The sequence below is a fragment of the Pseudomonas sp. NBRC 111140 genome (assembly GCF_001320885.1).
Lineage (GTDB): Bacteria > Pseudomonadota > Gammaproteobacteria > Pseudomonadales > Pseudomonadaceae > Aquipseudomonas > Aquipseudomonas putida_P.
In genome coordinates, this window is record NZ_BCBQ01000047.1 from 1 (window position 1) to 45,240 (window position 45,240).

53 protein-coding genes and 1 pseudogene are annotated in these 45,240 nt (G+C 61.6%); 27 read left to right on the forward strand and 27 right to left on the reverse strand.

The genetic code is table 11. From position 1 onward, the window contains the following. Nucleotides 1-690: S24 family peptidase (locus APH42_RS16040; RefSeq protein ID WP_060493747.1), on the forward strand; the 690-nt coding region annotated here is incomplete at its 5' end. A gap of 30 nt (nt 691-720) precedes the next feature. Here the strand turns inward: APH42_RS16040 and APH42_RS16045 are convergent. After that, nucleotides 721-1,038 (reverse strand): DUF1654 domain-containing protein, encoded by a 318-nt coding sequence (locus APH42_RS16045; protein ID WP_060493748.1) that lies wholly within the window; start codon nt 1,036-1,038, stop codon nt 721-723. Between the two features lie 648 nt (nt 1,039-1,686). Here APH42_RS16045 and APH42_RS16050 point away from each other — a divergent pair. From APH42_RS16050 to APH42_RS16080, 7 genes are all read left to right on the forward strand, one after another. Further along, the gene (locus APH42_RS16050; protein ID WP_060493749.1) at nt 1,687-1,911 is read left to right on the forward strand and encodes a hypothetical protein; all 225 of its coding nucleotides are present in this window, start codon (nt 1,687-1,689) and stop codon (nt 1,909-1,911) included. A gap of 127 nt (nt 1,912-2,038) precedes the next feature. Beyond that, nucleotides 2,039-2,422: a response regulator transcription factor gene (locus APH42_RS16055; protein WP_060493750.1), complete on the forward strand. Its 384-nt coding sequence runs from the start codon at nt 2,039-2,041 to the stop codon at nt 2,420-2,422. A gap of 17 nt (nt 2,423-2,439) precedes the next feature. After that, on the forward strand, nt 2,440-2,772 hold the full coding sequence (locus APH42_RS16060; protein ID WP_060493751.1) for a hypothetical protein: 333 nt from the start codon (nt 2,440-2,442) through the stop codon (nt 2,770-2,772). Beyond that, the gene (locus tag APH42_RS16065; RefSeq protein ID WP_060493752.1) at nt 2,769-3,305 is read left to right on the forward strand and encodes a single-stranded DNA-binding protein; all 537 of its coding nucleotides are present in this window, start codon (nt 2,769-2,771) and stop codon (nt 3,303-3,305) included. The genes APH42_RS16060 and APH42_RS16065 overlap by 4 nt, the downstream gene beginning before the upstream one ends. Nucleotides 3,306-3,307: 2 nt before the next feature. Next, complete coding sequence (locus APH42_RS16070; protein ID WP_060493753.1) at nt 3,308-3,496, forward strand: hypothetical protein; 189 nt, start codon at nt 3,308-3,310, stop codon at nt 3,494-3,496. An 81-nt stretch (nt 3,497-3,577) separates the two neighbouring features. Then, nucleotides 3,578-3,943 carry a hypothetical protein gene (locus APH42_RS16075; protein ID WP_060493754.1) on the forward strand — a complete coding sequence of 122 codons (366 nt, stop codon included), beginning with the start codon at nt 3,578-3,580 and terminating at the stop codon, nt 3,941-3,943. Next, nucleotides 3,918-4,430: a hypothetical protein gene (locus APH42_RS16080; protein WP_060493755.1), complete on the forward strand. Its 513-nt coding sequence runs from the start codon at nt 3,918-3,920 to the stop codon at nt 4,428-4,430. Before APH42_RS16075 ends, APH42_RS16080 begins: the two co-directional genes overlap by 26 nt. Here APH42_RS16080 and APH42_RS16085 read toward each other — a convergent pair. After that, a complete protein-coding gene (locus APH42_RS16085; protein WP_060493756.1) occupies nt 4,417-4,707 on the reverse strand; it encodes a hypothetical protein in 291 nt (96 codons plus the stop codon). The genes APH42_RS16080 and APH42_RS16085 overlap by 14 nt on opposite strands. 115 nt (nt 4,708-4,822) lie before the next feature. Between APH42_RS16085 and APH42_RS16090 the strand changes: the two genes are divergently transcribed. After that, nucleotides 4,823-5,368, forward strand: a complete 546-nt coding sequence (locus APH42_RS16090) for a hypothetical protein (protein ID WP_060493757.1) — start codon at nt 4,823-4,825, stop codon at nt 5,366-5,368. Between the two features lie 23 nt (nt 5,369-5,391). On the opposite strand, the gene APH42_RS16095 is transcribed toward APH42_RS16090, so the two are convergent. Further along, on the reverse strand, nt 5,392-5,724 hold the full coding sequence (locus APH42_RS16095) for a hypothetical protein (protein WP_232858368.1): 333 nt from the start codon (nt 5,722-5,724) through the stop codon (nt 5,392-5,394). On the opposite strand from APH42_RS16095, the gene APH42_RS16100 reads away from it, so the two are divergent. Continuing rightward, entirely contained in the window at nt 5,723-6,568 is an 846-nt protein-coding gene (locus APH42_RS16100; RefSeq protein WP_060493758.1) for a DNA adenine methylase, read from the forward strand. The genes APH42_RS16095 and APH42_RS16100 overlap by 2 nt on opposite strands. Nucleotides 6,569-6,614: 46 nt before the next feature. Continuing rightward, entirely contained in the window at nt 6,615-8,432 is a 1,818-nt protein-coding gene (locus tag APH42_RS16105) for a DNA cytosine methyltransferase (RefSeq protein WP_060493759.1), read from the forward strand. Here APH42_RS16105 and APH42_RS16110 read toward each other — a convergent pair. Further along, complete coding sequence (locus tag APH42_RS16110; RefSeq protein ID WP_060493760.1) at nt 8,429-8,713, reverse strand: hypothetical protein; 285 nt, start codon at nt 8,711-8,713, stop codon at nt 8,429-8,431. The genes APH42_RS16105 and APH42_RS16110 overlap by 4 nt on opposite strands. 99 nt (nt 8,714-8,812) lie before the next feature. Here APH42_RS16110 and APH42_RS16115 point away from each other — a divergent pair, with 99 nt between their 5' ends. The 15 genes and pseudogenes from APH42_RS16115 to fdxA all read left to right on the forward strand — a co-directional run bounded on the left by APH42_RS16115 (nt 8,813) and on the right by fdxA (nt 18,953). Then, nucleotides 8,813-9,514, forward strand: a complete 702-nt coding sequence (locus tag APH42_RS16115; protein WP_177336860.1) for a hypothetical protein — start codon at nt 8,813-8,815, stop codon at nt 9,512-9,514. Then, complete coding sequence (locus APH42_RS29895) at nt 9,511-9,663, forward strand: hypothetical protein (RefSeq protein ID WP_156352798.1); 153 nt, start codon at nt 9,511-9,513, stop codon at nt 9,661-9,663. The genes APH42_RS16115 and APH42_RS29895 overlap by 4 nt, the downstream gene beginning before the upstream one ends. Before the next feature lie 49 nt (nt 9,664-9,712). After that, nucleotides 9,713-10,378 (forward strand): annotated as a pseudogene (locus tag APH42_RS16120) (hypothetical protein); the annotation flags it as partial. 191 nt (nt 10,379-10,569) lie between these two features. Continuing rightward, on the forward strand, nt 10,570-10,821 hold the full coding sequence (locus APH42_RS16125) for a hypothetical protein (RefSeq protein ID WP_060493762.1): 252 nt from the start codon (nt 10,570-10,572) through the stop codon (nt 10,819-10,821). Further along, on the forward strand, nt 10,818-11,030 hold the full coding sequence (locus APH42_RS16130; RefSeq protein WP_060493763.1) for a hypothetical protein: 213 nt from the start codon (nt 10,818-10,820) through the stop codon (nt 11,028-11,030). Before APH42_RS16125 ends, APH42_RS16130 begins: the two co-directional genes overlap by 4 nt. Further along, a complete protein-coding gene (locus tag APH42_RS16135; protein WP_060493764.1) occupies nt 11,027-11,422 on the forward strand; it encodes a phage protein NinX family protein in 396 nt (131 codons plus the stop codon). The genes APH42_RS16130 and APH42_RS16135 overlap by 4 nt, the downstream gene beginning before the upstream one ends. After that, nucleotides 11,419-11,754 carry a hypothetical protein gene (locus APH42_RS16140; protein WP_060493765.1) on the forward strand — a complete coding sequence of 112 codons (336 nt, stop codon included), beginning with the start codon at nt 11,419-11,421 and terminating at the stop codon, nt 11,752-11,754. The genes APH42_RS16135 and APH42_RS16140 overlap by 4 nt, the downstream gene beginning before the upstream one ends. A gap of 43 nt (nt 11,755-11,797) precedes the next feature. Beyond that, on the forward strand, nt 11,798-12,280 hold the full coding sequence (locus APH42_RS16145) for a methyltransferase (protein ID WP_060493766.1): 483 nt from the start codon (nt 11,798-11,800) through the stop codon (nt 12,278-12,280). 120 nt (nt 12,281-12,400) lie between these two features. Continuing rightward, nucleotides 12,401-13,321 carry a phosphohydrolase gene (locus tag APH42_RS16150; protein ID WP_232858367.1) on the forward strand — a complete coding sequence of 307 codons (921 nt, stop codon included), beginning with the start codon at nt 12,401-12,403 and terminating at the stop codon, nt 13,319-13,321. Nucleotides 13,322-13,374: 53 nt separating this feature from the next. Further along, nucleotides 13,375-13,692, forward strand: a complete 318-nt coding sequence (locus APH42_RS16155; protein ID WP_060493767.1) for a hypothetical protein — start codon at nt 13,375-13,377, stop codon at nt 13,690-13,692. 38 nt (nt 13,693-13,730) lie between these two features. Next, complete coding sequence (locus APH42_RS16160) at nt 13,731-13,922, forward strand: DUF4224 domain-containing protein (protein ID WP_039614784.1); 192 nt, start codon at nt 13,731-13,733, stop codon at nt 13,920-13,922. 15 nt (nt 13,923-13,937) lie between these two features. Further along, nucleotides 13,938-14,918, forward strand: a complete 981-nt coding sequence (locus APH42_RS16165) for a tyrosine-type recombinase/integrase (protein ID WP_060493768.1) — start codon at nt 13,938-13,940, stop codon at nt 14,916-14,918. 89 nt (nt 14,919-15,007) lie between these two features. Further along, entirely contained in the window at nt 15,008-15,586 is a 579-nt protein-coding gene (locus APH42_RS30165; protein WP_232858366.1) for a PBECR2 nuclease fold domain-containing protein, read from the forward strand. A 329-nt stretch (nt 15,587-15,915) separates the two neighbouring features. Further along, nucleotides 15,916-18,489 (forward strand): DNA mismatch repair protein MutS, encoded by a 2,574-nt coding sequence (gene mutS, locus APH42_RS16175; protein WP_060493769.1) that lies wholly within the window; start codon nt 15,916-15,918, stop codon nt 18,487-18,489. Nucleotides 18,490-18,629: 140 nt separating this feature from the next. After that, complete coding sequence (fdxA, locus tag APH42_RS16180; RefSeq protein WP_012270863.1) at nt 18,630-18,953, forward strand: ferredoxin FdxA; 324 nt, start codon at nt 18,630-18,632, stop codon at nt 18,951-18,953. 536 nt (nt 18,954-19,489) lie between these two features. Here the strand turns inward: fdxA and rpoS are convergent. The 8 genes from rpoS to APH42_RS16220 all read right to left on the reverse strand — a co-directional run bounded on the left by rpoS (nt 19,490) and on the right by APH42_RS16220 (nt 26,684). After that, complete coding sequence (rpoS, locus tag APH42_RS16185) at nt 19,490-20,497, reverse strand: RNA polymerase sigma factor RpoS (RefSeq protein WP_003252351.1); 1,008 nt, start codon at nt 20,495-20,497, stop codon at nt 19,490-19,492. A gap of 108 nt (nt 20,498-20,605) precedes the next feature. After that, a complete protein-coding gene (locus tag APH42_RS16190; RefSeq protein ID WP_012270862.1) occupies nt 20,606-21,463 on the reverse strand; it encodes a peptidoglycan DD-metalloendopeptidase family protein in 858 nt (285 codons plus the stop codon). A 229-nt stretch (nt 21,464-21,692) separates the two neighbouring features. Continuing rightward, on the reverse strand, nt 21,693-22,331 hold the full coding sequence (locus APH42_RS16195) for a protein-L-isoaspartate(D-aspartate) O-methyltransferase (RefSeq protein WP_003252348.1): 639 nt from the start codon (nt 22,329-22,331) through the stop codon (nt 21,693-21,695). Between the two features lie 35 nt (nt 22,332-22,366). Continuing rightward, a complete protein-coding gene (surE, locus tag APH42_RS16200) occupies nt 22,367-23,116 on the reverse strand; it encodes a 5'/3'-nucleotidase SurE (protein ID WP_012270861.1) in 750 nt (249 codons plus the stop codon). After that, the gene (truD, locus tag APH42_RS16205) at nt 23,104-24,162 is read right to left on the reverse strand and encodes a tRNA pseudouridine(13) synthase TruD (RefSeq protein WP_060493770.1); all 1,059 of its coding nucleotides are present in this window, start codon (nt 24,160-24,162) and stop codon (nt 23,104-23,106) included. The genes surE and truD overlap by 13 nt, the downstream gene beginning before the upstream one ends. Beyond that, nucleotides 24,159-24,632, reverse strand: coding sequence for a 2-C-methyl-D-erythritol 2,4-cyclodiphosphate synthase (ispF, locus tag APH42_RS16210; protein WP_012270859.1), 474 nt, complete (start codon nt 24,630-24,632; stop codon nt 24,159-24,161). The genes truD and ispF overlap by 4 nt, the downstream gene beginning before the upstream one ends. A 76-nt stretch (nt 24,633-24,708) precedes the next feature. Beyond that, entirely contained in the window at nt 24,709-25,563 is an 855-nt protein-coding gene (fghA, locus tag APH42_RS16215; RefSeq protein WP_012270858.1) for an S-formylglutathione hydrolase, read from the reverse strand. An 8-nt stretch (nt 25,564-25,571) separates the two neighbouring features. Then, a complete protein-coding gene (locus APH42_RS16220) occupies nt 25,572-26,684 on the reverse strand; it encodes an S-(hydroxymethyl)glutathione dehydrogenase/class III alcohol dehydrogenase (RefSeq protein ID WP_012270857.1) in 1,113 nt (370 codons plus the stop codon). 107 nt (nt 26,685-26,791) lie between these two features. On the opposite strand from APH42_RS16220, the gene APH42_RS16225 reads away from it, so the two are divergent. Continuing rightward, on the forward strand, nt 26,792-27,688 hold the full coding sequence (locus APH42_RS16225) for a LysR substrate-binding domain-containing protein (RefSeq protein WP_012270856.1): 897 nt from the start codon (nt 26,792-26,794) through the stop codon (nt 27,686-27,688). A gap of 69 nt (nt 27,689-27,757) precedes the next feature. On the opposite strand, the gene ispD is transcribed toward APH42_RS16225, so the two are convergent. The 15 genes from ispD to bamA form a co-directional block, all read right to left on the reverse strand. After that, nucleotides 27,758-28,465 carry a 2-C-methyl-D-erythritol 4-phosphate cytidylyltransferase gene (ispD, locus tag APH42_RS16230; RefSeq protein ID WP_012270855.1) on the reverse strand — a complete coding sequence of 236 codons (708 nt, stop codon included), beginning with the start codon at nt 28,463-28,465 and terminating at the stop codon, nt 27,758-27,760. Next, nucleotides 28,462-28,743 carry a cell division protein FtsB gene (ftsB, locus tag APH42_RS16235; RefSeq protein ID WP_012270854.1) on the reverse strand — a complete coding sequence of 94 codons (282 nt, stop codon included), beginning with the start codon at nt 28,741-28,743 and terminating at the stop codon, nt 28,462-28,464. Before ftsB ends, ispD begins: the two co-directional genes overlap by 4 nt. Before the next feature lie 166 nt (nt 28,744-28,909). Further along, on the reverse strand, nt 28,910-30,199 hold the full coding sequence (gene eno / locus APH42_RS16240; protein WP_012270853.1) for a phosphopyruvate hydratase: 1,290 nt from the start codon (nt 30,197-30,199) through the stop codon (nt 28,910-28,912). A gap of 154 nt (nt 30,200-30,353) precedes the next feature. Beyond that, a complete protein-coding gene (gene kdsA / locus APH42_RS16245; RefSeq protein ID WP_012270852.1) occupies nt 30,354-31,199 on the reverse strand; it encodes a 3-deoxy-8-phosphooctulonate synthase in 846 nt (281 codons plus the stop codon). A gap of 3 nt (nt 31,200-31,202) precedes the next feature. After that, the gene (locus APH42_RS16250) at nt 31,203-32,831 is read right to left on the reverse strand and encodes a CTP synthase (protein WP_012270851.1); all 1,629 of its coding nucleotides are present in this window, start codon (nt 32,829-32,831) and stop codon (nt 31,203-31,205) included. A gap of 269 nt (nt 32,832-33,100) precedes the next feature. Next, nucleotides 33,101-34,384, reverse strand: a complete 1,284-nt coding sequence (tilS, locus tag APH42_RS16255; RefSeq protein WP_060493771.1) for a tRNA lysidine(34) synthetase TilS — start codon at nt 34,382-34,384, stop codon at nt 33,101-33,103. A gap of 141 nt (nt 34,385-34,525) precedes the next feature. Next, nucleotides 34,526-35,473 carry an acetyl-CoA carboxylase carboxyltransferase subunit alpha gene (locus tag APH42_RS16260; RefSeq protein ID WP_041166396.1) on the reverse strand — a complete coding sequence of 316 codons (948 nt, stop codon included), beginning with the start codon at nt 35,471-35,473 and terminating at the stop codon, nt 34,526-34,528. Nucleotides 35,474-35,580: 107 nt separating this feature from the next. Further along, nucleotides 35,581-39,105, reverse strand: coding sequence for a DNA polymerase III subunit alpha (dnaE, locus tag APH42_RS16265; protein WP_012270848.1), 3,525 nt, complete (start codon nt 39,103-39,105; stop codon nt 35,581-35,583). 178 nt (nt 39,106-39,283) lie between these two features. Beyond that, entirely contained in the window at nt 39,284-39,907 is a 624-nt protein-coding gene (gene rnhB, locus APH42_RS16270) for a ribonuclease HII (protein ID WP_060493772.1), read from the reverse strand. Between the two features lies 1 nt (nt 39,908). Beyond that, nucleotides 39,909-41,036: a lipid-A-disaccharide synthase gene (lpxB, locus tag APH42_RS16275; RefSeq protein ID WP_060493773.1), complete on the reverse strand. Its 1,128-nt coding sequence runs from the start codon at nt 41,034-41,036 to the stop codon at nt 39,909-39,911. A 1-nt stretch (nt 41,037) separates the two neighbouring features. Next, nucleotides 41,038-41,814 (reverse strand): acyl-ACP--UDP-N-acetylglucosamine O-acyltransferase, encoded by a 777-nt coding sequence (gene lpxA, locus APH42_RS16280; RefSeq protein ID WP_012270845.1) that lies wholly within the window; start codon nt 41,812-41,814, stop codon nt 41,038-41,040. Further along, nucleotides 41,811-42,251: a 3-hydroxyacyl-ACP dehydratase FabZ gene (gene fabZ, locus APH42_RS16285; protein WP_003252314.1), complete on the reverse strand. Its 441-nt coding sequence runs from the start codon at nt 42,249-42,251 to the stop codon at nt 41,811-41,813. Before fabZ ends, lpxA begins: the two co-directional genes overlap by 4 nt. Before the next feature lie 114 nt (nt 42,252-42,365). Further along, nucleotides 42,366-43,421: a UDP-3-O-(3-hydroxymyristoyl)glucosamine N-acyltransferase gene (gene lpxD / locus APH42_RS16290; protein ID WP_060493774.1), complete on the reverse strand. Its 1,056-nt coding sequence runs from the start codon at nt 43,419-43,421 to the stop codon at nt 42,366-42,368. 1 nt (nt 43,422) lies between these two features. After that, nucleotides 43,423-43,926 carry an OmpH family outer membrane protein gene (locus APH42_RS16295; RefSeq protein ID WP_012270843.1) on the reverse strand — a complete coding sequence of 168 codons (504 nt, stop codon included), beginning with the start codon at nt 43,924-43,926 and terminating at the stop codon, nt 43,423-43,425. Nucleotides 43,927-43,970: 44 nt separating this feature from the next. Then, nucleotides 43,971-45,240: outer membrane protein assembly factor BamA (gene bamA, locus APH42_RS16300; RefSeq protein WP_082421411.1), on the reverse strand; the 1,270-nt coding region annotated here is incomplete at its 5' end.

Below are 45,240 nucleotides of genomic sequence, written 5' to 3' on the forward strand. Positions count from 1 at the left end.
TTGGCCAGGCTTTTGGAGGTTCCGGTTGAACAGTTCAGCCCACGGCTGGCGGACGAGATCCGATCGCTGAGGTCGCTTCCAGCTGGCGATCAGGACCACAAGAAAGGCGCGGCAGAAAAAGTAATGGCGATGCTGAAGCAGCATGCCGGAAAGAAGCTGGACGAGGATGCTCAGCAAAAGATTGCGGCCGCGGTTGCAGATACCCTGGTTGATGTTCGCCCAAGCAATGTTGTATCTGCTGATTTCTCCGGCCTGAAGGTGAAGAAGGACGAGATCTTCATTCCGCAATACGACATACGCGCCTCGATGGGGCACGGCCAGGTCCCGCCTGACTACACCGAAGTCATGCGGAACGTAATCGTGAAGGAATCGGTGCTACACGAAAAAGGGGTTACTTATACCTCACAGTCTGCATTGGCCATGATCTTCGGCTGGGGTCAGAGCATGGAGGGCACGATCAATGACAAGGATCCGCTGATCGTTGACCGTGGGGTGAATGAGTTTGTCGGGGACGGTATCTATGTCCTGACTTGGCACGGCCACCTGTACATCAAGCGCCTGCAGTTCTTCGACGAGGACCACTTCTGGTTAATCTCGGACAACGAGAAGCACAAGGACCAACAGGCCAGGATCGACGATGTCACGATCCATGCGAAGGTCCTATTGATCTGGAACGCGAAGAAAGCCTGATAGAGCCCGCCGTGAGCGGGCTCTTCCGTTTCAGAACGGCGCCTCGTATTCAAGCGCCTCCAGCTCTTCGATCGGCGCCTCTTGGTCATGGTCGCTCTGCATCTCCCATTCGATTTTTATTCCGCCCTCTTCCAACTGCGTAATCTCCAGGCCATCCGTCTCACCAAGAATGCGCATGATCTCGCCCCACTCAGCATCACCATCTGTGTCCAGTCGATGAATGGCCACCCAGCGCTGCTCCTGCGCTTTCGGGTGATTGATCATGTTGGCTACCCTCAAACCCAGCCGCTCTAGAGCGGTCATTCCTTGGCGCTGCTGCGTTGGCGCCGTCTTGTTTTGCTTGGCCATGACACCTCCCTAATGACTGTATATGCATCCAGTTGTCCGGATCATAGCGCACGCCCTTGAAAAATAAATTAACCATCGGTATTGACGTGAAAAGCATACCGATGGTTAACTTCATCCATCGAGACGCAACACTCCCTCGACAGGCCTGACAAGCCACCGCTCTTTACACAACCCGACGTGACCACCTCGACGCACCCAGGCCATCACCTGGGTCGGGACAAGCTAAGTCGTCGACCACGCAGCCTCTGGACAGCTGCCGGACTCCCCCATGGGAGGACGCCAAACCATGCAAGCCACCTGATGCGAAGCCAGTAGCTGCAGCAGGCAGTGGTGGGGAAACCCGGCGACGAGCATGGCGAGGATCAAAAACCATAGGAGGAACCTGCCAATGAAGCATTAAGCCCAGCCGACAAAACGGGTCGGCAATCCGCGCATACGTGCCCTACTCAGCCGGCCAAAGGGCTGCACTCAAGCGCGGAGCAACATGATCCCCAACGATCATCGCTGTATTCAGATTGAAGGCGGTGCGAGGGAAGCCCAAGGCCAACGCAATGAGCGCAGAGCTGCCATCTGAGGCGGTCAAGCCAGACGATTCCCCGGTGCGCCTCAAGCGGGGCGCATCAGGGGGAATCCACTGGAGCAATTCGAATGACCACGATTATCCAAGACCGCTTCGATAGCGGTGCCCAGGTGTGTCTGGAGATGGACAAGAACGAGGGCGAACTCTTCGTCTTCCATTGCCCGGCAGGGCAAGGCTGCAAGGTCAGTAAATGGCCGTTGGATAGCTATCACATGCCAATCGCAATGGCACATTACGAGCAATGTCTCGAGCTCGAACGAGCCGCATTTGAGGCAACCTCCAAGTCAGCCTGACTTTAAGTGCCCGATCTACCTGGTTCCCCATCACCAGGCTGCATCGGTCGTGGCGTTCGCCCTCCCCTGGTCCGGGAGGTACGCGGCAGCGAGCGTCACGACCAATGCAGCCCACCGAGGACTCTTCATGGAAACGATCACTTGCGGCTCATGGATTGGCCAGCTCGGCAAGGCGCTGGCTCCCCGCGAGCTCGAAGCACTGCTGTGGGTGGCTCAAGGCCTCACCACCAAAGAAATCGCCCGCCAGATGGCGGTGAGCCCAGGCACCGTGGCCAACCGGATCGAGGCGGCGCTCTTCAAGCTGGAAGCGGGCCGCCGCATCGAGGCGGTCACCAAGGCCATGCGCCAGCAGATCATCAGCCCACTCTGCATCGCACTCGCTGGCCTCATCGCTATGCACTCAGTCATCAACGACAGCGACCCCATGCGTCGCGACCGTCGCGCGCCGGAGCGCCGCACCGCCCAAGTTCGAATCGTTCGCAGGGCCGAAGCCTTTGAACTTCATGCCTGACCAACAAGGACCAACCAATGAACACAGCCATCCGCAATAGCCAGATGCAATACGCCCAGGTGCAGCAGCAGGCCGAAGCCGCCGCCGCAGAGTTTCACAGCAATTCCCGGTTCACCGTTCAGCAAGGCAAGAACAACAGCTGGGCGATCGTTGGCTCAAACGACAACCGCCTGTATGGACAGCGTCGTGAGTACCCGGCTGCCGTGCGTTATGCAAAAAGCCTGGAGCGGGCAATCGAGTCAAAGTCGGAGCCCGCTCCGACGGTGGTACCGCCTGACGATATCGGTACGCGCTGGCTAGCGCTTTGGGCCTTGGCACTCATCGTTTGTGCGGGAGCCTTCGCATCATGAGTCGCGGGGTAAACAAAGTCATCCTGGTCGGCACCTGCGGCCAGGACCCGGAAGTGCGGTACCTGCCCAACGGCAACGCGGTTACCAACCTCAGCTTAGCCACCAGCGAGCAGTGGACGGACAAGCGATCGGGCGAGAAGGTCGAGCGCACGGAGTGGCACCGCGTGTCACTGTTCGGCAAGGTCGCGGAGATCGCCGGCGAGTACCTGCGCAAGGGTTCGCAGTGCTACATCGAGGGCAAGCTGAAGACCCGCGAGTGGGAGAAGGACGGTATCAAGCGGTACGCTACGGAGGTGCACGTCGACATCAACGGCACCATGCAGCTGCTTGGCGGCCGGCCTGACAACCAGGGCGGCGGCCAGCAGCAACAGCGCCAGCCTCAGCAGCAACGTCAGCAACCTCAGGGCCAGCAGTACCAACAGCAGCGCCAGGCGCCACAGCAACAGAACCAGCAAGCAGGGTATGGGCCGGACCCCGAAAGCTTCGACGACGACATCCCGTTCGCCCCGCTTCACCATCTCGCAGGTGCATAGCCATGCCGCTCGCAACCATCCTCGACATGCTCCAGCGCCGGAAGGAACTGGAGCAGAACCTGCAGCTGCTGTTCAACCGCAGCTGCCAGTGGAGCCGCGCCGAACGTGTGCGCGGCGCTGCCACCATCGAGAACCTGACCCAGCAGCTGTTCGAACTCATCGAGCAAATCGACGCGGCGCGCGCGGCATGAGGCGGATCAACAACCTGGTCCGCCAGCGCCGGCGGCAAGAACAGTTCCACCTGCCGCCCAGCGGCCTACAGGAGCATCGAAATGCAGAAAGCACCCTCTGGAGTGGTAACCCTGCCGGCCTGGATGAATCGGCCGGTCAAGAAGCTGTACATCACCCGCAGCGGTGGCCAGTACCGGCCTGACGATGTGGCTCTGGCGTTTGCGCTCAGTCTGCGCATGCACGACAGCGCCGATCACCTTCGCAGGCTGGCCCGGCGCCTGGTCGACAAAGTATGCCTGGAGCATCAGCCGAACATGAAGCGCCTGGCCCGCGAGCCGGACGACGCCAAAGTGTTCGACGCAGCGCTCAAGATCATCAACCGGGTGTGCGACCTGCTCGATATCGGGCCGGGCACCAGCTTTGTGCGCAATGGAGGCGATGATGGCTATGACGCAGCAGCAGCGTGACGAGCGCCGGCGCGAGAAGGCCGAGCGCCTGCAGGAAGAGGACCTGCGCTTGAAGGTTCGACCAGGGACTAAGCAGGCCCTGCTTGAACTGATGGAGTGGGCCGGGATCGAGGAACAGGGCGAGGCGATGACGCTGATGATTCATCACATCGAAGCGCTCGGGCATCACGCACTGTTCAGGATTGCGCGCCACGAAATCGAAGCTCACCGAGATGTGGCGCGGACTGAGCCGCTGCGGCTGTCGGCAAGGAAGCGAACCGGCCAACACCTTCGGGCGATCTGCGGCTGGGCTGACGCCACCTACAGCCAGATGATCGAGGCGCTGATCCACGGCATCCATGCGTTGGGCAGGCTGCACGCGGCGAAGTTTCTCACCCCGCCGCGGCATGTGATCAGCATCTCGCCACGCCTGGCCCTGGCCTTCGAACGGAAGAGCATGCTGATGATTCAGCAGGATCCGGGCGACGAAATTCTCACTCCCGCATGATCTTGTCGGCCATATGCGCGCAGTAGCTGCACATGCCGCCATTATCCAAAGCTTCGAATTTCTCCGACCAAGGGATATCGCACCCTCGAATGCAGGCGCCAGGATCGTGAGCGGCCAGCACATACGTCTCGAAAATATGCCGCTGTTTCTGGCTAAGAGCGTCGTCGCCTTTATCCAGCCAGAGCTTAGCAATCCCTGCAGCAGAGCCATCCAACATATCGGCACTCAACAGTTCGGAAACGAAATCACTTTTGCCGTCATCGTCATCATGAAGCATCGCATCACTCCTTGTGCTCGGCCCTATTGCCGGTCACCCGTAATACCCCATCCCAAACCAAATTGCCACCATGCCGCATCCGGCCACGGAGGGCGGCGCCTGCATGGAGAAAGCCATGAACGTCGAGACATCGACAGTCACCAAACTGCTGATCACTGAGGTTCAGGGCCTGGACCCGATCAGCGTCTACCTCGAAGACCTGGCGCCCTGCAAAGGCAAGATCACCGTCAGCTGCTACGACAAGACCTGGCACGCCTACTGGGGCGGCATGTGGGATGGCCTGAACATCGGCCAGTTCTTCTGCAAGCTGCACGACGCCTACATCATCGGCTACTTCGACCGGTCGCTTAGCTCTCGCCGGTTCAGCGCCGAGGCCTTGGCCGACAAAGCGCGGAAAGTGATCGTGCAAATGCGGCGTGACCGTGATCTGGACGCAGAAGATGCCCGAAGCCTGCTCGACGAGGCCGAGGATGTCCGCCACACCAGCTCGCTCGATGAGTGCGGCGGCGCCCACCGCGAGTTCATGCACCGCGTGTTCGGCGACGACTGGTGGAACCTGCCGGCCGACGCCATGGAGCGCAACCCGGACTGGGCCTACCTCTGCCGCATCATCGCGACAGTTCAGCAGGCCCTGGCCAAGCAGTTCCCGATCGCCGCCTGAACGTCCTTCGCTACCCGCCAGCCTCAGTCGACTGAGCGAGCGTCAACAGAAGATGGCACGCATTCGACGATTGCCGTGAAGCTCCCAGTGAAGCTGTGCCGCAGCTCGCGCGGCATATCGTAGGAAAAGTGGATCAGCCAGGAACCGTCGCCCAGCAGCACGGCCTCTTGACGGTACTTATCAACCTGATCCTCATCAATTCCGAGAACTGCTGCGACTTCCTGGTTTGTTGGCTCGCGGTCCATCGGGGATTCAACTCGCTGGTCTGGAATCACAACCAATAGACCAAACGACATCAAATTGCCACTAATGAACGCCTCCCCGGCGAGGGCGGCGCCTGCAATGGAGTGTTCCATGACCATCTCAGCGCCGGTGATCCGGTACCACGGCTCCAAGTTCCGGCTTGCGTCGTGGGTCACCCAGTATTTCCCACGGCATACGTGCTATGTCGAGCCTTTCGGCGGTGCCGCCGGCGTTCTGATGCAAAAGCCACGCTCCTACGCCGAGGTTTACAACGACCTGGACGGAGACATCGTCAACTTGTTCCGCGTGCTGCAGGACCCGCAGAGACGAGTGGAGCTGTTTGAAGTGGTCGTACTGACGCCCTACGCCAGGCAAGAATTCGAGCGAGCCTGGGAACCTGCTGACGAACCTGTAGAGCGAGCACGGCGGACCATCATTAGAGCGCAAATGGGGTTTGGCTCTGCCGGTGCCACCAAAGGAATCACCGGGTTTCGGATCGACACCAAGCGCGAATACGGTACCGCCCAATCACTCTGGCTCGAGTACCCGGAGTCGATCGCAACAATCGGGCAGCGCCTCACCGGCGTTCTAATCGAAAACCGACCGGCGATCGAGGTCATGCAGGCACACGACTCCAGGACGACCCTGCACTACGTGGATCCCCCGTATGTGCACGAGACCAGATACAAGAATGCACAGAGCGGCCGGTACTACCGACACGAGATGGACGACGACCAGCACGCCGACCTACTCAAATCGTTGCTCGAGCTAGACGGAATGGTCGTTTTGTCTGGGTACCCCAGCGAGCTCTATGACGACACCTTGACCGGCTGGACCAGACACACCACTTCAGCCCGTATATCCGCTGGCCGGGGCACAGCCTGCCGCACCGAATGCCTCTGGCTAAACCCCGCCTGCCAACGATCGAGCAGCCAATTCAGCCTGTTCGGCAGTTAACCCTCCTACTTCCAGTTTCTTTCCGCCATCCAGGCAAGGACCGCTCATGTCTGCGTTTCAGAAAAAGAACCACCTCGACTTCAAAACCCAGTACGGCCTTGGCTTCGACCCGCAAGACGATGAGATCGTGGTCGACTTCTTCTGCGGTGGCGGCGGCGCCGGTACCGGGCTGGAGATGGGCCTAGGCCGACCGGTGACCGTGGCCAAGAACCACAGCCCGGCGGCCATCAGCATGCACACCGCTAATCACCCAGCAGCGCGCCACTTCACTACCGATGTGTTCGAGGGTGACCCGGACGAAGAATGCCAGGGCCGGGCCGTGGGCTGGTTTCACATGAGCCCCGACTGCACCCACCACAGCCAGGCCGCCGGCGGGCAGCCGCGCAAGCGCGAGATCCGCAACCTGTCATGGATCGGCCTGAAGTGGGCCGGCAAGAAGAAGCCGCGGGTGATCAGCCTGGAGAACGTGAAGCAGATTTTGCAGTGGGGCCCGCTTATGGCGAAGCGCGACAAGGCCACTGGCCGGGTGATGAAGCTGGACGGCACCGTGGCCGCCGTCGGCGAGCGCGTACCAGTGCAACAGCAGTTCTTGGTGCCCGACCCGAAGCGGCGCGGCATCACCTGGCGCCGGTTTGTGCATCTGCTCGAAGGCAAGGGCTACCAGGTTGAATGGCAGATCATCAAGGCCTGCGACTTTGGCGCGCCCACCAGCCGGGAGCGCCTGTTCATGATCGCCCGCTGCGATGGCCAGCCAATTGTGTGGCCAGAGCCAACCCACGCCAAGAACCCCGCCAAGGGCCAGCAGAAGTGGCGCACCGCCGCCGACTGCATCGATTGGAGCGTGCCGAGCAAGAGCATCTTCGGCCGCAAGAAGGCGCTGGCCGATGCCACGCTGCGGCGAGTGGCCAAGGGTATGAAGAAGTTCGTGCTCGACAACCCACAACCCTTCATCGTGCCGATCGCGAACTGGTCAGGCGAGCTAGCCCAGTCGGCAGATGAGCCGCTGCGCACCGTCACCTCCTGGCCGCGTGGCGGGTCCTTCGCCGTGGCAAGCCCAGTGATTCTTCCAGCAACGCACCAGGGCGCCGACCGTGTGAACAACCCGCGCGATCCGCTGCCAACGGTAACTGCAGCCAATCGTGGCGAACTGATGATGGCCAGCCCAGTGATGATCGGGGCCGGTGGGCCTGTGTACGCCGGCAAGCCTGCGCCAGCTGATCAACCAGTGGGCACGCTAATGACGCAGAACCACCGCGCCCTGGTCACTGCATTCATCGAGCAGGCCAACGGCGGATTCAACGCCACGCCAGCAAAGGGCGCGGATGAGCCATTGACCACGGTCACCAACACCGGCAGCCAGCAGCGTCTAGTAACGGCCAGCCTGGCCACGCTCCGCCGCAACTGCGTAGGACGTGCAGCAGATGAGCCGGTACCGACCATGACCGCCGGCGCCGAGCATCACGCCCTAGTCGAGTACAAGCTATCGCCAGAGCATGAGGAAGGCGCCCTGCGCGTCGCCGCGTTCCTGATCAGTTACTACGGGACGGAGAACATCAGCGCCTGCGACTCGCCAGCGCCAACGGTGACCACCAAAGACCGCCTGGGCTTGGTCACCGTACTCGTGAGGGGCACGCCGTATGTGATCGTCGACATCTGCCTGCGGATGCTGCAGCCGCACGAGCTCTACCGCGCCCAAGGCTTCCCAGCCAGCTACATCATCGACAAGGGCGCCGACGGCAAGCCGTTCACCAAGACCGAACAGGTGCACATGTGCGGCAACAGCGTCAGCCCGCCACCAATGGCGGCCTTGGCGCGAGCTAACGACCCATGGAAAGTAGCTGCCAGCCAGTCGAAGGCTGCTTAATCGTCATCATCTCGTTGGCAGGAATAACACTCAGGCATGCACGAATCGACGGCAGCCTTGATGGCGTCGGTCATTTCCCGGCGGTCTTCGAAGATGCCATCAAGCTCTCCCTTTGAGAACAACGAATTTCCGAGCATGTAGGCAGGCTGAATGTCATCGCCGTCATGAGAGTAGACGGCGTGATGTTCGCAGTAGTCCAGCACACCGGCACTCCTTGCAATTCGAAGGGCGGCCCCCTCCTGCTCCTCGGCCTTCATCATCGCGTGCTTTTGCTGACCCATGAGTTCACCCCCGAAGTAAATAGGGCCGTTGGCAACGGCCTAACCCCTTAAGACTAGTACAAAAAAGGCGACTCACATGCAGTCGACCGAGGTATCCCCATGCCCACAGAAAACCGATCCAGCAACACCGAGATGGTCAGCGTGCCCGAAGGCTACATGCTGGTAGAGCGCAGCATCTGGACCGAGCAGCAGGTCGAAGCTGCTGCAGCGTGCATTACTCGCCTGAAGGGCGTCCCGACCATCAATGATCGTGCCCTGGCCATGGCTGCCATCGATGCAGCCCAGTGCACCGCGCCAGATATCGCGCTCTCCGATCTACTTCCAACCCCGCAGCCCCACCCCGAGCCAATAGCCTGGATGGTTGGTACTGCCTTCTGGTGGACCAAAGAAGAGGCAGAGAGGGATGCGGCGGCGACTGGCCTTCCCATGATCCCGTTCGGACCGCTGACCGGAAGCGCCGAGATCGAGCAGCTGCGCGAGGTTATCAAGCACTCTGACGCGCAGATCATGCGACAGAGCATGCGCATATCGAATCAGCGCGCCCAGCTGGCCGAGCGGGATGCGCTGCTGCGAGACAACTCAGGCAAGTTGATCAGCATGGCTGCCCACCTGATCAGCGCCCCGCTATTCGCATTGCAAGATCTGCAAGACGAAGACAAGAAAATGACCAGGGCACGTGTTGATGCTGCTGTGGACTCTGCGGACGCCAGGCTGAAAGATGCGGCGTATGAACTTCGCAGGATAGCTGACGCCCTATCCGCCAGCGCAGAGCCTAGCGCCGCAGTGGAACTACAGCCATGAGCTGGGAGCAGTGGTGGGACGAATTGGTGGCCTTGGCCGCAAAGCACGGCCACACGCCCGGCATGCCAGAGCTGTGGAAGGAATACAACTGGGCGCGTGGACAGACCCCGCAAGAATCCTACCTGGCTGAATACTCTCTCGATTTCTAACCCCTCTCCCCTCTATTCACTGCCGCGATATGGCGGCCAAGGCAAAGCTATGTCTCAAGCAAAGGAACGCCCGATCCTGTTCAGTGGGCCTATGGTCCGCGCCATTCTGGAAGGACGGAAGACAGTCACCCGCCGGCCGGTCAAAGGCGGCCAGATCCCCCGCCTGGAATATCCAGACAGTCCGGAGCCTTGGATCGCCGTAGGCCAACATCACCCGCGCTACGGGTTTGTCGTCCAGGGCAAAACCGAGCAGGAGTGCGCCGTAAAGGTTGGTGAACTAGGTGCTTGCCCATTTGGCGAACCAGGTGACCGACTGTGGGTGCGTGAGGCCTGGCTGGCGGATGCTCAACTCGATTCGATTGCACCGCGCGACCTGAGCCAGGGCGAGCCCATCATGTACCCCGCAGACGGAAGCGTCCGACAGAGAGGTTGCGCAATGGTCTCGCAGGGCCGAGGACGACCGAGCATCCACATGCCGCGCTGGGCTAGCCGCATCCTGCTGGAAATCACCGCAGTGCGCGTGGAACGGCTGCAAGACATCAGCGAGGAGCAAGCCGAAGCAGAAGGTGTGAATTTCCTTCGCCACGTACCAGACGCAGACGAGACGCTCACCGCAGCGCAGCTATTCATGTGCCTCTGGAGCAGCATCAACGGTGACGCATCATGGAGCGCCAACCCATGGGTCTGGGTCGTCGAGTTCAAGATGGCAGAGCCGGGCGCGGCAGGATGCGATTACCACGGAAGCCACTTCGGCGCGCCGTATCTCGATGCCCAGTGTGTCGATGGTTTCCTGTGGGATGAGGACAGCTGCGATGTGCCAGGCGGTCCACTGTTGAGCGGCGGCGACATCCCCTGCCCGAAGTGCAACGCGGAGGCATACGCCGACCACCAGCGCGAGATGAGCCAATGAACCGCCTCGCCATCTGCCTCCTGCTGCTGGCCACCGGCGCCAGCGCAACCGAGAACGTCATCGACGTGCAGCACGACAGCCAGCGCGGCGTCACCTGCTACCTGCTGAATGGGGTCGGCATCAGCTGCATACCCGACAGCCAGCTGCAGGCCGGCAACGAGCGCCAGCTCTCCCCGCACGAAACCCAACCCGAACCTACACCCGCTATGGCGCCTGGGCGCTGGATTGATGAGAGGTGTCAGCTGTGAGCAAGGTAATTCACTTGGTCTCGCACTTCGGCTGCTTCGACGATCACGACTGCCAGATCGCATGCAACCAGGCCGGCGAAGACATGGACGGCTCAGACCGGCCGAAAGAGGTCACCTGCAAGAAATGCCTTAGGGTGCATGAGGCTCGCGAACGGCATGCCAGGGAGAAATTCGAAAAGCGCGAAGCTGAGCTGAAGGTGCTGCCATGACCGACCTGATCGAAGTGAGAGTATCCAATCTATCCGATGAGGCACTGGGCTGGGCAGTCGGCAAGGCCGAAGGACTGGACGTATACCTGGAGCCGCCAGGTTACAACGGAGTGACTTGGCGGGTGTTCGCCCGGTATCAGGGCCAGGCCATCGAGCACGCCAAGCGTTTCAACCCCTGGGAAGACTGGGCGGTCGGCGGGCCTCTGCTCGACAAGCACCAAGGCGGCGCCAAGTACTGCTCCGACCTGGATGAAGCCGTCTGCTACAGCGGAGGGCCTGCGGCAGCCGTGGTCTGGCTGTACGGACCCAATGCGCTGACGGCGTTCTGTCGCGGGCTGGTTCGCTACCGGCTCGACTATATCGTCCAGGTGCCAAAGGAGCTGATGCCATGACCGAACAAAGCACCAAGGAATTCTACTCTGTAGATCAAGCCTCTCAGCATGCTGCTGAATGGTGCAAACGCAATCCCGCATGGCGCCGGATCTGTGATATCCCGGATATCTCCGTGTTCGAAAAAACCTACGATGAGATCCCAAAGCGCGAGCGCTCCTACTGGGAAAAGAACGGCGGCGAAGAATGCTGGCGTGAATTCGGCGCCGGAGGAACCAAGGTGCCTACCGGATTCATCTCTGGAAAGGGCGAGTTCTTCGACCACGTCCTCAAAGTTCCGCTCCATCACAACATGATGATGGTGTACCGCGTCGGCAAGAGGTGGAAGCCATGATCGCCCTCGCCTACATGGCCTACCTGATCTACAGGGGGCCGCGATGAGCGCAGTTGCCAAGGTGCTCGACCCCTGTAGCGCCAGCCGCATGATGTGGTTTGACAAGCAGGACCAGCGCGCCCTGTTCGGCGACATCCGTGACGAGGAACACCTACTGTGCGACGGCCGGGTGCTAAAGGTTGAGCCCGACGTTCTGATGGATTTCCGCCAATTGCCCTTTGAGGCCTCAACCTTCCGCCTGGTCGTGTTCGATCCGCCGCACCTGACCCGGGCCGGTGTGGACAGCTGGATGCGCGCAAAGTATGGGCTGCTCACCAGCGACTGGCGCGAAGACATCCGCCAGGGCTTCGCCGAGTGCTTCCGCGTGCTGGAGCCCGAGGGAATCCTGATCTTCAAGTGGAACGAAACCCAGGTGCTGGTCAGCGAGCTGTTGGCCCTCACTGATGAAAAACCCCTGTTTGGCCACAAGTCCGGCAAGCGCGAAAAGACGCACTGGATCACCTTCATGAAGCGCCCCGCAGCCTAACCCCTCCACCCTACTACTCAAGCCCGCCAGCCAGGCGGAACCATATCGGTGAACCCGCCGAAATGGTTATCCTCAATCATTAAAAATGCCTGCCGGGTACCGAGCGGGCGAGGAATACCTATGTCTGAACGCAAAACGATGTGCATCTACCACGGCAACTGCGCCGACGGCTTTGGCGCCGCCTGGGTTGTTCGCAAGGCCCTAGGCGACCAGGTGGAGTTTGTGGCCGGCGTGTACGGCCAAGAGCCACCAGACGTTACCGACAAAGACGTGATCATCGTCGACTTCAGCTACAAGTACGATGTACTTGCTCGGATCAGCTGGAAGGCCCGAAGCATCATCGTTCTGGACCATCACAAATCAGCGGCTGAGGACCTTGCCAAGTTCCCGCCTTTCCATGCCGGCGTTCGGTTAGATGGCCGGCACGCCGACGGATCTACCGCTCTGGGATGGGAAAGCGCGCACACCTTCATGTATTCGCAGAACTCCCCGGCGATCGCCTGCTGTTTCGACATGAACCGCAGCGGCGCCATGCTCGCCTGGGACCACTTCTTCCCCGGGCAAGAGCCGCCAATGCTGCTGCGCCACATCGAGGACCGCGACCTCTGGCTGTTCAAGCTGGATGGCACCCGCGAGATTCAGGCCAACCTGTTCAGCTACCCCTACGACTTCGAAGTCTGGGACAAGCTCATGGCCGCCGACGTGGAAACCCTACGCTCGGACGGCGCCGCAATCGAGCGCAAGCACCACAAGGACATTGCCGAACTGGTCGCCGTGATGAAGCGCCGCCTGGTCATCGGTGGTCACGACGTACCGGCAGCCAGCCTTCCCTACACACTCACCAGCGATGCGGGTCACCTCATGGCCCAGGGCGAGGCCTTCGCCGCCTGCTACTGGGACACCCCTGAAGGCCGCGTTTTCAGCCTGCGCAGCACTGACGAAGGCCTGGATGTTTCGGAAATCGCCATGCAGTACGGCGGTGGCGGCCACCGCAACGCCTCCGGTTTCCGCGTGCCGTTCGGACACGAACTGACCAAGTAACCCGCCCCCTCAACGCAGCCCGCCGGCAAACGCTCGCGGGCATGGAGAGACTCATGCTCAATTTCTTGACTCGCATCTTCAAGCGAAAGAAGAAGCCCGAGCCGCGTCCGGCTCTGGCACCGACAGGATTCGCACGCGGCCACAGCCCGGCATCAGGCAGGCAAGACCCGATGCTTGATCCGCTCAATCCGTTGAGCCCCGTCAGCCCACTGCATCCCGCCTACCAAGCAGACAGTTACGAACCATCGCGCAGCACCAGCAGCTCCTGCTCCAGCCGGGACTACAGCAGCTACGACAGCGGCAGCAGCTACTCGTCGAGCGACAGCAGCAGTTCTAGCGATAGCGGATCCAGCTCCAGCAGCTGCGACTGACCACCAACCTGCCGCCACCGGCGGCGTGGAGAGAAACCATGTTCATGACCCCGGATGAGGTAGCCGACATGACGGGCTACCTCCGCCCCAAGGACCAGGTCCGCTGGTTGCAGGCAGAGAAATTTGGGTATGTGCTGGGCGCCGATGGCAAGCCGAAGGTGCTGAGACAAGTCGTGCTGGCCCGCCTGGGCGGGCATGCCGAGAAGAAAGGACCGGAGCTCCGGTTTTGATAGAAGGGACGACCGATGAGGCCGCGAAAGAAGGACAGGCATCTGCCGCCGTGCATGTACATTAAGCACGGCGCGTACTACCTGGTCAGGAAAGGAAAGTGGGAGCGCCTGGACAAGGACTACCAGGGCGCCCTGCTCGCTTACGCCAAGATCATGGGCGGCAAAGGACAGGGTGGAATGCCGAAGCTGATCGATGACGCGCTGGACGCGATGCGCGGGCGCCTGGCGGAAAACACCGTGAAGCAGTACGAGACCGCAGCGCTAAAGCTAAAGAAGAACTTGGCAGAGTTTGAGCCACGCCAAGTGCTGCCGAGGCATGTGGCCGCACTCAAGCTGCACATGTCCGACACGCCGAACATGGCCAACCGGGTGATCTCGTTCCTACGGATGGTGTTCGCCTACGCGCTGGAACAGCAGATTGTCGACTCAAACCCCTGCACCGGCATCAAGCGGCATGTCGAGAAGAAGCGGGACCGGTACATCACCGACGAGGAATTTGCGGCGATTTGCGACGCGGCGTCCCCCTACATCCGGTCAATTCTCGAAATGTGCTACCTCACCGGACAGCGAATTGGCGACGTGCTGGCCATCAAGCTATCGGACATCAGCGAAAAAGGCATCGCCTTCGACCAGCAGAAGACAGGGGCCAAGCTCATCGTGGGCATGACACCGGACTTGGAACAGCTGATTGCGAGGGCTAAGGCCATCCCCAGGAAGGTGCGAGGGCTCACCTTGTTCTGCACTCGGGGCGGTGGCAAGCCGGTCTCCTATGAAACGGTGAAGGATGCCTTCCGGAAAGCCTGCGACGAAGCGAAGGTGGCCGACGCCACGATCCACGACCTCAGGGCGAAGTCTCTGACAGATACTGACAAGCAGGGCAATGATGCCCAGAAGCTGGGCGGTCATACGGATGCTCGTATGACGAAGCGCTACCTCAGGCTTAGAGAGATTGATGTAGCACAACCGCCGACCCTGCCGAAGGAACGAAAATCGTGAGCGCGATCGCTTGCGCGTCAGCTCGCCCACAGCCCTGAAAAAAATGTGGCACTATAGCCGCCTTCATTTATCAAGGGCATGGAATCATCTTGAGCACGGCAACCCAAGCCTTGTGCACGGCAGCGCCGGCGCCGAGAATCTCAGAGGAAAAAGGTCAGCCCACATGGATTGATGCGGGTCTTCAGGACCTGAGGACTCTTGAGCGGGAATACCGATCCCCTGCGGTCGATGAAATCCCACACGCAGCAAGCCACGAGGAAGCGATCGAGGTGGTTGCTTCTTATCTGGGCTTTACGGACGCATCAGCAGTTTCCCTATCGGTCGACACCCCACTGGGCAGGGTCCTGATACGCCGCGACTCGATCTACCACATAGTGGAGAAGCGGCAGGACGCACGCGAACGGTACGTTGGGCTTGCGATGGACACGCTCACCAACCCTTACGAGGTATGGAAAGTCGCCTTCACGAACAACACTCACCGGCTTGCCTATATTGGAGTCTACGAGTCGAAGCGTCAGATGCTGGTCAGCGTGACCATGGAGAACGGCAGAATGCTGTGGAATTTCATGCACTGTGATGCCAAAGCCTTGAACAGGCACCGCCACGGTGAACTGCTCTACCAGCGACACCCAGAAGCTTTAGTTCCGGGCAAAGAAAAGGCCGCGTAAGCGGCCTGAATTCGTGCTTGATATTCGTATACACACCCTCAAGCAGGGGTGTGGAGGTCTCACCCTACGCTGATGATCCAACCATCGACGGGGTTCCTACGCCAGTTATAGCCGCTGGATGGCAACTGGTTTCGCGCTCACGATCAAAGTATCAATTAGATAATTACTATGTCAACCACATACGTCTATTTGAGCGTACAAAAACGACGAACCTAGCAGCGAAGCCCTCTACCTTTTCTTGGGCTCATGATAGCGGCAGACGGCGACAAAAGCCTGTAGTATTAGACGTTTTGCGATTGTCTAATAGACGCTTAGCTCCAAGGCCTTGAATGTCCAGTCTTTCCGACCATACCCCAATGATGCAGCAGTACTGGAAGCTGAAAAACCAGCACCCAGACCAGCTGATGTTCTACCGCATGGGCGACTTCTACGAAATCTTCTACGAAGATGCGAAAAAAGCCGCGAAACTGCTGGATATCACCCTGACCGCCCGCGGTCAGTCGGCCGGCCAGTCCATTCCCATGTGCGGGATCCCGTTCCATTCGCTCGAAGGCTACCTGGCCAAGCTGGTCAAGCTGGGCGAATCGGTGGTGATCTGTGAGCAGATTGGCGACCCAGCAACCAGCAAGGGCCCGGTGGAGCGCCAGGTGGTGCGCATCATCACCCCTGGCACGGTCAGTGACGAGGCCCTGCTCGACGAGCGCCGCGACAACCTGATTGCCGCGCTGCTCGGCGACGAGCGCCTGTTCGGCCTGGCCGTACTGGACATCACCAGCGGCAACTTCAGCGTGCAGGAGATCAAGGGTTGGGAAAACCTGCTGGCCGAGCTCGAGCGGCTGAACCCGGTCGAGCTGTTGATCCCGGACGACTGGCCGCGCGATTTGCCTGCGGAGAAACGCCCTGGCGCCCGCCGCCGCGCACCGTGGGACTTCGACCGCGACTCGGCGCGCAAGGCCCTGTGCCAGCAATTCGCGACCAAAGACCTCAAAGGCTTCGGCTGCGACAAGCTGACCCTGGCCATCGGTGCCGCCGGCTGCCTGCTGACCTACGCCAAGGAAACCCAGCGCACCGCCCTGCCCCACCTGCGCAGCCTGCGCCACGAGCGCCTGGACGACACGGTCATCCTTGATGGCGCCAGCCGCCGCAACCTGGAGCTGGACATCAACCTGGCCGGCGGGCGCGACAACACCCTTCAGTCGGTGATCGACCGCTGCCAGACCGCCATGGCCAGCCGCCTGCTGAGCCGCTGGCTGAACCGCCCGCTGCGCGACCTCAAGGTACTGCAGGCACGCCAGGATTCGATCCGCTGCCTGCTCGACAGCTATCGCTTCGAGAAGCTGCAGCCGCAGTTGAAGGAAATTGGCGATATCGAGCGGATCCTCGCTCGCATCGGCCTGCGCAATGCCCGCCCGCGCGACCTGGCGCGCCTGCGTGATGCCTTGGGCGCATTGCCCGAGCTGCAGAACGCCATGACCGAGCTCGAGGCACCGCACCTTGCGCGCCTGGCAGCCATCACCGGCACCTACCCGGAACTGGCCAGCCTGCTGGAGCGGGCGATCATCGACAACCCGCCGGCGGTGATCCGCGACGGCGGCGTGCTCAAGGCCGGCTATGACAATGAGCTGGACGACCTGCTGGCGATCAGCGAAAACGCCGGCCAGTTCCTGATCGACCTGGAAGCCCGGGAAAAGGCTCGCACAGGCCTTGCCAACCTCAAGGTCGGCTACAACCGCGTGCACGGCTACTTCATCGAGCTGCCGACCAAGCAGGCCGAGCAGGCCCCAGGCGACTACATTCGCCGGCAGACGCTCAAGGGCGCCGAGCGCTTCATCACCCCGGAGCTGAAGGCATTCGAGGACAAGGCACTGTCGGCCAAGAGCCGCGCCCTGGCCCGCGAAAAAATGCTGTACGACGCCCTGCTGGAAACCCTCATCAGCCACCTGGCGCCGCTGCAGGACAGCGCCGCTGCCCTGGCCGAACTGGATGTACTCAGCAACCTGGCCGAACGTGCACTGAACCTTGACCTGAACTGCCCGCGCTTCGTCGACGAGCCGTGCCTGCGCATCGAGCAAGGCCGCCACCCGGTGGTGGAGCAGGTATTGACCACGCCGTTCGTGGCCAACGACCTGGGCCTGGACAACAGCACACGCATGCTGATCATCACTGGCCCGAACATGGGCGGTAAGTCCACCTACATGCGCCAGACCGCCTTGATCGTGCTGCTGGCACACATCGGCAGCTTCGTGCCGGCGGCCAGCTGCGAGCTGTCGCTGGTCGACCGCATCTTCACCCGCATCGGTTCCAGCGATGACCTGGCCGGCGGGCGCTCGACGTTCATGGTCGAGATGAGCGAAACCGCCAACATTCTGCATAACGCCACCGACCGCAGCCTGGTGCTGATGGACGAAGTCGGCCGCGGCACCAGCACCTTCGACGGCTTGTCGCTGGCCTGGGCCGCCGCCGAGCGCCTGGCCCAGCTGCGTGCCTACACGCTGTTCGCCACGCACTACTTCGAACTGACCGTGCTGCCGGAGAGCGAGCCGCTGGTGGCCAACGTGCACCTGAACGCCACCGAGCACAACGAACGCATCGTGTTCCTGCACCACGTGCTGCCTGGCCCTGCCAGCCAGAGTTACGGCCTGGCCGTGGCGCAACTGGCCGGCGTACCGACAGTGGTCATCCAGCGTGCCCGCGAACACCTGGGGCGCCTGGAAACCACCAGCCTGCCGCACGAGCAGCCCCCGGCCGCAAAAGCCAAGGATGCGCCGCAGGTACCGCACCAAAGCGACCTGTTCGCCAGCCTGCCACACCCGGCCATCGAGAAGCTGGGCAAGCTGCAGCTGGACGACATGACCCCGCGTCAAGCTATCGAAATGCTATATCAACTAAAGAACCTGTTATAACGGCGCCCACTACAAGCTGATAGAATCCGCCGCGGTTTGCTGGTGCTGCAGGTTATTAGCCTGGCCTGCAGCCACATACCTGTAAACCGCGCGGCCCTGAGAGGAAGGGCCGCCGCCGTCGCCTGAGGAGAGAATTAGAAATGACCTTCGTCGTCACCGACAACTGCATCAAATGCAAATACACCGACTGCGTGGAAGTCTGTCCGGTGGACTGCTTCTACGAAGGCCCGAACTTCCTGGTCATCCACCCGGACGAGTGCATCGACTGCGCCCTGTGCGAACCGGAGTGCCCAGCGCAAGCCATCTTCTCGGAAGACGAAATCCCTGCAGGGATGGAGAACTTCATCGAGCTGAACGCCGAACTGGCGGAAGTCTGGCCGAACATCACCGAGCGTAAGGATGCCTTGCCTGACGCCGAAGAGTGGGATGGCAAGACTGGCAAGATTGCCGACCTGGAGCGCTGATAACGCCCAGATGCGAAAAAGGCCCCTCGGGGCCTTTTTTGTTTTCTGCGGGCAAAAAAAAAGGGGCGGTTTGACCCGCCCACATTTTTTCCGTAGTCCCTGCTTGTCCCAAACATCATCCTGATGAAATCGCTTCTTGCGACGTCCTTGGCCTTCGTCCTGAAAGCCTGTGCATGTCCCTGTGCACAGTTCGAATACTAGCGGGTTGAGCCGGACGGGCAAGCGCGAACCCTCACAAGGTATTGCCGGGGACATATTCCCTCACAGCAAAATAAGCCATTGTTTTCAATGAGTTGGGAAAATACATAGGCTGAAAACGACAATGATTTACTGAGACTTGCATAGATAGCTTACAAAACAAGTAAGAAAAGGCTTACATGGAATGTTACTGGGGTAGCGCAATACACATTGGATATCTGTTATGCCCAGGTTTTGAGGCAGCTTTGCAGCCCTGCAATCTCGGATGGGGATAACTCTTTTAGCCACACACAAAAACGCCCCGAGGTCATCGGGGCGCTTTGTGTTACGAGCCTTCGCTACTGGAACAACGACTCGCTGGACAAGCCGTTCTTCTCCAGGATCTCGCGCAAGCGCTTAAGCCCCTCTACCTGAATCTGCCGCACCCGCTCCCGGGTCAGGCCGATCTCCAGGCCAACATCTTCAAGGGTACTGCTCTCATGCCCGCGTAGGCCAAAGCGCCGCACCACCACTTCACGCTGCTTGTCGGTCAACTCACCCAGCCACTGATCGATGCTCTGCGACAGGTCATCATCCTGCAGCAGCTCGCACGGGTCGGTCGGGCGGTCGTCGGTCAAGGTGTCGAGCAGGGTCTTGTCCGAGTCCGGGCCAAGCGACACATCCACCGAAGACACCCGCTCGTTCAAGCCAAGCATGCGCTTGACCTCGGCGACCGGCTTCTCCAGCAACGTGGCGATTTCTTCTGGCGAGGGTTCGTGGTCGAGTTTCTGGGTCAGCTCGCGTGCAGCGCGCAGGTAGACGTTCAGTTCCTTGACCACATGGATCGGTAGGCGGATGGTGCGGGTCTGGTTCATGATCGCCCGTTCGATGGTCTGGCGAATCCACCAGGTCGCATAGGTCGAGAACCGGAAACCACGCTCTGGGTCGAACTTCTCGACCGCACGGATCAGCCCCAGGTTGCCCTCCTCGATCAGGTCGAGCAGCGACAGGCCACGGTTCACGTAACGACGGGCAATTTTTACAACCAGGCGCAGGTTGCTTTCGATCATGCGCTTGCGGCCGGCAGGATCGCCCTTTTGCGACAAGCGCGCAAAGTGCACTTCTTCTTCCGGCGACAGCAGCGGCGAGAAACCAATCTCGTTGAGATACAGCTGGGTGGCATCGAGCGCCCGGCTGTAATCGATGTACTTGTGTTGCTTGAGCGAAGAGCCCGACTTGGCCCTCGTCCGAACCGAAGATACAGCAGGTTCGTCTGACACCACATCCGTTTCCAAAACGATACCCGTCTCCATCAGGAGGACGTCATCGTCGATGTCAAACTCCGGCACTTCTTTACTGAGAGCCATTGTTATAGTCCTTTGCTGAGTTCGAACTCAGACTCGAGCGGCACCTTTATCCCTGGCAGCGCTTGAGCCTGTCCCCTCTACATCACAGGAACAGGCCGGGTACAACGATCAACGGCGTGGCAGGAACTGGAGCGGATCGACGGGTTTGCCCTGGCGGCGAATCTCAAAATGCAGCTTCACCCGATCTGTGCCCGTAGACCCCATTTCAGCAATCGACTGCCCTGCCTTGACCTGCTGCCCCTCCCGAACCAACAGCCTGCGGTTATGGCCGTAGGCACTGACGTAGGTATCGCTGTGTTTGATGATGATCAGCTCGCCGTAGCCCCTCAAACCACTCCCGGCGTAAACCACCGCACCATCAGACGCAGCAAAAACAGGCTGTCCCAAATCACCGGCGATATCAATGCCTTTATTCAAACTACCGTTTGAAGCAAATTTTCCAATCAACACGCCGTTGGCAGGCCAGGTCCAGCCGCCTACCGCGCGCTCCGCAGCCGGCACGGTGGCAACCACTGGCGCACTGGTGGAAGGGGCCGGAGTAGCTGGTTTGCTGGTGCTGGCCGGCGCCGTGGCGGGGCTGCCCACAGGCCGCCGCGTGACCGTGGTGCGGCTCGACGAGGAAGGGTTGGATACCACCGTGGTACTGCTGCTAGAACCGCTGCTGAAACGAATCGCTTGGCCCGGGCGGATGGTGTAAGGCGCCGGGATACCGTTGCGTGCGGCCAGCTCCTTGTAGTCCCAGCCATAACGGAAGGCGATGGAGAACAGGGTGTCGCCAGGCTTGACGATGTATTGCCCGGAAGTCACCGCCGGGCGCTTGGGCACGCTGTTGTTGCGGTCGACCACCCGCGCGCTGTTGCTGCTGGTGCTCGAGCAACCCACCAGTAGCGTGCCCATGGCCAATGCAATCACCAGAAGCTTGAAACCTGACCCGTCCTTGCGCTGCCGAATGACTGTGTGACCCACCCGCGCTCCCCTCATGGTGCCGAAAACGATATGAAGACAAGAAATGCAATATTGTTGCAATTATAACCAAGCCAGCCGGTATTGGCAGACTGGAGCAATAGGCTGTTGCAAAGCCCCGGTGTACGCTGGCGCTTCGCCCCGCCAGATAGACAGGGCGAAGCGGCAAGAATTCGCTGCAGGCCCAAAAATACCGCGTGGTGCCTACCCAAACAGCCAATGCAAGCTGGGCTCAGGCCAACGGACCATTGAGCAGCGGCACGAAACGCACAGCCCCCAGCACGCGACGGGAGAACCCATGCTCCTCGCGCACGATCAGCATCAGTTGCTGCGCTTCGCCGGCCGGCCCCACCGGGATGACCATGCGGCCTCCAGGTGCCAGCTGGTCGAGCAATGCCTGCGGCACTTCCGGCGCCACGGCAGTGACGATGATGCCGTTGTACGGCGCCAATGCCGGCCATCCCTCGCAACCATCGCCCCAGCGGAACACCACGTTGCGCAGGTTCAGCTCCACCAGGCGTTCTTTGGCCCGATCCTGCAATACCTTGATGCGCTCCACCGAGAATACCCGCTCGACCAGCTGGGCCAGGATCGCCGTCTGGTAACCCGAGCCGGTGCCGATTTCCAGCACCTTGTCCAGCGGCCCGGCTTCGAGCAGCAGCTCGCTCATGTGGGCAACCATGAACGGTTGCGAGATGGTCTGGTTGTGGCCGATCGGCAACGCGGTGTCTTCATAGGCGCGATGTGCCAGCGCCTCGTCGACGAACAGGTGGCGCGGGGTACGACGGATCACGTCGAGCACCTTGGTATTCGACACACCCTCTTCGCACAGGCGCTGGATCAGCCGCTCCCGGGTACGCTGGGAGGTCATGCCGATACCACGCCGCAGCATATCGTCCTCGCGCATCAGAGCAGGCCCTCCAGCCAACCGTCGAGCTGCTCGAAGGCATCATTGAAGGTGCGATCGAGTTGCAGCGGGGTGATCGATACGTAGCCCTGCATGACCGCGTGGAAGTCGGTGCCCGGCCCCCCATCCTCGGCATCACCGGCCACGGCAATCCAGTAGCCTTCCTTGCCGCGCGGGTTGACCACCTTGGTCGGCGCCGCCGCCCGCGCCCGATGACCGAGGCGGGTGAGCTGGATGCCACGGATGTGCTCCAGCGGCAAGTTGGGGATATTGACGTTGAGTACGGTGCGGGGCGGCAGCGCCAGGCGCGACTGTGCCTCGACCAATCGACGGGCGATATAGGCAGCGGTCGGCAGGTTGTCCGGCTGGCGCGACAACAGCGAGAACGCCAGCGAGGTACCGCCGAGGAAACGGCCTTCCAACGCCGCAGCGACCGTACCCGAATACAGCACGTCGTCGCCCAGGTTGGCACCGAGGTTGATCCCCGACACGACCATGTCTGGCGCCTGTGGCAACAACCCATTGAGGCCCAGGTGCACACAGTCGGTTGGCGTGCCGTTGAGGCTGATGAAGCCGTTGGCCAGGGTCTGCGGGTGCAGTGGCCGGTCCAGCGTCAGCGAACTGCTGGCGCCGCTCTTGTCTTGATCCGGGGCGATCACCGCGCACTCGGCGTAATCCGCCAGCGCAGCGTGCAACGCGGCGATGCCGGGTGCGGTAACACCGTCGTCGTTCGAAATCAGAATACGCATGGGCTGTCCGTCTGCCCTGCCGACACCAGATCCACGACTTCACGCACCACCACGGTGGCGAAGCATCCGGCCGGCAGGACGAATTCCAGTTGCAGGATATCAGGCTCGGGATAATGCCACGTCAGGCCGCCAATAGGGAGCCGCAGAATTCGCCGTTCGTGATCCATGCCCGCCTGGGCCAACCACTGGCAAAGTGCCGGCTGCCGTGCGCCAACGGCGTTTTCCAGCTGGGCAGTGGCTGCGCCAGCAGGCGAGGCGCCCTCGCCCCACATAGGGCCAGTCGGGTGCAGATCGAGAATCGCCAGGCGCGGGTCGGCACATTCCGCCTCACCGGCCGGGAAGAAACTACGGCTGTCAGTGAACGCCAGCAGGTCGCCGACCTGGGCGCGAGCCCAGCTGCCGTCAGCGACACGCGCAGCCAGCAGTTGATTGAACAGGAAGCTGCGCCCAGCCGAAAGCAGCCGCGAACGCACGTTGCGCTGCTCAGGCAAAGCCTTGCGGGCAGCCCACTCGAGGGCGTCATGCACGTTACCACCGCCGTGGCCGAAGCGCTGGGTGCCAAAATAGTTGGGCACACCGTTCTGCTTCAGCTGTTCCAGGCGCGTGTCCAGCGCCTGGTGATCGGCTGCCAGAGCCGTCAGGCGCAGGGTAAAACCGTTGGCCGAATGCGCGCCGCGCTGGAGCTTGCGCAGGTGGCGCACCTGCTTGAGCACACGCAGGCTGGCATCCTCGGCCCGCGACAGGTCCGGGTCGGCCTTGCCCGGCAGGTGCAGGCTGAACCACTGGCGGGTCAGCGCCTGGCGGTCCTTCAGGCCGGCATAGCTGATGCTGCGCACGGGCACGCCTGCGGCACGGGCCAGGCGGCGGGCGGCCTCTTCGGTGTTCAGGTCACGCTTCTCGACCCACAGCCACAGGTGCTCGCCCTGCCCCGCCAGAGGGATATCCAGCACTTCGTCGACCTGGAAATCCTCGGCCACCGCCTTGAGTACGGCGGTGCCCAACGGTTCGCCCGATGCGCGCGGGCCCAGCAGTTCCAGTTCGGTCATGCTGGCAACAGCAGGGCGACCGAATGCACGGCAATCCCCTCCTCGCGGCCGGTGAAGCCCAGCTTTTCAGTCGTGGTGGCCTTGACGTTGACCTGGTCGAGCTCGACCTGCAGGTCTTCGGCGATCAGCTGGCGCATGGTCTCGATGTGCGGGGCCATCTTCGGCGCCTGCGCGACGATGGTGGCGTCGACATTGCCGACCTTCCAGCCCTTGGCCCTGACGATGCCGACCACATGGCGCAGCAGCGCTCGGCTGTCGGCCCCCTTGAACTGCGGGTCTGTGTCGGGGAAGTGCTTGCCGATGTCGCCCAGCGCCGCGGCGCCCAGCAAGGCATCGCTCAGGGCGTGCAGCAGCACGTCGCCGTCGGAATGGGCCAGCAGGCCGTATTTGTGGGGGATACGCACCCCGCCCAAGGTAATGAAATCACCGTCGCAGAAACGGTGCACATCGTAGCCATGGCCAATACGCATAGAAAAACGCCCTGAATGAGTCAGGGCGTGATTCTACCTGCTTTGCAGCGGGTTTGGCGGCTTTTGGCCCAGGGTGCTACACCCGCCCCAGTGCCACCGCATGATGGCGCAGGTGCTCCTCGATGAAGCTGGCAATGAAGTAGTAGCTATGGTCATAGCCCGGCTGCAGGCGCAGGGTCAGTGCATGGCCCCCTTTGCGTGCGGCCTGCTCCAGCGCTTCGGGCTTGAGCTGTTTCTCGAGAAAGTCGTCACGGTCGCCCTGGTCAACCAGCAACGGCGGGCACTCGCCGGCAGGGGTTTCGGCCAGCAACACGCTGGCATCCCACTCGCGCCAGCGCGCCCGATCTTCACCCAGGTAGCGGCTGAAAGCTTTCTCGCCCCACGGGCAATCCATCGGGTTGCTGATGGGGGAAAACGCCGACACCGAACGGTAGCGCCCTGGGTTGCGCAAGGCGCACACCAGCGCGCCATGCCCGCCCATGGAGTGGCCGCTGATGCTGCGCTCGCCCGACGCCGGGAAGTGCGCTTCGATCAGGGCTGGCAACTCCTGTACCACATAGTCATGCATGCGGTAATGCTGGGCCCAGGGCTGCTGGGTGGCGTTGAGGTAGAAGCCGGCCCCAAGGCCGAAGTCCCACGCGCCATCCGGGTCGCCCGGCACCTGCTCGCCACGCGGGCTGGTGTCGGGGGCGACGATGATCAGCCCAAGCTCGGCGGCCAGGCGCTGAGCGCCGGCCTTCTGCATGAAGTTCTCGTCGGTACAGGTGAGGCCACTGAGCCAGTACAGCACCGGCAGCTTCTCACCCTGTTCGGCCTGCGGCGGCAGGTACACGGCGAACACCATGTCGCAACCCAGCACCTTGGAGTGATGCCGGTAACGCTTGTGCCAGCCGCCGAAGCTCTTCTGGCAGGAGATGTTATCCAGGCTCATGGCGTACCTCAGAAGTGGATCACGCTACGGATGCTCTTACCTTCATGCATCAGGTCGAAGGCCTTGTTGATGTCTTCCAGGCCCATGGTGTGGGTGATGAAGGTGTCCAGCGGGATTTCGCCCTTCTCGGACATTTCCACGTAGCTTGGCAGCTCGCTGCGGCCTCGCACGCCGCCGAACGCCGAACCGCGCCATACCCGGCCGGTAACCAGCTGGAACGGACGGGTGGCGATTTCCTGGCCGGCACCCGCCACACCAATGATCACCGACTCGCCCCAGCCCTTGTGGCAGCATTCCAGGGCCGCGCGCATCAGTTGCACGTTGCCGATGCACTCGAAGGAGAAGTCCACGCCACCGTCGGTGAGGTCGACAATCACTTCCTGGATCGGGCGGTCGTAGTCTTTCGGGTTGACGCAGTCGGTGGCACCCAGTTGACGGGCGATTTCGAACTTGGCCGGGTTGATGTCGATGGCGATGATACGCGAGGCCTTGGCCTTGACCGCACCGATCACCGCCGACAGGCCGATACCGCCGAGGCCGAAGATGGCCACGGTGTCACCCGGCTTGACCTTGGCGGTGTTGAGCACCGCGCCGATACCGGTAGTGACGCCACAGCCCAGCAGGCAGACCTTTTCCAGGGGGGCTTCCTTCTGGATTTTGGCTACGGAGATTTCCGGCAGCACGGTGTACTCGGAGAAGGTCGACGTGCCCATGTAGTGGAACAGCTGCTGGCCCTTGTACGAGAAACGCGTGGTGCCGTCCGGCATCAGGCCTTTGCCCTGGGTGGCACGAATGGCCTGACACAGGTTGGTCTTGCCCGAGAGGCAGAACTTGCACTTGCCGCATTCCGGGGTATACAGCGGGATCACGTGGTCACCCACGGCTACCGAGGTCACGCCCTCGCCTACCGCTTCGACGATCGCGCCGCCTTCGTGGCCGAGAATCGACGGGAAGATACCCTCCGGGTCCGCCCCGGACAGGGTGTAGGCGTCGGTATGGCAAACACCGCTGGCGACCACGCGCAGCAGCACTTCACCGGCCTTGGGCATGGCCACGTCGACTTCGACGATTTCCAGGGGTTTCTTGGCCTCGAAGGCTACGGCAGCACGGGACTTGATCATCAAAGGTCTCCAGACAGAGGGTCGATTCAGACTTGCAGTGTAATTCAGCCGCTTTTGATGAATAATCCGGGCAAAGACAAAACATTATTGCCATACAGGGATAATCAATGAGCAGCCGCTGGGAAGGCATCGACGAATTCGTCGCCGTAGCCGAATCAGGCCAGTTCACCGCGGCCGCTGAACGGCTGGGAGTATCTTCGTCACATATCAGCCGGCAGATCGCTCGCCTGGAGGAGCGCCTGCAGACGCGCCTGCTGTACCGCAGCACCCGCCGGGTAACCCTGAGCGAGGCCGGGCAGACCTTTCTGCAGCATTGCCAGCGCCTGCAGGATGGCCGCGAGGAAGCCCTGCGCGCCATGGGCGACCTGGCCAGCGAGCCCAAGGGTTTGCTGCGCATGACCTGCGCGGTAGCCTATGGCGAGCGCTTCATCGTGCCACTGGTAACGCGGTTCATGGCGCTGTATCCGCAACTGCGGGTGGATGTGGAACTAAGCAACCATACCCTCGACCTGCTGCATGAAGGCATGGACCTGGCCATCCGCCTGGGCAGGCTGGCCGACTCTCGGCTGGTGGCCACCCGCCTGGCACCCAGGCGCATGTACCTGTGCGCCTCGCCGGCCTATCTCGAGCGCTATGGCCGACCACACAGCCTTTCGGAGCTGGCGCGGCACAATTGCCTGGTGGGCAGTTCGGATTTGTGGGCATTGCAGCAGGATGGCCGTGAAATCAGCCAGCGGGTGCAGGGCAATTGGCGCTGCAACAGTGGGCAGGCGGTGCTGGATGCGGCGTTGCAAGGGATAGGGTTGTGCCAACTGCCGGATTATTACGTGCTGGAACACCTGAACAACGGTGCGCTGGTGTCACTGCTAGAGGCGCACCAGCCACCAAATACAGCGGTATGGGCGCTATATCCGCAGCAGCGGCACCTTTCGCCGAAGGTACGGCGGTTGGTGGATTACCTGAAGGAAGGGTTGGCGGGGTTGCCGGAATATCGTCTCGGCTGAAGGAGTGCGCTGCTTGTACTGGCCCTTTCGCGGGCATGCCCGCGAAGAAGCCAGCACTGGTCCAAAGCCTTAGCGACGCCCTGCCCAACGCTGGCGCAACCACTCCAGGTCTTCCGGCCGGGTCACCTTGATGTTGTCACTTCGCCCTTCAACCAGCCGCGGCGCTTGACCGGACCACTCGATGGCCGAAGCCTCATCGGTCACCACGACATCCGACACCAGGCACTCGGCCAACGCACGGTGCAACGCACCCAGGCGGAACATCTGCGGCGTATACGCCTGCCAGATGGTGCTGCGGTCCACGGTAGCGCTCACCCGGCCATTGCCATCGGCACGCTTGAGGGTATCGCGCGCCGGCACCGCCAGCAGGCCACCCACCGGATCGTCTGCCAATTCCGACAACAGCTTGTCCAGGTCGCTGCGCGCCAGGTTTGGCCGCGCGGCATCGTGCACCAGTACCCAATCGCTGTCCGAGGCCCCTTGGGCATGCAGCACCAGCAAGGCGTTGAGCACCGAGTCAGCGCGCTCACGCCCACCTGCCGCGCGCTGGATGCGCGGGTCGCTGGCGTAGCGCAGGCCAGGCCAATACGGGTCGTCATCGGCAATGCTGACTACCACCCCTGCAAGCGCCGGGTGGCCAAGAAAACAATCGAGGCTGTGCTCGAGAAGGGTCTGCCCAGCCAGCTCCAGGTATTGCTTGGGGCGGTCGGCAGCCATGCGGGCACCAACGCCCGCAGCAGGAATCACGGCCCAGAAGGCCGGCAAGGTATTGATCATTTCTGTGGCAACTGGAAGAGGGTTTCGCCCTCTTTGACCATCCCCAATTCATGGCGAGCCCGTTCTTCAACGGTCTCCATGCCTTTTTTCAGCTCCAGCACTTCGGCATCGAGCACGCGGTTACGCTCAAGCAAGCGCTCGTTTTCGGCATGCTGGTCGGCAATCTGCTGCTTCAGCTCGGTCACTTGCGCCAGGCTGCCGTTACCCACCCACAGGCGGTACTGCAGGCCACCCAGCAGCAGGAGCAGAACGAGGAACACCCAATAGGGACTGCGCATCACGTTATCCAGGTTAAAAAGGCTGCCGCATACTTTTTTACGGGGCCTCGAATAGCACGAAGCCTGGCCGAGGCCAGGCTTCGTTGACAGAAACCCGTTGGAACGTAGTTAAGTTCAGTACGAACGTTCCTACCGCTCCGGCTGCTGTCTTTTTACCATCTCTTGCTTAGCCGCGAAACTCGGCACGACCACGGTAAACCGCTTTGGCGCCCAGTTGCTCTTCGATGCGCAGCAGCTGGTTGTACTTGGAAACGCGGTCGGAACGGCACAGCGAACCGGTCTTGATCTGACCCGCGGCAGTACCCACGGCCAGGTCGGCAATGGTCGAGTCTTCGGTTTCACCGGAACGGTGCGAGATCACTGCAGTGTAGCCAGCAGCCTTGGCCATCTGGATCGCTTCCAGGGTTTCGGTCAGCGAGCCGATCTGGTTGAACTTGATCAGGATCGAGTTACCGATGCCCTTCTCGATGCCTTCCTTGAGGATCTTGGTGTTGGTCACGAACAGGTCGTCACCGACCAGCTGGACTTTTTCACCGATCTTGTCGGTGAGGATTTTCCAGCCAGCCCAGTCGGACTCGTCCAGGCCGTCTTCGATCGAGATGATCGGGAAGCGCTCGGTCAGGCCTTTCAGATACTCGGCGAAACCTTCGGCGTCGAACGACTTGCCTTCGCCGGACAGGTTGTACTTGCCGTCTTCGTAGAATTCGGAAGCCGCGCAGTCCAGGGCCAGGGTCACGTCGGTGCCCAGCTTGTAGCCGGCTTTTTCGACCGCTTCGGCGATGGCGCCCAGGGCGTCTTCGTTGGAAGCCAGGTTAGGCGCGAAACCACCTTCATCACCTACGGCGGTGTTCAGGCCGCGGGCCTTGAGCACGGCTTTGAGGTGGTGGAAGATTTCGGTACCCATGCGCAGGCCGTCGGAGAAGGTCTTGGCGCCAACCGGCTGAACCATGAACTCCTGGATGTCGACGTTGTTGTCGGCGTGCTCGCCACCGTTGATGATGTTCATCATCGGCACCGGCATCGAGTACTGGCCAGGAGTGCCGTTCAGGTTGGCGATGTGCGCGTACAGCGGCAGGTCCTGGTCCTGGGCGGCAGCTTTGGCGGCAGCCAGGGAAACAGCCAGGATGGCGTTGGCGCCCAGCTTGGCCTTGTTCTCGGTACCGTCCAGTTCGATCATGGCGCGGTCCAGGGCCTTCTGGTCGGAAGGGTCCTTGCCCAGCAGCAGCTCACGGATCGGGCCGTTGATGTTGGCGACGGCCTTCAGCACGCCCTTGCCCAGGTAACGGCTCTTGTCGCCATCACGCAGCTCCAGCGCTTCGCGCGAGCCGGTGGAAGCACCGGACGGCGCGCAAGCGCTGCCGATGATGCCGTTGTCGAGCAGTACATCGGCTTCCACGGTGGGGTTGCCACGCGAATCGAGAACTTCACGACCTTTGATGTCGACGATTTTTGCCATTGTTGTAAGCACTCCAGAATTTGACGAAAACAACTTAGCTTAGGAAATTCTTGCCGTTCACCGGGCGGACTTGCTTTGGGCAGGCCAGGTGAAGGGAGCCCCTGACCGACTGGCCAGGGGTGGATCGGGCGGTACTTTACCCGAGAAATGAGCTTTACGCGGTTTCTACCGTCGGAAAACTTTTCACCAGGTCGTCCAATTGCTTGAGCTGGGCCAGGAACGGCTCCAGTTTGTCCAGGCGCAGGGCGCATGGGCCATCGCACTTGGCGTTGTCCGGGTCGGGGTGGGCCTCGAGGAACAGCCCGGCCAGGCCCTGACTCATGCCGGCCTTGGCCAGGTCGGTGACCTGGGCACGGCGGCCACCCGCCGAATCGCTGCGGCCACCCGGCATTTGCAGGGCGTGGGTCACGTCGAAGAACACCGGGTACTCGAACTGCTTCATGATGCCGAAGCCGAGCATGTCCACCACCAGGTTGTTGTAGCCGAAGCTCGAACCACGCTCGCAGAGGATCAACTGGTCATTACCGGCCTCTTCGCACTTGGCCAGGATGTGTTTCATTTCCTGGGGGGCGAGGAACTGGGCCTTCTTGATGTTGATCACCGCGCCGGTCTTGGCCATGGCCACCACCAGGTCAGTCTGCCGCGACAGGAAAGCCGGCAACTGGATGATGTCGCACACCTTGGCGACGGGCTCGGCCTGGTAAGGCTCGTGTACGTCGGTAATCACCGGCACGTTGAAGGTGCGCTTGATCTCTTCGAAGATCTTCAGCCCTTCTTCCATGCCTGGGCCACGGTAGGACGTCACCGACGAACGGTTGGCCTTGTCGAAGCTGGCCTTGAACACATACGGGATACCGAGCTTTTCGGTAACCCGCACATACTCTTCGCAGACCTTCATTGCCAGGTCACGGGATTCCAGGACGTTCATGCCGCCGAACAGGACGAACGGCTTGTCGTTGGCGATCTCGATGTTACCGACGCGAATGATCTTCTGGGTCATTGATCAGGCCTTGTTCTTCTGAGCCAGAGCTGCCTTGACGAAACCACTGAACAGCGGGTGGCCGTCACGTGGGGTCGAAGTGAATTCCGGGTGGAACTGGCAAGCGACGAACCATGGGTGGTCCTTGGACTCGACCACTTCCACCAGCGCGCCGTCTTCGGAACGACCGGAAACCACCAGGCCTGCGTCGACCAGCTGCGGCAGCAGGTTGTTGTTCACTTCGTAGCGGTGACGGTGACGCTCGGTGATCACGTCCTTGCCGTAGCAGTCGTGCACCTTGGAACCGGCAGCCAGCTGGCAGTCCTGAGCACCCAGGCGCATGGTACCGCCCAGGTCGGAAGCCTCGTCGCGGGTCTCGACGGCACCGGTGGCATCGGCCCACTCGGTGATCAGGCCGACCACAGGGTGGCCGCTGTTACGGTCGAATTCGGTGGAGTTGGCGTCTTTCCAACCCATCACGTTACGGGCGAACTCAATCACCGCCACTTGCATGCCCAGGCAGATACCCAGGTACGGCACCTTGTTCTCACGGGCGTATTGCACCGCGGTAATCTTGCCTTCCACGCCGCGCAGGCCGAAACCGCCAGGCACCAGGATGGCATCGGCGCCTTCGAGCAGGCTGGTGCCCTGGTTCTCGATGTCTTCCGAGTCGATGTAGCGCAGGTTGACCTTGGTGCGGTTGGTGATGCCGGCGTGGCTCATTGCCTCGATCAGCGACTTGTACGCATCCAGCAGTTCCATGTACTTGCCGACCATGGCAATGGTCACTTCGTGCTCTGGGTTGAGCTTGGCATCGACCACTTTGTCCCACTCGGACAGGTCGGCGCCATTGCACTGCAGGCCGAAGCGCTCGACGACGAAGTCGTCCAGGCCCTGTGCATGCAGTACGCCCGGGATCTTGTAGATGGTGTCGACGTCTTCCAGCGAAATCACCGCACGCTCTTCAACGTTGGTGAACAGCGCGATCTTGCGACGCGACGAGGCATCGACCGGGTGGTCGGAGCGGCAGATCAGCACATCAGGCTGCAGGCCGATGGAGCGCAGCTCCTTGACCGAGTGCTGGGTCGGCTTGGTCTTGGTTTCGCCAGCGGTGGCGATGTACGGGACCAGGGTCAGGTGCATCAGCATGGCACGCTTGGAGCCCACTTCGACGCGCAGCTGGCGAATGGCCTCGAGGAACGGCTGCGACTCGATGTCACCCACGGTACCGCCGATTTCCACCAGGGCCACGTCGGCATCGCCGGCGCCCTTGATGATGCGACGCTTGATTTCGTCGGTGATGTGCGGGATGACCTGGATGGTCGCGCCCAGGTAATCACCACGGCGCTCCTTGCGCAGCACGTGCTCGTAGATACGGCCGGTGGTGAAGTTGTTGTTCTGGGTCATGGTGGTGCGGATGAACCGCTCGTAGTGGCCCAGGTCGAGGTCGGTCTCGGCGCCATCGTGGGTGACGAACACTTCACCATGCTGGAACGGGCTCATGGTGCCCGGATCGACGTTGATGTACGGATCCAGCTTGAGCATGGTGACCTTCAGGCCCCGCGCTTCCAGGATGGCCGCCAGGGAAGCCGAGGCAATGCCTTTCCCCAATGAAGAAACAACACCGCCCGTGACGAATATGTAGCGCGTCATGAAAAACCCTAGAAGTCTGCGTTAAGGCGGCCAGCGCCGCCGGAGAAAGCGAAGGAAGGCCGAAGCCCCCGATCACCTGCGTCAATCACAGTGCATCTCGAAAAACTGCCGCGTCTGTACAGACCAGGGGTATCCCCGGCATGGAGCTCGCTCGTCATTTCCAGAATCAGCCCAGCAAAAAACTGCTTGGTAATCGGCAACCCCTGTGTTTTCGCGGAACCCACAGAAGTTGTATCAAGAAGGGAGGGTAGTCTACCGGAATGTACCCTTCAGCTCAAACCTTGCGCGTTCGTCGGTAACTGCCAATGCAGCTGGCAATCCGCCTGCACCTGCCTGGGCAAGTTGGCCACTGCCAGCAGGCGTTCGCCCCGATACAGCAGCGGCAGGCGCGAACGCAGGAAATGCGGCACTTGCTGCTCGTTGAGCAGGCGCTTGAGGTCGCGCCGTCCACGGCCGGGGATCTCCAGCATTTCACCACCCAGGCGGTAGGCGATGCGCAACCCATCGAGCTGGCCTGCGCCAACAAGACGCACACTACCATTGCCCGGCAACAGCAACGGCTCGTCAGGATCAGCCCAGGCCAGCTGGCCGGTGGGTGTCTTCAGCCAATCGCCACTCAACCACCAGACGCGCCCTTGGCTACGCAGCAACCGCCCATCGGCAAGCGACCAGACTGGCTGGGCATCGGCGCCGGCATCGCGCAGGTCTGCCCAGCCAGCCCAATGCCGCGTGTCGGGCAAACGGGTGCGCTGGCTCAGCCAATATTGCAAGGCATTGCGTTGACGGGACGGCGAAAGCGTCGCCAGGGCAGCCAGGCCGAGCGATGGTAGCGCCGACCACGCGGCGGGTGCCCCCTCCTGCGCGCGCGCCAGGTCGGCCTGGGCCAGTTCGTCCAACAGGCCCAGGGCCTCCCCCAAGTGCTCTGCAGCGCGGGCGAGGTTCTGACTGGCTTGTGGCCAACGTTGTTGCAAGCGCGGGAACACCTCGCCGCGCAGGTAGTTGCGGGCGAAATGTGTGTCAGTGTTCGACGGGTCTTCGATCCAGGCCAGCCGGTGGGCGCTGGCGTAGTCCTGCAACTGTTGCCGGGCACACCCCAGCAACGGCCTGGCCAGGCTGCCCTGCCCTAGCGCCCGCTGCCCCGGCATTGCCGCAAGGCCACGCAGACCGGCGCCGCGCAGCAGGCGGAACAGCAGGGTTTCAGCCTGGTCGTCGCGGTGCTGGCCGGTGAACAGGATGTCGCCAGGGCCGAGCGTTTGCTTGAAAGCGGCATAGCGGGCGTCGCGAGCGGCCTGTTCGACACTCGCGCTAGGGCTGACCTGGACGTGGATGACCTGGAGTTCGACGCCGAGATTGTCGCAGATGGCTTGGCAATGGGCAGGCCAGGCGTCAGCGGCGGTTTGCAGGCCGTGATGGACATGAATGGCGCGCAACGGGGGGGACGCGTGGTTGCGGGCGTAGTCAGCCAGCAGGTGCATGAGGACGGTGGAGTCGAGGCCGCCGGAGTAGGCGATGTACCAGTTGGGGGCATTGAGCCAGGGGTTGAGGTTGATCATCTAGCCCTCGCTCGATTCAACAAAGCATTCGCGGGCACGCCCGCTCCCACAAGTATGCCGCTAGCCCCGAGGGTAGAGCATTACCTGTGCAAGCGGGCGTGCCCGCGAACACCGGCAAAGCCGGTGCCCGTCATCTCGCTATCAGAGGCCGTAGCTCATCAGGCGCTCGTAACGGCGTGCCAGCAGCGCGTCGTTGTCGAACTTGCCGAGCATGTCCAGTTGCTGCACCAGGTCGGCACGGATGGCTTCCGACATCTTGGCCGGGTCACGGTGGGCGCCGCCCAGCGGCTCCTGGATGACCTTGTCGACAATGTTCAAGCTCTTCAGGCGCTCGGCAGTGATGCCCATTGCCTCGGCGGCGTCAGCGGCTTTGTCGGCAGTCTTCCACAGGATCGAAGCGCAGCCTTCCGGCGAGATCACCGAGTAGGTGGAGTACTGCAGCATGTTCAGTTGGTCGCACACGCCGATGGCCAGTGCACCGCCAGAACCACCCTCACCGATCACGGTGGCGATGATCGGGGTTTTCAGGCGCGCCATCACGCGCAGGTTCCAGGCGATTGCCTCGCTCTGGTTGCGCTCCTCGGCGTCGATGCCTGGGTATGCACCTGGGGTGTCGATGAAGGTCAGGATCGGCATTTTGAAGCGCTCGGCCATCTCCATCAGGCGGCAAGCCTTGCGGTAGCCTTCCGGGCGCGGCATGCCGAAGTTGCGACGCACCTTCTCGCGTACTTCGCGGCCCTTCTGATGACCAATGACCATGACTGGCTTGCCGTCCAGGCGGGCGGTACCGCCTACGATGGCAGCGTCATCGGAGAAGTGGCGGTCACCGTGCAGCTCTTCGAACTCGGTGAAGATGTGCTCCAGGTAGTCCAGGGTATAAGGACGACGTGGGTGACGGGCCAGGCGGGCGATCTGCCAGCTGGTCAGGTTGCCGAAGATGCTTTCGGTCAGGGTGTTGCTCTTGTCTTGCAGACGGGCAATTTCATCGCTGATGTTCAGCGAGTTGTCGTTACCTACCAGGCGCAGGCCTTCGATCTTGGCTTGCAGGTCGGCAATCGGCTGTTCGAAATCGAGAAAATTCGGGTTCATAGTCATCCGTCTTGGGTCTACGGCCAGGCGGCCGGCCGGTTGATCCGTTTGGCGCCATACCTTAAGGGATCAGGCGCATTCAGGTCGAGATTAAATGTTTTGTCGGTTCAACGATATTGCAGGAAGACGTTCTCACGCCCGAACTGGTCACGCAGCGCCTGAATCAGCCCGTCGGCCGGGTCGATCGCCCACTGCTCGCCGAACTGCAGCATGGCCTTGGCGTCGCTGCCGGTGTACTCCAGGGTGATCGGGCAAGCACCGCGATGGCGGGTGATCAGCTCACCCAGCCACTTCAGCCGGTCGCCCTTCAGGGCATCGTGCGCCACTTTCAGGCGCAGGCTCTCGGCCAGCTTGGTGCGTGCGTCTTCCATGGTCATGACCTGCTTAACCCGCAGGCGCAGGCCGCCGGAGAAGTCGTCGTTGCTGACCTCGCCTTCGACCACCACCATGGCATCGGCCTGCAGCAAGGACTGTGCCGCGATGTAGGCATCTGCGAACAGGGAAGCCTCTATGCGCCCGGAGCGGTCATCCAGGGTAACGAAGCCCATCTTGTCGCCCTTTTTGTTCTTCATCACCCGCAAGGCGATGATCATGCCGGCGATGGTCTGGGTTTCGCGCGACGGCTTGAGGTCGATGATGCGCTGGCGGGCGAAGCGGCGGATCTCGGTCTCGTACTCGTCGATCGGGTGGCCGGTCAGGTACAGGCCAAGGGTGTCTTTTTCGCCCTTCAAGCGCTCCTTGAGGGTCAGCTCGCGGACCTTGCGGTGGTTGGCATAGACGTCGACTTGCGCCTCGTCGAACATGCTGCCGAACAGATCGACGTGACCGCTGTCAGCGGTGTGGGCCGCTTGCTCGGCAGCCTTGATGGCCTCACCCAGCGCCGAGAGCAAGGTCGCACGGTTGATGTCGATGTTGGCCTGGTAGGCCTTTATCTCGTCATGGAAGTGCGGGCCCAGCCGGTCCAGCGCGCCGCTGCGCACCAGCGCATCGAGGGTACGCTTGTTCACCCGTTTGAGATCGATGCGGTCACAGAAGTCGAACAGGTCCTTGAACGGGCCGCCCTGGGCACGGGCCTCGACGATTGCTTCCACCGGGCCTTCGCCGACGCCCTTGATGGCACCCAGGCCGTAGACGATACGGCCGTCGTTGTTGACGGTGAACTTGAAGTCGGAGAAGTTCACGTCTGGCGCGTCCAGCCGCAACTTCATGCTGCGAACTTCTTCTACCAGCACCACCACCTTGTCGGTGTTGTGCATATCCGCCGACAGTACCGCAGCCATGAATGGCGCCGGGTAGTGGGTTTTCAGCCAGGCGGTCTGGTAGGACACCAGGCCATAGGCTGCGGAGTGAGATTTGTTGAAACCGTAACCGGCGAACTTTTCTACCAGGTCGAAGATGTTACCAGCCAGGTCCGCATCGATATTGTTGGCCACGCAACCTTCGATGAAACCACCGCGCTGCTTGGCCATTTCCTCGGGCTTTTTCTTACCCATCGCCCGGCGCAGCATGTCGGCACCGCCCAGGGTATAGCCTGCCATCACCTGGGCGATCTGCATCACCTGTTCCTGGTACAGGATGATGCCGTAGGTGGGCGCCAGTACCGGTTTGAGGCCTTCGTACTGGTAGTCCGCATGTGGGTAGGCCAGCTCGGCGCGGCCGTGCTTGCGGTTGATGAAGTCGTCCACCATGCCCGATTGCAGCGGGCCGGGGCGGAACAGTGCCACCAGTGCGATGAGGTCTTCCAGGCAGTCGGGCTTGAGCTTCTTGATCAGCTCCTTCATGCCCCGCGATTCAAGCTGGAACACGGCCGTGGTTTCGGCCTTCTGCAACAGCTCGTAGGTCTTGCGGTCATCCAGCGGGATGAAGTCGATGTTCAAGTCGGGCAGGTTGTTCTTGGCCTGCTCGCGGTTGATGATCTCCATCGCCCACTTGATGATGGTCAGGGTACGCAGGCCGAGGAAGTCGAACTTCACCAGGCCGGCGGCCTCGACGTCATCCTTGTCGAACTGGGTGACCAGGCCACCGCCTTCTTCATCACAAGCGATCGGCGAAAAATCGGTAAGCTTGGTCGGCGCGATAACCACACCACCGGCGTGCTTGCCGGTACCCCGGGTCACACCTTCCAGCTTCAGGGCCATGTCCCAGATTTCGCGGCCGTCTTCGTCGCTTTTGAGGAAGTCGCGCAGGATTTCTTCCTGCTCGTAGGCCTTCTCCAGGGTCATGCCCACTTCGAACGGGATCATCTTCGACAGGCGATCGGCCAGGCCGTAGGACTTGCCCTGCACCCGCGCCACGTCACGCACCACCGCCTTGGCGGCCATGGTACCGAAGGTGATGATCTGGCTTACCGCGTTACGGCCGTAGGCCTCGGCCACGTAGTCGATGACCCGGTCGCGGCCGTCCATGCAGAAGTCGACGTCGAAGTCGGGCATGGAAACACGTTCAGGGTTCAGGAAGCGCTCGAACAGCAGGTCATAGGCCAGCGGGTCAAGGTCGGTGATCTTCAGTACGTAGGCCACCAGCGAGCCGGCACCCGACCCCCGCCCCGGGCCGACCGGCACATCGTTGTTCTTGGCCCACTTGATGAAGTCCATGACGATCAGGAAGTAACCGGGGAAGCCCATCTGGATGATGATATCCAGCTCGAACTTCAGGCGGTCGAGGTAAACCTGGCGCTTCTCTTCGTAATTGGGCGTGGTGTCTTTCGGCCACAGCACCGCCAGGCGCTCTTCAAGGCCCTCGTAGGACACATGCCGCAGGTAATCGTCGATGCCCATGCCGTTGGGCGTCGGGAAGTCAGGCAGGAAGTATTTGCCCAACTGCACCTGGATGTTGCAGCGCTTGGCGATTTCGACCGTGTTGGCGATGGCGTCGGGCAGGTCGCTGAACAACTCGGCCATTTCCTCGGCCGACTTCAGGTACTGCTGGTCGCTGTAGCCACGCGGGCGGCGTGGGTCGTCGAGGGTCCAGCCTTCGCCGATGCATACACGGGTTTCGTGGGCGTCGAAGTCCGACTGCTTGATGAAACGCACGTCGTTGGTGGCCACCAGCGGCGCGCCAAACTTGTCGGCCAGGGCTACCGCAGCGTGCACGTATTCTTCGTCGCGGGCGCGATTGGTGCGCTGTACTTCTACATAGAAGCGCTCGGGGAACATGCCCATCCAGTCTTGCAGCAGGGCTTGGGCTTCATCGTCTCGACCATTGAGCAAGGCCATGCCGATGTCGCCTTCCTTGCCCGCAGACAGGGCAATCAGGCCTTCGCTGGCGGGGGCGATCCATTCACGCTGGAGGATGACCAGGCCGTTTCGCTGGCCGTCGGTCCAGCCCCGCGAGATCAATTCGGTGAGGTTGCGATAGCCCTGGGGGTTCATGGCCAGGAAGCAAATGCGCGACAGCGGGGCTTCCGGGTCGGCACCGGCCAGCCACAGGTCGGCACCGCAGATCGGTTTGATGCCGGCGCCCATGGCCGTTTTGTAGAACTTCACCAGCGAGCACATGTTGCTCTGGTCGGTGATCGCCACCGCTGGCATGTTCATCCCGGCTAGCGCCTTGGCCAGCGGTTTGATCCGCACCAGACCGTCGACCAGCGAGAATTCGGAGTGGACGCGCAGGTGAACGAAGGGAACCGACATGGAAGATCCTGTAGCAGTGCTTAACGACAAGGGCGGGATTGTAGCTTAAATGGGGAGGGGATTTGGGGCTGCGTCGCAGCCCTTCGCGGGCACCCCCGCTCCCACCGAGAGATTGCTGCCACCAGCAGCGACGCCACACCTGCGGCAGCGGGCAAGCCCGCGAAGCAGCCCTGGCAGGTCAGATCAGGGAATCGGTGACGCCTTCACGCGCTTCCCACGCCGCCCGCACCGGGGCAAACGAACGCCGATGAATGGGCGTAGGCCCCAGGCGCGCGAGCGCCTCAAGGTGCACGGGAGTCGGGTAACCCTTGTGCCCGCCGATGCCATACCCTGGGTAGATCAGTTCGAATGCGCTCATTTCCCGATCACGGGTTACTTTGGCCAGGATCGATGCCGCCGCAATGGCCGGCACCTGGCTATCGCCCTTGACCACAGGCGACGCCGGCACGGCCAGCTTCGGGCAGCGGTTGCCATCGATCAAGGCCAGCTTGGGGGTAATGTGCAGGCCTTCCACCGCACGTTGCATGGCCAGCATGGTGGCTTGCAGGATATTCAGGTGGTCGATTTCCTCGACCTCGGCGCGGGCGATGCAGAAGCTCAGGGCCTTTTCGCAGATCTCGTCGAACAGCGCCTCGCGTTTGGCCTCAGTGAGTTTCTTCGAATCGTTCAGGCCAAGAATCGGTCGCGCAGGGTCGAGGATCACTGCCGCCGTAACCACTGCGCCGCACAGCGGGCCACGGCCCACTTCGTCAACGCCGGCAACCAGGTCTTCGACCAGGTTGAAGTCCAGTCCAATTTGCATGTCAGCGGTCCTTGAGCAGGGCCAGTACCGCCTCGGCCGCCTGGTTGGAGGCGTCACGGCGCAGGGTGCGGTGAATTTCGTCGAAACGTTCGGTCTGTTGGCTACCATCGCGCACCAGCGGCGCAAGGGTGTTGGCCAACGCTTGGCTGGTGGCTTGGTCCTGCAGCAGCTCGGGCACCAGCTCGCGCTGGGCCAGCAGGTTCGGCAATGACACGTAGGGGCTTTTCACCAGGCGCTTGAGAATCCAGTAGGTCAACGGTGCCAGGCGGTACGCCACCACCATCGGCCGCTTGTACAGCAGCGCTTCGAGGGTCGCGGTGCCCGAAGCGATCAACACCGCGTCACAGGCCGCCAGGGCTTGGTGCGACTGGCCATCGAGCAAGGTCAGCGGCAGCTGGCGCCCTTCAAGCATGTGCTCGACCTGGGCACGCCGCGCAGCGTTGGCACAGGGCAGCACAAAGCGCACACCCGGCACCTGCTGACACAGGTGCTCGGCTGCATCGAGGAATAACGCGCCCAAGCGTCCTACTTCGCCACCCCGGCTACCGGGCATCAGCGCCACTATCGGCCCTTCGCCCAGGCCCAGTGCGGCACGCGCGGCCGAGCGGTCAGCTTCAAGCGGGATGGTGTCGGCCAGCGGGTGGCCGACAAAGCGCACCGGTACACCTTGCTCTTCGTAGAAGCGCGCCTCAAACGGCAACAGCGTCAGCATCAGGTCGCAACCTTCGCGAATCTTCAGCACACGCTTCTGCCGCCAGGCCCACACTGATGGGCTGACGTAGTGCACGGTCTTGATGCCGGCCTGACGCAGTTTCAGTTCGATATTGAGGGTGAAGTCCGGGGCGTCGATACCGATGAAAACGTCGGGTTTTTCGTCGATCAACGTCTGGATCAATAGCTTGCGGCGCTTGAGCAGCTCGCGCAGGCGCCCCAGTACTTCGACCAGGCCCATGACGGCCAGGCGCTCCATGGGGAAATAGGATTGCAGGCCTTCGGCTTCCATCAAAGGGCCGCCAACGCCGATAAAACGTACATCAGGGTGACGTGCCCTGAGGGCACGCATCAAGCCTGAACCCAGAATATCGCCGCTGGCCTCACCGGCGACCAGCGCTACGCAAAGCTGGGCCATATCAGCGTGTAATACCGCGGGCGGAGCTCACGATCGACTGACGGAACAGCTCGACCTCAGGATGTTGCGCGGCCGGCTCGGCCAGTTCCTTGAGGGCGTCTTCGACGGTCAGGCCCTGACGGTAGACAATCTTGTAGCAACGACGCAGCACGTGGATCACCTCGTCGCTGAAACCACGGCGGCGCATGCCCTCGAAGTTCATGCTGCGGGCTTCGGCCGGGCTGCCGAACACGGTCACGAAAGCCGGAACGTCCTTGCCAATCGCCGTGCCCATGCCGGAAAACGCGTGGGCGCCAATGTGGCAGTACTGGTGAACCAGGGTGTAGCCGGACAGGATCGCCCAGTCACCCACATGCACATGACCGGCCAGCGCCGTGTTGTTGACCAGGATGCAGTGGTTGCCGATGACGCTGTCGTGGCCAATGTGGGCGTAGGCCATGATCAGGTTGTGGTCACCCACGGTGGTCTCCGCGCGGTCCTGAACAGTACCGCGGTGGATGGTCACCCCTTCGCGGATCACATTGTGATCGCCAATCACCAGGCGCGTCGGCTCCCCCTTGTACTTGAGGTCCGGGGTGTCTTCACCGATCGAGGAAAACTGAAAGATACGGTTGTGCTTGCCAATGCGGGTCGGCCCCTTGAGCACAACATGCGGGCCGATAACGGTGCCCTCCCCGATTTCTACATCAGGGCCAACGATCGACCAAGGGCCGACCTCGACCCCATCGGCCAGCTTGGCCGACGGATCGATAATGGCCCGAGGATCAATCGAATTCATAGGGAGCGTTCCGCGCAGGTGATTTCTGCCGAGCAAACCGGTTTGCCATCGACCAGGGCGCGGCATTCGAACTTCCAGATCATGCTTTTGCGGCTGAGGAACTTGGCTTCCAGCACCAGCTGGTCACCCGGTAGTACCGGCTGACGGAAACGCAGTTTGTCGGAACCGACGAAATAGTACAGGGTGCCATCGGCCGGCTTGGCATCGAGCATCTTGAAACCAAGGATGCCGGCCGCCTGGGCCATGGCTTCGATGATCAGGACGCCCGGCATGATCGGGTGCGCCGGGAAGTGGCCATTGAAAAACGGCTCGTTGATGCTGACATTCTTGTAGGCACGAATGCTCTGGGCCTCGAAGTCCAGATCCGTCACACGATCCACCAGCAGGAACGGGTAGCGGTGAGGCAGGTATTCGCGAATCTCGTTGATGTCCATCATTTCGGGGGGGAAGCCTGTAATAAGAATAGGGAGCGCAGGTGCTGACCACACGCTCCTTTTGCAATCCAAAGAGGAGCCAGCTAGCGACTGTTCACTCTTGCTCAGGGAATGGTATCAGCCTTCTGATGTCGGCAGGCCACCTGAGGTCACGGTATCGACGCGTTTTTCCAGCTGCTGAAGACGTTTGGCCATGTCATCCAGCTGGCGGATACGCGCAGCGCTCTTGCGCCAGTCAGCCAGAGGCTGCATGGCTGTGCCGGATGAATAGGAACCGGGTTCGGTGATCGAACGGGTTACCATTGTCATCCCGGAAACAAATACGTTATCGCAAATATCGATGTGCCCCACCAGGCCCACGCCGCCGGCCAGCATGCAATGCTTGCCGATGCGTGTACTGCCGGAGATGCCTACGCAAGCGGCCATAGCCGTGTGGTCACCGATCTGCACGTTGTGGGCGATCTGGATCTGGTTGTCGAGCTTGACCCCGTCCCCGATCCGCGTGTCGGACAGCGCACCACGGTCAACGGCAGTATTGACGCCGATTTCCACGTCATCACCAATGGTGACGCCACCAATCTGGGCAATCTTGCGCCAGATGCCCTTCTCATTGGCAAAACCGAAGCCTTCGCCGCCGATCACAGCACCCGACTGGATGACCACACGCTTGCCGATGGTGACGTCGTGATACAACGTAACCCGCGGCGCCAGCCAGCCGCCCTCACCTACAACGCAACGCGCACCGACGAAGCAATGTGCGCCGATGCTGACATCAGCCTCGATACGTGCACCACTTTCGATGACCGCGAACGGCCCGATGCTGGCGCTGGCGTCTACCTGCGCGTCCTCAGCCACCACGGCGCTGGGATGGATTCCCGCCACAGCCTTGGGTTTAGGGTCGAACAGGTGGGAAATACGCGCATACGCCTGGTAGGGGTCGGCCACGATCAGGGCATTGCCAGCGAAACTCTCGGCATCCGCGGCCTTGAGCAATACCGCACCCGCCTGGCAGTTATCCAGGTACTTGCGGTACTGCGGGTTGGCGAGGAAGCTCAACTGACCGGGGCCAGCCTCTTGCAAGGTGGCCAGCGCGGTAATCTGCAGCGCCTCGGGCCCCTTGAGGGTGGCACCGAGGGCCTCGGCCAGTTGGCCTAGCGTCATGGTCACACTCATATCAACGGGCTTGGTTCATGCGCTCGATGACCTGGCGGGTGATGTCGTACTGAGGTTTGACATCGATGACCGCACCACGCTCGAGAACGAGGTCGAAACCGCCTTTCTTGATCACTTCCTCGACGGCGCCATCCAGCTTCGGCTTCAGCTGCTTGAGCATATCGCGGTCAGCGACGGCCTTGGCTTCGTTCAGCTCCTTGGACTGGAACTGGAAGTCGCGGGCCTTTTGCTTGAACTCGAGCTCCAGGCGCTCACGCTCCTGCTGCTGCATCTTGTCACCGCCCTTGATCAGGCGGTCCTGGATGCCCTTGGCGCTGCTTTCCAGGCTTTTCAGCTTGGTCAGTTGCGGGCCGAACTTCTTCTCGGCATCGACCGCGTACTTCTTGGCGGCATCCGACTCGAGCAGGGCCATCTGATAGTTCAGCACGGCTACCTTCATTTCGGCGAAAGCCGGGGTGGCGACCAGCGCCGCGGCCACTACGGCCAGTTGAGCCAATTTACGCACGATGCACTCCTGGATAAACCGTTGTCATTAAGCAGGGGCCGACCTTAGAAGGTCTGGCCCAGAGAGAATTGGAACACCTGGGTATCGGCATCGTCCGGCTTTTTGACCGGCATTGCCAGGCTGAAGCTCAGCGGGCCCAGTGCGGTAATCCAGGTGACACCCAGGCCGACCGAACTGGCCATGCCCGAGAAGCCGACCTTCTCGCAATCAGGTTTGTTGCCGCAATTGGTGTCGAACACGTTACCCACGTCCCAGAACACGGACGTGCGCAGCGAACGCTGATCCTTGACGAACGGCAGCGGGAACAGCAATTCGACGCCACCTTGAACCAGCACGTTGCCACCGAACGGCAGCGGATCCTGGTCCGGGTCACGGATGGTACCAGGTTTGCCGTTAGGATCATCCGCGCCACGGCTCGGGGTACTGCGCGGGCCCAGGCTGCTGTCCTTGAAGCCACGGACAGAGTTGAAGCCACCTGCGAAGTAGTTCTCGTAGAACGGCAGGCCCGATGTACTGCCATAACCATCACCATAGCCCAGTTCGGTGTGCAGGCGCAGGGTGTAGTCGTTGCTGATCGGCTGGAACAGCTGCCCACGGTAGTCGAGCTTGAAGAACGACAGGTCGCTGCCCGGAATGGTGGATTCCAGGGTCAGGCTTTGCGAGTGACCACGGGTGGCCAGCACGCCTTTGTTCAAGGTCGATTCGGACCAACCGATCGAAGCCTTGAAGTTCAGGAAGTTGTCGCCTTCCTGGTCGAGGAAATCGAAGATCTCGTCAACGGTGTACTTACCGGTCTTGATCTTGTCCTGCTGCACGCTCAGGCCGTAGGTCAGGCGCGAGGTTTCGCTGATCGGGTAGCCCAGGCTCACGCCGGCACCGTAGCTGTCCACCGCATAGCTGGCCACGTCGACGTCGAGGTCGTCGTAGTCGGTGCTGCGGTAGAAGGCGTTGTAGCCCAGGCTGACGCCATCGGCAGTGAAGTAGGGATCAACGAAGCCGAAGTTGTAGCGGGTCTGGTATTCCGAACGGGTCAGGCCGACGGATACTTTGTTACCGGTACCGAGGAAGTTGCTCTGGCTGATCGAACCACCGAGGATCAGGCCGGCGCTCTGGGCGAAACCGACGCTGGCGGTGATCGAGCCGGAGGCCTGCTCTTCGACGCTGTAGTTGACGTCGACCTGGTCGTCGGTGCCCGGCACCGGTGGGGTCTCGACGTTGACTTCCTTGAAGTAGCCCAGGCGCTCCAGACGGGTCTTGGACTGATCGATCAGGTAGGTCGAAGCCCACCCGCCTTCCATCTGGCGCATTTCGCGG

Bases quoted from the DNA above. Each gene is read 5' to 3' on its own strand.
- APH42_RS16165 (WP_060493768.1), top strand. From the start codon at position 13,938: ATGAGGCCGCGAAAGAAGGACAGGCATCTGCCGCCGTGCATGTACATT.
- APH42_RS16085 (WP_060493756.1), bottom strand. From the start codon at position 4,707: ATGCTTCATGATGACGATGACGGCAAAAGTGATTTCGTTTCCGAACTG.
- ispF (WP_012270859.1), bottom strand. From the start codon at position 24,632: ATGCGTATTGGCCATGGCTACGATGTGCACCGTTTCTGCGACGGTGAT.
- APH42_RS16160 (WP_039614784.1), top strand. From the start codon at position 13,731: ATGTTCATGACCCCGGATGAGGTAGCCGACATGACGGGCTACCTCCGC.
- APH42_RS16115 (WP_177336860.1), top strand. From the start codon at position 8,813: ATGCCCACAGAAAACCGATCCAGCAACACCGAGATGGTCAGCGTGCCC.
- APH42_RS16125 (WP_060493762.1), top strand. From the start codon at position 10,570: ATGAACCGCCTCGCCATCTGCCTCCTGCTGCTGGCCACCGGCGCCAGC.
- APH42_RS16060 (WP_060493751.1), top strand. From the start codon at position 2,440: ATGAACACAGCCATCCGCAATAGCCAGATGCAATACGCCCAGGTGCAG.
- lpxD (WP_060493774.1), bottom strand. From the start codon at position 43,421: ATGAGTGTGACCATGACGCTAGGCCAACTGGCCGAGGCCCTCGGTGCC.
- ftsB (WP_012270854.1), bottom strand. From the start codon at position 28,743: ATGCGCAGTCCCTATTGGGTGTTCCTCGTTCTGCTCCTGCTGCTGGGT.
- rnhB (WP_060493772.1), bottom strand. From the start codon at position 39,907: ATGCAAATTGGACTGGACTTCAACCTGGTCGAAGACCTGGTTGCCGGC.
- APH42_RS16195 (WP_003252348.1), bottom strand. From the start codon at position 22,331: ATGACCTCCCAGCGTACCCGGGAGCGGCTGATCCAGCGCCTGTGCGAA.
- lpxA (WP_012270845.1), bottom strand. From the start codon at position 41,814: ATGAATTCGATTGATCCTCGGGCCATTATCGATCCGTCGGCCAAGCTG.
- eno (WP_012270853.1), bottom strand. From the start codon at position 30,199: ATGGCAAAAATCGTCGACATCAAAGGTCGTGAAGTTCTCGATTCGCGT.
- APH42_RS16140 (WP_060493765.1), top strand. From the start codon at position 11,419: ATGACCGAACAAAGCACCAAGGAATTCTACTCTGTAGATCAAGCCTCT.
- fghA (WP_012270858.1), bottom strand. From the start codon at position 25,563: ATGAGCCTGGATAACATCTCCTGCCAGAAGAGCTTCGGCGGCTGGCAC.
- tilS (WP_060493771.1), bottom strand. From the start codon at position 34,384: ATGATCAACCTCAACCCCTGGCTCAATGCCCCCAACTGGTACATCGCC.
- APH42_RS16075 (WP_060493754.1), top strand. From the start codon at position 3,578: ATGCAGAAAGCACCCTCTGGAGTGGTAACCCTGCCGGCCTGGATGAAT.
- APH42_RS16055 (WP_060493750.1), top strand. From the start codon at position 2,039: ATGGAAACGATCACTTGCGGCTCATGGATTGGCCAGCTCGGCAAGGCG.
- APH42_RS16135 (WP_060493764.1), top strand. From the start codon at position 11,027: ATGACCGACCTGATCGAAGTGAGAGTATCCAATCTATCCGATGAGGCA.
- APH42_RS16045 (WP_060493748.1), bottom strand. From the start codon at position 1,038: ATGGCCAAGCAAAACAAGACGGCGCCAACGCAGCAGCGCCAAGGAATG.
- truD (WP_060493770.1), bottom strand. From the start codon at position 24,162: ATGACCGAACTGGAACTGCTGGGCCCGCGCGCATCGGGCGAACCGTTG.
- APH42_RS16155 (WP_060493767.1), top strand. From the start codon at position 13,375: ATGCTCAATTTCTTGACTCGCATCTTCAAGCGAAAGAAGAAGCCCGAG.
- APH42_RS16250 (WP_012270851.1), bottom strand. From the start codon at position 32,831: ATGACGCGCTACATATTCGTCACGGGCGGTGTTGTTTCTTCATTGGGG.
- APH42_RS16220 (WP_012270857.1), bottom strand. From the start codon at position 26,684: ATGATCAAGTCCCGTGCTGCCGTAGCCTTCGAGGCCAAGAAACCCCTG.
- lpxB (WP_060493773.1), bottom strand. From the start codon at position 41,036: ATGGCCCAGCTTTGCGTAGCGCTGGTCGCCGGTGAGGCCAGCGGCGAT.
- APH42_RS16260 (WP_041166396.1), bottom strand. From the start codon at position 35,473: ATGAACCCGAATTTTCTCGATTTCGAACAGCCGATTGCCGACCTGCAA.
- surE (WP_012270861.1), bottom strand. From the start codon at position 23,116: ATGCGTATTCTGATTTCGAACGACGACGGTGTTACCGCACCCGGCATC.
- rpoS (WP_003252351.1), bottom strand. From the start codon at position 20,497: ATGGCTCTCAGTAAAGAAGTGCCGGAGTTTGACATCGACGATGACGTC.
- APH42_RS16065 (WP_060493752.1), top strand. From the start codon at position 2,769: ATGAGTCGCGGGGTAAACAAAGTCATCCTGGTCGGCACCTGCGGCCAG.
- fdxA (WP_012270863.1), top strand. From the start codon at position 18,630: ATGACCTTCGTCGTCACCGACAACTGCATCAAATGCAAATACACCGAC.
- kdsA (WP_012270852.1), bottom strand. From the start codon at position 31,199: ATGACCCAGAAGATCATTCGCGTCGGTAACATCGAGATCGCCAACGAC.
- APH42_RS16090 (WP_060493757.1), top strand. From the start codon at position 4,823: ATGAACGTCGAGACATCGACAGTCACCAAACTGCTGATCACTGAGGTT.
- APH42_RS16225 (WP_012270856.1), top strand. From the start codon at position 26,792: ATGAGCAGCCGCTGGGAAGGCATCGACGAATTCGTCGCCGTAGCCGAA.
- APH42_RS16100 (WP_060493758.1), top strand. From the start codon at position 5,723: ATGACCATCTCAGCGCCGGTGATCCGGTACCACGGCTCCAAGTTCCGG.
- ispD (WP_012270855.1), bottom strand. From the start codon at position 28,465: ATGATCAATACCTTGCCGGCCTTCTGGGCCGTGATTCCTGCTGCGGGC.
- APH42_RS16050 (WP_060493749.1), top strand. From the start codon at position 1,687: ATGACCACGATTATCCAAGACCGCTTCGATAGCGGTGCCCAGGTGTGT.
- APH42_RS16095 (WP_232858368.1), bottom strand. From the start codon at position 5,724: ATGGAACACTCCATTGCAGGCGCCGCCCTCGCCGGGGAGGCGTTCATT.
- fabZ (WP_003252314.1), bottom strand. From the start codon at position 42,251: ATGATGGACATCAACGAGATTCGCGAATACCTGCCTCACCGCTACCCG.
- dnaE (WP_012270848.1), bottom strand. From the start codon at position 39,105: ATGTCGGTTCCCTTCGTTCACCTGCGCGTCCACTCCGAATTCTCGCTG.
- APH42_RS16070 (WP_060493753.1), top strand. From the start codon at position 3,308: ATGCCGCTCGCAACCATCCTCGACATGCTCCAGCGCCGGAAGGAACTG.
- APH42_RS16110 (WP_060493760.1), bottom strand. From the start codon at position 8,713: ATGGGTCAGCAAAAGCACGCGATGATGAAGGCCGAGGAGCAGGAGGGG.
- APH42_RS16145 (WP_060493766.1), top strand. From the start codon at position 11,798: ATGAGCGCAGTTGCCAAGGTGCTCGACCCCTGTAGCGCCAGCCGCATG.
- APH42_RS29895 (WP_156352798.1), top strand. From the start codon at position 9,511: ATGAGCTGGGAGCAGTGGTGGGACGAATTGGTGGCCTTGGCCGCAAAG.
- APH42_RS16150 (WP_232858367.1), top strand. From the start codon at position 12,401: ATGTCTGAACGCAAAACGATGTGCATCTACCACGGCAACTGCGCCGAC.
- APH42_RS16105 (WP_060493759.1), top strand. From the start codon at position 6,615: ATGTCTGCGTTTCAGAAAAAGAACCACCTCGACTTCAAAACCCAGTAC.
- APH42_RS16080 (WP_060493755.1), top strand. From the start codon at position 3,918: ATGGCTATGACGCAGCAGCAGCGTGACGAGCGCCGGCGCGAGAAGGCC.
- mutS (WP_060493769.1), top strand. From the start codon at position 15,916: ATGTCCAGTCTTTCCGACCATACCCCAATGATGCAGCAGTACTGGAAG.